General features: G+C 31.1%; 36 protein-coding genes, 1 pseudogene and 1 riboswitch. Of the genes and pseudogenes, 8 read left to right on the plus strand and 29 right to left on the minus strand.

Annotation, left to right across the window (positions count from 1 at the left end; translation table 11 throughout):
• Positions 1 to 173: 173 nt before the first annotated feature.
• On the minus strand, positions 174 to 695 hold the full coding sequence (locus tag EV214_RS16030; protein ID WP_132247577.1) for a chromate transporter: 522 nt from the start codon (positions 693 to 695) through the stop codon (positions 174 to 176).
• Positions 679 to 1,230, minus strand: a complete 552-nt coding sequence (locus tag EV214_RS16035; RefSeq protein WP_132247579.1) for a chromate transporter — start codon at positions 1,228 to 1,230, stop codon at positions 679 to 681. Before EV214_RS16035 ends, EV214_RS16030 begins: the two co-directional genes overlap by 17 nt.
• A gap of 257 nt (positions 1,231 to 1,487) precedes the next feature.
• Between EV214_RS16035 and rd the strand changes: the two genes are divergently transcribed.
• On the plus strand, positions 1,488 to 1,649 hold the full coding sequence (rd, locus tag EV214_RS16040) for a rubredoxin (protein ID WP_132247581.1): 162 nt from the start codon (positions 1,488 to 1,490) through the stop codon (positions 1,647 to 1,649).
• Positions 1,650 to 1,751: 102 nt separating this feature from the next.
• Positions 1,752 to 2,666 carry a DMT family transporter gene (locus EV214_RS16045; RefSeq protein ID WP_132247583.1) on the plus strand — a complete coding sequence of 305 codons (915 nt, stop codon included), beginning with the start codon at positions 1,752 to 1,754 and terminating at the stop codon, positions 2,664 to 2,666.
• 119 nt (positions 2,667 to 2,785) lie between these two features.
• On the opposite strand, the gene yihA is transcribed toward EV214_RS16045, so the two are convergent.
• Together yihA and lon are read right to left on the minus strand one after the other, a co-directional pair.
• Positions 2,786 to 3,406: a ribosome biogenesis GTP-binding protein YihA/YsxC gene (yihA, locus tag EV214_RS16050; protein WP_132247585.1), complete on the minus strand. Its 621-nt coding sequence runs from the start codon at positions 3,404 to 3,406 to the stop codon at positions 2,786 to 2,788.
• On the minus strand, positions 3,396 to 5,744 hold the full coding sequence (gene lon / locus EV214_RS16055; RefSeq protein WP_132247587.1) for an endopeptidase La: 2,349 nt from the start codon (positions 5,742 to 5,744) through the stop codon (positions 3,396 to 3,398). The genes yihA and lon overlap by 11 nt, the downstream gene beginning before the upstream one ends.
• Before the next feature lie 604 nt (positions 5,745 to 6,348).
• On the opposite strand from lon, the gene EV214_RS19570 reads away from it, so the two are divergent.
• Positions 6,349 to 6,582: a hypothetical protein gene (locus EV214_RS19570; RefSeq protein ID WP_408631312.1), complete on the plus strand. Its 234-nt coding sequence runs from the start codon at positions 6,349 to 6,351 to the stop codon at positions 6,580 to 6,582.
• 110 nt (positions 6,583 to 6,692) lie between these two features.
• Here EV214_RS19570 and EV214_RS16065 read toward each other — a convergent pair whose 3' ends face one another.
• The 7 genes from EV214_RS16065 to EV214_RS16095 form a co-directional block, all read right to left on the minus strand.
• Complete coding sequence (locus EV214_RS16065) at positions 6,693 to 7,646, minus strand: ABC transporter ATP-binding protein (RefSeq protein WP_132247589.1); 954 nt, start codon at positions 7,644 to 7,646, stop codon at positions 6,693 to 6,695.
• A 28-nt stretch (positions 7,647 to 7,674) separates the two neighbouring features.
• Positions 7,675 to 8,664 (minus strand): ABC transporter ATP-binding protein, encoded by a 990-nt coding sequence (locus EV214_RS16070; protein WP_279233144.1) that lies wholly within the window; start codon positions 8,662 to 8,664, stop codon positions 7,675 to 7,677.
• Positions 8,665 to 8,677: 13 nt separating this feature from the next.
• Positions 8,678 to 9,595 (minus strand): ABC transporter permease, encoded by a 918-nt coding sequence (locus tag EV214_RS16075; RefSeq protein ID WP_132247593.1) that lies wholly within the window; start codon positions 9,593 to 9,595, stop codon positions 8,678 to 8,680.
• Positions 9,596 to 9,609: 14 nt separating this feature from the next.
• Positions 9,610 to 10,536, minus strand: coding sequence for an ABC transporter permease (locus EV214_RS16080; protein ID WP_132247595.1), 927 nt, complete (start codon positions 10,534 to 10,536; stop codon positions 9,610 to 9,612).
• Positions 10,537 to 10,642: 106 nt separating this feature from the next.
• On the minus strand, positions 10,643 to 12,175 hold the full coding sequence (locus EV214_RS16085) for an ABC transporter substrate-binding protein (RefSeq protein ID WP_165916424.1): 1,533 nt from the start codon (positions 12,173 to 12,175) through the stop codon (positions 10,643 to 10,645).
• 51 nt (positions 12,176 to 12,226) lie between these two features.
• The gene (locus tag EV214_RS16090) at positions 12,227 to 13,294 is read right to left on the minus strand and encodes a M20 family metallopeptidase (RefSeq protein WP_132247599.1); all 1,068 of its coding nucleotides are present in this window, start codon (positions 13,292 to 13,294) and stop codon (positions 12,227 to 12,229) included.
• Between the two features lies 1 nt (position 13,295).
• Positions 13,296 to 15,191 (minus strand): alpha/beta hydrolase family protein, encoded by a 1,896-nt coding sequence (locus EV214_RS16095; protein ID WP_132247601.1) that lies wholly within the window; start codon positions 15,189 to 15,191, stop codon positions 13,296 to 13,298.
• Between the two features lie 129 nt (positions 15,192 to 15,320).
• On the opposite strand from EV214_RS16095, the gene EV214_RS19430 reads away from it, so the two are divergent.
• A complete protein-coding gene (locus EV214_RS19430) occupies positions 15,321 to 17,402 on the plus strand; it encodes a sigma-54 interaction domain-containing protein (protein WP_132247603.1) in 2,082 nt (693 codons plus the stop codon).
• A gap of 211 nt (positions 17,403 to 17,613) precedes the next feature.
• On the opposite strand, the gene EV214_RS16105 is transcribed toward EV214_RS19430, so the two are convergent.
• From EV214_RS16105 to EV214_RS16115, 3 genes are all read right to left on the minus strand, one after another.
• Positions 17,614 to 19,302: a M3 family oligoendopeptidase gene (locus EV214_RS16105; protein WP_132247605.1), complete on the minus strand. Its 1,689-nt coding sequence runs from the start codon at positions 19,300 to 19,302 to the stop codon at positions 17,614 to 17,616.
• Positions 19,303 to 19,441: 139 nt separating this feature from the next.
• Positions 19,442 to 20,062, minus strand: coding sequence for a peptide chain release factor H (gene prfH / locus EV214_RS16110; RefSeq protein ID WP_132247607.1), 621 nt, complete (start codon positions 20,060 to 20,062; stop codon positions 19,442 to 19,444).
• 12 nt (positions 20,063 to 20,074) lie between these two features.
• Positions 20,075 to 21,169 carry an RNA ligase RtcB family protein gene (locus EV214_RS16115; protein ID WP_132247609.1) on the minus strand — a complete coding sequence of 365 codons (1,095 nt, stop codon included), beginning with the start codon at positions 21,167 to 21,169 and terminating at the stop codon, positions 20,075 to 20,077.
• 240 nt (positions 21,170 to 21,409) lie between these two features.
• Positions 21,410 to 21,518: riboswitch (TPP riboswitch) on the plus strand.
• Positions 21,519 to 21,761: 243 nt separating this feature from the next.
• Here EV214_RS16115 and EV214_RS19520 point away from each other — a divergent pair.
• From EV214_RS19520 to thiE, 4 genes are read left to right on the plus strand one after another with little or no spacing between them, the layout of a single operon-like run.
• Entirely contained in the window at positions 21,762 to 21,962 is a 201-nt protein-coding gene (locus tag EV214_RS19520) for an energy coupling factor transporter S component ThiW (protein ID WP_330571327.1), read from the plus strand.
• 16 nt (positions 21,963 to 21,978) lie between these two features.
• Positions 21,979 to 22,785 carry a bifunctional hydroxymethylpyrimidine kinase/phosphomethylpyrimidine kinase gene (thiD, locus tag EV214_RS16125; protein ID WP_132247611.1) on the plus strand — a complete coding sequence of 269 codons (807 nt, stop codon included), beginning with the start codon at positions 21,979 to 21,981 and terminating at the stop codon, positions 22,783 to 22,785.
• 42 nt (positions 22,786 to 22,827) lie between these two features.
• Positions 22,828 to 22,974, plus strand: coding sequence for a hypothetical protein (locus EV214_RS16130; RefSeq protein ID WP_165916425.1), 147 nt, complete (start codon positions 22,828 to 22,830; stop codon positions 22,972 to 22,974).
• A gap of 39 nt (positions 22,975 to 23,013) precedes the next feature.
• Complete coding sequence (gene thiE / locus EV214_RS16135; protein WP_132247615.1) at positions 23,014 to 23,640, plus strand: thiamine phosphate synthase; 627 nt, start codon at positions 23,014 to 23,016, stop codon at positions 23,638 to 23,640.
• Between the two features lie 71 nt (positions 23,641 to 23,711).
• Here the strand turns inward: thiE and EV214_RS16140 are convergent, their stop codons facing one another.
• The 15 genes and pseudogenes from EV214_RS16140 to EV214_RS16210 all read right to left on the minus strand — a co-directional run bounded on the left by EV214_RS16140 (position 23,712) and on the right by EV214_RS16210 (position 40,088).
• Positions 23,712 to 25,028 carry a F390 synthetase-related protein gene (locus EV214_RS16140; RefSeq protein ID WP_207669716.1) on the minus strand — a complete coding sequence of 439 codons (1,317 nt, stop codon included), beginning with the start codon at positions 25,026 to 25,028 and terminating at the stop codon, positions 23,712 to 23,714.
• Positions 25,021 to 25,878 (minus strand): MBL fold metallo-hydrolase, encoded by an 858-nt coding sequence (locus EV214_RS16145; RefSeq protein WP_132247619.1) that lies wholly within the window; start codon positions 25,876 to 25,878, stop codon positions 25,021 to 25,023. The genes EV214_RS16140 and EV214_RS16145 overlap by 8 nt, the downstream gene beginning before the upstream one ends.
• Complete coding sequence (locus EV214_RS16150) at positions 25,863 to 26,867, minus strand: NAD-dependent epimerase/dehydratase family protein (protein ID WP_132247621.1); 1,005 nt, start codon at positions 26,865 to 26,867, stop codon at positions 25,863 to 25,865. Before EV214_RS16150 ends, EV214_RS16145 begins: the two co-directional genes overlap by 16 nt.
• Positions 26,868 to 26,882: 15 nt before the next feature.
• Positions 26,883 to 28,025 carry an ATP-grasp domain-containing protein gene (locus EV214_RS16155; protein WP_132247623.1) on the minus strand — a complete coding sequence of 381 codons (1,143 nt, stop codon included), beginning with the start codon at positions 28,023 to 28,025 and terminating at the stop codon, positions 26,883 to 26,885.
• Complete coding sequence (locus EV214_RS16160) at positions 28,015 to 29,019, minus strand: beta-ketoacyl-ACP synthase III (RefSeq protein WP_132247625.1); 1,005 nt, start codon at positions 29,017 to 29,019, stop codon at positions 28,015 to 28,017. Before EV214_RS16160 ends, EV214_RS16155 begins: the two co-directional genes overlap by 11 nt.
• 252 nt (positions 29,020 to 29,271) lie before the next feature.
• Positions 29,272 to 29,565 (minus strand): annotated as a pseudogene (locus tag EV214_RS16165) (Na+/H+ antiporter NhaC family protein); the annotation flags it as partial.
• 247 nt (positions 29,566 to 29,812) lie between these two features.
• Positions 29,813 to 30,049 (minus strand): transposase, encoded by a 237-nt coding sequence (locus EV214_RS16170; protein ID WP_132247629.1) that lies wholly within the window; start codon positions 30,047 to 30,049, stop codon positions 29,813 to 29,815.
• A gap of 173 nt (positions 30,050 to 30,222) precedes the next feature.
• Complete coding sequence (locus EV214_RS16175) at positions 30,223 to 32,703, minus strand: cellulose biosynthesis cyclic di-GMP-binding regulatory protein BcsB (protein ID WP_132247631.1); 2,481 nt, start codon at positions 32,701 to 32,703, stop codon at positions 30,223 to 30,225.
• Positions 32,704 to 32,716: 13 nt separating this feature from the next.
• Positions 32,717 to 33,973 carry a glycosyltransferase gene (locus tag EV214_RS16180; RefSeq protein ID WP_132247633.1) on the minus strand — a complete coding sequence of 419 codons (1,257 nt, stop codon included), beginning with the start codon at positions 33,971 to 33,973 and terminating at the stop codon, positions 32,717 to 32,719.
• A gap of 12 nt (positions 33,974 to 33,985) precedes the next feature.
• Positions 33,986 to 35,272, minus strand: a complete 1,287-nt coding sequence (locus EV214_RS16185; protein ID WP_132247635.1) for a DUF2334 domain-containing protein — start codon at positions 35,270 to 35,272, stop codon at positions 33,986 to 33,988.
• Complete coding sequence (locus EV214_RS16190; protein WP_132247637.1) at positions 35,273 to 36,133, minus strand: diguanylate cyclase domain-containing protein; 861 nt, start codon at positions 36,131 to 36,133, stop codon at positions 35,273 to 35,275. It lies immediately after the preceding gene.
• Positions 36,134 to 36,157: 24 nt separating this feature from the next.
• Complete coding sequence (wsfD, locus tag EV214_RS16195) at positions 36,158 to 37,594, minus strand: glycan biosynthesis hexose transferase WsfD (RefSeq protein ID WP_132247639.1); 1,437 nt, start codon at positions 37,592 to 37,594, stop codon at positions 36,158 to 36,160.
• 24 nt (positions 37,595 to 37,618) lie between these two features.
• Positions 37,619 to 38,017: a GtrA family protein gene (locus EV214_RS16200; RefSeq protein WP_165916426.1), complete on the minus strand. Its 399-nt coding sequence runs from the start codon at positions 38,015 to 38,017 to the stop codon at positions 37,619 to 37,621.
• Positions 37,977 to 38,936 carry a glycosyltransferase family 2 protein gene (locus EV214_RS16205; RefSeq protein ID WP_132247643.1) on the minus strand — a complete coding sequence of 320 codons (960 nt, stop codon included), beginning with the start codon at positions 38,934 to 38,936 and terminating at the stop codon, positions 37,977 to 37,979. Before EV214_RS16205 ends, EV214_RS16200 begins: the two co-directional genes overlap by 41 nt.
• Before the next feature lie 12 nt (positions 38,937 to 38,948).
• The gene (locus EV214_RS16210) at positions 38,949 to 40,088 is read right to left on the minus strand and encodes a glycosyl hydrolase family 8 (RefSeq protein ID WP_165916427.1); all 1,140 of its coding nucleotides are present in this window, start codon (positions 40,086 to 40,088) and stop codon (positions 38,949 to 38,951) included.
• Positions 40,089 to 40,750 lie beyond the last annotated feature (662 nt).

Genomic DNA, 40,750 nt, shown 5'->3' on the forward strand with positions numbered 1-40,750 from the left:
TTTATATAAAAATGAGCTCTAATGATAAAATTTATGGATTTTTAATGTATTGCATAAAAATTAAATTTTATACATTAGTTTCCGTGACTACTCTCATATTCCATATATAGCATAATCTATAAAAATAATTAGGATACTAAACACCATTCAATAACCTATCTTCTGGTTTTCTTTTAATATAAAAAAGCGCCCATTGCAGCTGCTAATCCAATACCCAGTATTGGATGAAGTTTCAGCTTTATTAAACCCCAAAATACAACAATAGCAATAAAGATACTTTTAAAATCTATCAAAGCAGTCTTTCCAACAGATACGCCTGCACTTAATATAAGTCCCAATACAGCAGGTCTAATTCCTTTAAATACAGCTTTTGTCGCTTTATGATCCTTAACTTGTACAAAATACTTTGCGACGATCGTAATCAATATAAAGGATGTGATGACAACCCCAACACTCCCTGCCAACGCCCCCAACACGGATGCAACTTTATATCCTACAAATGTAGAAGAGTTTACAGCTATGGGGCCTGGTGTCATTTGTGCAATCGCGATAATATCTACAAATTCTTTTGATGTAATCCAGTGATGATTGATTACAATCTCTTTTTCTATAAGTGGCAACATAGCCAAGCCACCACCAAAGCTAAAAGAACCGATTTTTATAAATGCAAAAAATATTTCAAGAATTGTTTTCATCAAATTTTTCTCCCTTAAAAAGCTTATATCCGAGTAATCCCGAAAAAATAATGATCAGTATTGGATGTATATGAAATAGGACAATCCCTAATACGGTTCCAATCACCCAAGCTATATTTAAAAAACTTTTGGGTAATGATTTCCCTAGTTTCATAACAGATGCTACAATCAAAGCTACTACAGCTGGTCGTATGCCTTTAAACATAGATTCAATCCATGTCATATTTTGAAACTTTGTAAAAAACGTAGCAACGATTAAAATAATGATTACAGAGGGCATCATTGCTCCTAGACATCCTAATAATGCCCCTTTTAAACCAAAGAGTCTATATCCGATGTAAGTAGAACTATTAATAGCCAATGCCCCAGGTATACTTTGGGCTAACGCAATACTATCAATAAATTCTTCTTCTTCAATCCACTTATTCTTTTCTACAATTTCTTCTTGGATCAGAGGAATCATTGCATACCCTCCACCTAAAGTAAAGGTACCTATCTTTATAAATATTAAAAACATTTTTACCATCTGATTCATTTTTTCTTCCTTTCAGCTTGCATTAAGCTATATAACATTTACTTTACTAAAAATTCTATAGGACTTATCCATTTGTGTCAATCCATTCGCCATAAAAGTATAGATTCTTTTCTTATACATTTTATCTACAATAAATAAAACACAATACTATTCTTCCTCACTAAAAAAATAAATTATTTGATTTTTTGTTTAACACAATCTATAAGTGGGTAAAATGTTTCTAGATAAAATTTTTTATACTGAGAGGAGAATAAATGATGAAAAAATACAAATGTGTTCCATGTGGTTATATTTATGATCCAGAGGTAGGCGATCCAGATAGTGACATAGATCCTGGTACAGCATTCGAAGATATTCCTGAAGATTGGGTATGTCCTGTTTGCGGTGTTTCAAAAGATATGTTCGAGCCTGAAGAATAAATCAAGTCGTTTATAAAAGCTTCCATAGAATCTTATGGAAGCTTTTTGTATTTTGTGATAAACTATTTTCAGATTACTAGTATATCATAGGGGGATTAAAATATGAATAAACAATATAAGGCAGATTTAGCATTACTTGTTGTCACCTTATCTTGGGGAATCTCTTTTATTCTGACGAAAAATTCATTAGATGCACTGGCCACTTTCAATTTTTTATCCATTCGATTTTTTATTGCTGGCATAATCTGTATAGTTGTTTTTCATAAAAAGATTTTAAAAATAGATAAAACTACAATAAAATATGGTGTTTTGATCGGGTTTACCATGTTTTTAGGTTATGCCTTTCAAACAGCTGGACTTAACTACACCACTGCATCTAAATCTGCTTTCATAAGTAGTTTATGTGTTATTTTTGTTCCTATTTTTTCAGCACTTTTATTAAAAAAACCGCCTAAACTCATGGCTATAGCGGGAGTTATATTTTCTACAATGGGATTGGCTTTACTTACGCTAGATGGGAATTTAAGTTTAAATATAGGTGATTTTTATTCATTCCTCTGTGCAATTTGCTTTGCTTTGCAAATTTTAGCTATTGCAAAATATTCAGCAAAAGCAGATCCTATTAATTTAGCTATTTTACAAATTACTGTTGTATGCATTTTAAGTATGCTCATAAGTTTTTTGTTTGAATCTCCTACCATCCCTACCAGTAAAAATGTATGGATTGATATTGTATCATTAAGCTTCTTTTGTACATCTGGTGCATTCATCATCCAAAATATCGCACAAAAGTATACTTCTACCACACATGCCGCTTTAATATTTACAGGCGAACCTGTATTTGCAGCGATCTTTGGTTATTTTATAGCAGGAGAAATATTAAGCACAAGGGGATTTGTTGGTGGTATTTTGATTGTTTCATCTATTCTTCTTGTGGAACTCAAACTTAAGTCTCCATTTTTAAAACGTCCAATCTATCCAAAAAAAAGGCAAAAAATTGCAACCGAAAAAAAATAAAATTCGCTTATTGCTATCGCAACAAATCGCTTCGCCAACGAAATTATTTACTAACGTTCATAATTTCCGTTGCTCAAAAAGAAATCACTATAGTCAAAACTACAGTGATTTTTTAATAGCTATTTTATTAACGCTTCTTCAAAATCAAACTCATTCACTTTGAAAATTTCATTAACTAACTCCCAAATTTCTTCTTTTCCTTCTCTTGTCTCTACAGAAACTGGTAATAAGATATCTTCACTAGTCATCTGAAGTTCTTTTCGGATGATATTTAAGTGTTTTTCTCTTTGTCCTCTATTAATTTTATCTAGTTTTGTAGCAATAACGATTCCATTGAAACCAAAATGCTTAATCCAACTATACATATGTCGATCCTGTTGTGTAGGCGCATGTCGAATATCTACAAGCTGAATCACATCTAATAAGTTTTTCCTATTATTTAAATACATGTCCATCATTTTTCCCCAAGCTTCTTTGCTGCTCTTAGATACCTTAGCATAACCATATCCAGGAAGATCTACGATTCGAAACTGGTCATTGATATCATAAAAATTGATGGTTTGTGTTTTTCCAGGGCTTGAACTCGTTCTAGCAAGTTTTTTTCTATTTACCAAGAGATTAATGAGAGATGATTTCCCTACATTGGATCTACCTGCAAAAGCAATTTCAGGTTTTTCATCCTCTGGATATTGTTCCATCTTTACAGCACTTATAACAATTTCTGCACTTTTAATCTTCATCTTTTTCTTCCTTTCGAACTAGCGCATGCTCAAGGACTTGGTCCATATTCTCAATCAAAACAAAAGTTAGTTTTTTACGCACATTTTCTGGAATTTCTTCTATGTCTTTCTCATTGTCTATCGGTAACAATATTTTCGTGATCCCTGCTCTATTGGCTGCAAGCACCTTTTCTTTAATCCCGCCTACAGGCAAAGCTCTTCCTCTTAGGGTGATTTCACCTGTCATAGCTACATTTTTATTAATCGGTATCTTTGTAAGTTCTGAGATAACAGCCGTTGCCATAGTAACGCCTGCTGAAGGACCATCCTTAGGTATTGCACCTTCCGGAATATGTATATGAATATCTAATTCTTGGTAGAAATTCTCAGATATATTTAAATCGTCAATTTTTGAGCGAATATAACTGATCCCTGCTGTTGCAGATTCCTTCATTACATCTCCTAATTGTCCTGTTAGTACAAGTTTTCCATTTCCTTTCATGGTCGTTACTTCGATAGATAAAGTATCTCCACCAACTCTTGTCCAAGCAAGCCCAGTTGCGATACCCACTTCATGATTTTCCTTTATTTTTTCATATCTAAATCGTTTTGAACCAAGGTAATTAGCTAAATTTTTTGTATTGATCCGAATCGATTTTATATCTTTCTCAACGATTTTTTTTGCGGTTTTTCTACAAATGGTAGCCAATTGTCTTTCTAAATTTCTCACACCCGATTCTCTTGTGTAGTAATTGATTACATCTCGGATGGTTTGTTCTGAAATTTGAAGGTTGTCCTCTTGAAGTCCATGTTCTTTCTTTTGCTTTGGTAATAAGTACCTTTGTGCAATTTTCAATTTCTCTTCTTCTGTATATCCAGATACCTCTATAACTTCCATTCTATCTAGTAGTGGTCTTGGAATCGTTCCTAAACTATTGGCTGTAGTAATAAACATTACTTTAGATAGATCAAATGGAACCTCTAAATAATGATCTGTAAATTCTTTATTTTGCTCTGGATCTAATACTTCTAACAATGCGGAAGCTGGATCTCCTCTAAAATCATTACTCAGTTTATCAATTTCATCAAATAAGAATACTGGATTTTTAGAACCTGCATCTTTGATTGCAGACATAATTCTTCCTGGTATAGCCCCTACATAAGTTCTTCGATGCCCTCTTATCTCTGCTTCATCCCGAACACCACCTAGGGACATTCTTGCAAATTTTCTACCTAAAGATCTTGCAATAGATTTTGCAATAGAAGTTTTTCCAACTCCCGGAGGTCCTACTAAACAAATGATAGGCCCTTTCATATTTTTAGAAAGTTGTCTGATCGCTAAATATTCTAAAATTCTTTCTTTTACATCTTTTAGCCCATAATGATCTTCATCTAATATATCTTTCGCTTTCTCAATATCGATCATATCTTTACTTTGTTTGTTCCAAGGAAGATCTAAAATCCATTCCACATAGTTTCTAATGACACCACTCTCTGCTGAGCTTTGAGATAATTTAAAAAGCCTGTCTAATTCCTTATTTACTTTTTTCTCCACATCTTTAGGGAGCTTTATTTTCTTGATTTTTTCCTTATATTCATCTACTTCTCCATAAAGACCACTCTCTTCCCCTAACTCTTCTTCTATGGCCTTTAATTGTTCCTTTAGGTAATACTCTTTTTGCACTTTGTTGATTTGTTTTTTTACACGAACATTAATATCTTTTTCAATCTCTAATACTTCTATTTCTCTTAAAAGTATTTTGTATAATACTTCTAAACGCTTTTTAGGATCAAAAGCCTCTAATATTTCTTGCTTTTGTTCGATCTTTAAGATCATATGAGAAGCCATTACATCTGCAAGTCTTCCAGGTTCTTCTATCGTTGTAACATTTATAAATACTTCTGGAGAAATACGCTCACTAAAACTTATGTAATCTTCAAACCCATTTATAGTTGTTCTCATTAATGCTTCAAGTTCCTTGTCAATCTCTATTTCATCTTCATAGATTTCTTCTTCTATTGCAGACTTAAAATAAGGTTCTTCTCCTAATATCTCTGTTATTTTTGCTCTGCTAATTCCTTCTACCAAGACACGAATCGCATCTCCTGGTAACTTTAGCATTTGCTTTATTTTACATATGGTTCCTACTTGATAAAAATCATCTGCTGTTGGTAGATCTGTTTCTGCTTCTTTTTGTGTTGTCAAAAACACCAATTGATCATCTATCATAGCCTCTTCTAGTGCATTGACTGACTTTTCTCTTCCTACATCGAAATGTAGAACCATATATGGAAAAATCGAAAGACCTCTAAGAGGAATGATAGGCAATTCACGTTTTTTCACTTTTTTGTCTCCCACAATTATCAACTCCTTATTATGTACGATGACATAGTTATTTTTTGTAATTCAAAGGAATTTATTCTCTAATTTACTATATACACTGATTATCAATCTTTTTCTTATGCAATCTCTAAAAGTATATACAGCAAATTTGGTAAATGCGTATATAAAATTGTTCACATTACACTATTATATATAAAGTATGGCTTTTTTTCAATATGTTCCTTCCTTATTAGAAACATGCATAAAATTTCAATCTACTTTTAATGACTTTATCATCTTTATGAACATATGTAAATAATAGAAAAGAAAAACTTTAAGAATGTCATATAAGTCATAGCATATACTATTCATAAAGCATTATTATATTTATAAAAGGACGCATGCAAAGTATGCCATGTAACAATGTTTCTATTGCTGAGTCTGATAAACTTCCATGGAAAAGTGAGAGATGTTTACACAAAGATTATTGAGAATCTGTACAAGCTGATATGGAAACGTTAGAACAAGCAGCAGAAATCCACAGACTAAACCTTGATTATCTTGTGAACTATATCATTTTCTAACTTATGTATTTAAAGGGTATATATTTTTTTCTATTATCGAATAATATCTTTGAGCTATAGACTTTTATTGTGATGTAAATGACCTACCGCTTTCAATGATTCTATCTTGGTATGAGCAAAAGGCTGTAGGTATTCTGCTTACTCTATTATCACTAGGTATAAAAAATATTCCCCTTGGACCAACACTTCCTGCATTTATTATACCAAACATATTGCAAGTATTGGTGGACAAGTTCAATATTGCGCCCATTTCTACGCTTGAAGATGGCTTAAAAGCGATGTTAGGGTAAAGTGAATAAACCAAAGAGTCCCATTTCAAAAAATGACTCTTTGGTTTATTTTAAAATTCATAATCAAATTTCAAAGTATCCGTTAACGCATAAATAATATCGTAGAGCCATTATCCTTTGAATAAGTGACATCTAACAAAATGATTCGATATGACTTCTTCAAGGCTAGGCTCCTTCATTTTACAAATCTCTTCTGTAAAATTACAGCGATTTGCAAATCGACAATTGCATTCTGGGTTAATGGGTGATGTGATTTCACCTTTTAGAATAATTTTCTTTACCTTCTTATCAATCGTAGGTCTTGGAATCGCAGAGAGTAATGCTTTTGTATAAGGATGTATAGGGTTGTTAAAAAGTTCCTCCGCCGATGCTTTTTCAATAATCTTTCCAAGATACATTACTGCAATATCATCGGAAAAATGATTGACTACAGATAAATCGTGCGTGATAAAAATATAAGTTAATCCCAATTGCGCTTGAAGTTCTTTCATAAGATTAAGGATTTGTGCTTGTATGGATACATCTAGTGCAGATACAGGTTCATCACATACAATAAATTTTGTATTTAACGAAAGGGCTCTCGCTATACCAATTCTCTGTCTTCTACCGCCATCTAGTTCATGAGGGTATGTATTGATTAGACGTTCAGACAAACCAACTAACTCCATCAATTCTAATACCCGTTCAAATCGTTCATTTTTATTAGTAATTAACTTATGCAGTCTAATGGGTTCTTCAATAATTTCACTAACTGTCATTCTAGGATCTAATGAAGAAAATGGATCTTGAAAAATAATCTGTATTTCTTTTCTTAAATTTCTCATTTCATTTGAATTTAAATCTCTGATTTTTTGACCTTTATAATAAATGTCTCCATCTGTAGCCTCTAATAGTCTAAGGATTACACGACCTGTTGTAGATTTACCACATCCTGATTCCCCTACAAGTCCAAGTGTTTTCCCTTGTTCTATTGAAAAACTAACATCATCTACAGCATGAAGTAACCCCTTTGGCGTATGGAAATATTTTTTTAAATTTTTGACTTCTAATAATTTTTCACCCACTGTGATCCCCCTTCTACTTTATTGTTTGCTACTGCCTAAGTTGAAAATCTAAGTTGTCTTTATACAAATGACATGCAACAAAATGAGTATCTGAAATTTCAATTTTTTCAGGTTTCTGTGTCTCACAAATTGTCATTGCATAATTACAACGATTGCAAAAGGAGCAACCTTTCGGTAAATTATAAGGATCTGACATTAACCCTTTAATCGGTATGAGTTTTGCTTTGCGATCATCAATATTCGGAATAGAATGAAACAACCCTTGGGTATATGGATGCTTTGTATTTGTAAAGATTTCTATTAATGTTCCTTGCTCTACAATCCGTCCAGCATACATAATCGCCACTTCATCACACACTTCTGCAACAACACCTAAATCATGCGTAATCATAAGCATGGACATTTGAAACTTTTCCTTAAGTTCTTTCATAAGTTCTAAAACTTGTGCTTGAATGGTTACGTCTAGTGCTGTCGTCGGTTCATCCGCAATGAGAAGTTTTGGACTACATGATAGCGCGATAGCAATGATTACTCTTTGTTTCATTCCCCCAGAAAATTGATGTGGATATTCTTCCATTCTAGCTCCTGGAATACCTACCATTTCAAGCATTTCTTTTGCTTTTTGTCTTGCTTGTTCTTGGGTTACATTTTGATGAATATGAATCGCTTCTGCAATTTGATCTCCTACACATATAACAGGATTTAAAGCAGTCATTGGATCTTGGAAAATCATAGAAACTTCTCCACCACGGATTTTTTCCATTTCCTTTTCTGATAAATCCATAATATTTAATCCTTCTAATTTAATAAAACCAGATACTACTTTTCCTGGAGGATGTGGTATTAATCTTAAAATAGACAAAGCTGTAGTGGTTTTACCTGCTCCTGTCTCTCCTACCAAACCCAATGTTTTACCTTTATCTATACATATATTTATACCATTAACAGCCTCAACGGTCCCATCATCAGTAACATATTGAATCCGTAAATTTTCAATTTCTAATACTTTATTATTCAAAATGACACCTCCCTTATTTCAATTTTGGATCAAGTGCATCTCTTAAACCATCCCCTATAAGATTTAATGACAGTACTGTTAATACAATCGCAAGTCCTGGGAACATAACGATATGCATACTGTCTCGCATATAATTACGCCCTCCTGCTAACATGCTTCCCCATTCTGGTGTAGGAGGTGCAACACCAAGTCCTATAAAGCTTAATGATGCTGTAGCCATAATCGCCGTTGCAACCTTTAATGTTGCATAAACAATAATAGGTGCCATTGAATTTGGTAAAACATGCTTTAATATAATCGTATGATCTCTTGCCCCAATCGCTTTTGCTGCTTCAATAAACTCTTGATCCTTAACACTAAGAACAGATGCTCGGACAACTCTAGCAAATCCTGGAATATTTGATATACCTACTGCAATCATTAGATTCATAATACTTGCTCCTAATGCAGCTACAATCGTTATTGCTAAAAGTATGGTTGGTATAGCCAGCAAAACATCTAAAACCCGCATAATCATATTATCAATCTTACCACCATAATAACCTGCAATAGCACCAAGCGTTCCGCCAATCGTTAATGCAATACCCACAGATATCAACCCTACAAAAAGAGAAATTCTTGTTCCATATACAATTCTTGCAAATATATCCCGTCCAAATTCATCTGTACCAAACCAATGATCTTTATTAGGTGATTGTAGCCGATTTACAACATTCATCTTTATTGCATCTGTTTGATAATCTGCTATATAATTTGCGAAAACCGCCATCAGTATAAATATAATAATTAGGATGATTCCAATTACTGCTGCTGGACTCTTTTTTAATCTTTTCCAAACATCCGCTATCTGACTACGTTTTTTCGCCTTTTTCTTCAAATCCTCCTTCTTTTTCTTCAAATCAGTATTGATTACTTCTACTTTTTCACGCATAAGTCACAACCTCTCTAACTATAATTAGCTTTAATTCTTGGATCAATGTAGGCATACAATATGTCAATAATCAGATTGACAATACTAAAGGATAACGCAAATACTATAACGCATCCAAGGACCATAGGTGTATCTTTCGTTTGTATGGATTGTACCATTAATCGTCCAATTCCAGGCCAAGCGAATACGGTTTCAGTTAATACAGCACCTCCAAGTAAAACACCGAATTCTAATCCAATTACTGTAATTGCTGGAATCAATGCATTTTTTAAAGCATGCTTTCGAATTACTACTTTTCGGCTAACCCCTTTTGCTTTTGCTGTATTAATATAATCTTGGCGAATAACTTCAAGCATGGATGACCTTGTTGTCCTTGTAATACCTGCTGTTGAAGCGATAGCCAAAGTAAATGCTGGTAGGATTAAACTTTTCCATCCATCCATCCCTCCCGATGGAAAAAAACTAAAATTTAGAGAAAATAGAATAATCAACATTAAACCTATCCAAAAGGTTGGCATCGAAATACCTACTAGTGCTAAAATCATTCCAATATTATCAAATATTGAATATTGTCTTGTTGCAGAAATTACCCCAATAGGAATAGATATAACTACTGATAAAAAGATGGCTATCACTGTTAATTTGAAAGTATTTGGGAATCTTGCTATAATCTCTGTTGATACATTTTTTCCAGTATCATAAGATATGCCCATGTCTCCACTTAAAAGTCCCTTTATATAATTTGTATATTGAAGAATAATCGGATCATTAAATCCCATTTTTTCTCTCAGTTCGATAACGGCTTCTTCCGTAGCACCATCCCCTAAAATGATCGATGCTGCATCACCAGGTGTTAGACTGATGATAAAATAGACTAAAAATGTAACACCCATCATTACTGGAATCAGCATTAATAATCGTCTTAAAATATATTTTAACATATTGCCCCCCATTTCTTACGACCATACTTATTTGCTATGATCCTTCTAATGATAATGAGATAATATAACACTAAAAAGATTATATCATCTCATTATTTTTTACCTTCTAGTAATGAATTTTTTCAATATTCCATAACCCTTGAGGACTTAACTCAACGTCCTTTAATCCTGCATTAGCACCAACAACATTATTTTTTACAAACAATGGAGCAATGGGTGCTTTATCCATAATGTATTGATGAAATTCGTTATATGTTGCAACACGCTTATCTAAATCTAATTCACCTCTTGCTGAAAGAATGAATTTATCTACCTTTTTATCATTTGTTCTTGAGAAGTTCATTCCTCCAATACTTTCTGAATAATAAAGAGGTGTTAGTGTTGCATCTGGATCAGGATTAGAACTCCAACCTAATACAAAGGATTGATGTTCTCCTTTCATAAGCTTATCAATATAAGTGCCCCATTCAAACATTTCTATATTCGCTTGAATTCCAACTTCTAATAGATTTGCTTGAATCACCTCTGCAATTCTCTTTCTTTCATCTCCAGAAGCCCAAAGGGATATCTCAAGACCATCTTTATATCCAACTGCTGCTAATAATTCTTTTGCTTTAGCAGGATCATAAGCATAATTTGATTCTTTATATCCTAATATCGTAGGTGCCAAAACAGATTTTGCTTCTATCCCTGCGCCATTAACGGCAACAGTCATAATCGCTTGCTTATCAATTGCATAATTCATTGCTTGTCTTACAAGCTGATTGTCAAACGGTGCTTTCTCATTATTCATTCCAAAATAATTTATTGTTGTAGATGGTTTTGTATATAATGCTAGCTTTTCATTTTCTTCTACTTTACTCATATCAATAGTTTGAAGTTCCTCAACAATATCTACCTCTCCAGTTTCAAGAGCGATCGTTCTACTTGTTCCTTCTGGAATCACTCTAAAAGTAATAGTCTCCATTTGACCCATGTTGTCTGCATCGAAATATGCTTCATTTTTCTTTAAAACCACTTTGTCTCCTGAAGCCCACTCAACAAAAGTATATGGCCCTGAACCAATAGTCTTTGCAAAGTTATCACCTGATTCAACATAAGCTTGAGGCAAAATAGATGCACCCGCATGCACTAATGTATATAAGAATGGTGCAAATGCACTCTTTGTTTTAATTTTCACTGTATAATTATCAACGACTTCAATACTTTCTACTCCACTTAATACATGTTGTACTTTAGGTTGAGTTAACGATCTTTCTAAACTAAATTTCACATCATTCGCAGTCATTTCAGTACCATCATGAAATTTAACCCCTTCTTTAATCTTAATAACCCACTCTGTATCTGAAGGTTGACTCCACTTCTCAGCTAAATCTGGAACAACCTTAAAATCAGTATTTAATTTAAATAATTTGTTAAATAGTAAGCAGGATACTCTTTCTGATTTCGTATCATTATGACCTTGTGGATCCAAAGATGCAATATCTGCACTTGATGCAATCGTTAAGTCCTTTTTCATAATCACGTCTCCACTTGATGCCTCTTTTTCTCCTTGTTTTTCAGGTTTACTTGAACATCCAATCATTGACCCCATTAATAACATGACAATCATAAATAATGACAATATTCTTTTTGACATATTTTTCTCTCCTTTTCTCATTTTATATTAAAGGTTTCCCCTTTAATCACATTATTGAAATTGTTTTGCATATTCTACTAAAATATTTTCTAAATTTAAAACGGATGACATTGTTACATATTCTGAATCTCCATGCCAATGTTCACCAATCGGTCCAAATTCTATAGCTGGTACACCTATACTCGTAAAAAATCTAGCATCCGATGAACCATGTTGTCCTGATGTTTTCACCTGATCTATTCCTGTAACTTCTTTTATTACCTTCATTAAATTTTTAAGATCTTCACATTCTACTGAAACATTTATGCCTGGTTCTATAACCTTAACAATGACTTCACCCTCTACTACTTCTTCTATATCTTTTACAATTTTTTCTGGATCAATATGCGGGACATATCGAATGTCTAATCCCATAAAACTATGGTCTGGCACCCTGTTGTAAATATCTCCTCCTTTGATTAGCGCAAGATTAATTGAAGTTTTTTCATAAAATTCAGACCCTATTCTTAAAATTGGTAATTTTTCAATTTTCTCATAATTCCTCATAGATTTGAGTATAGCATTTTCCCCTTCCCAAGGTCGGCTTCCATGCGCCGAAAAACCATTGGTCACTATATCTAGTCTCATAATCCCTTTTGCTTGAATAGAAAGGGTCATATTGGTTGGTTCTGTACAAATCACAAAATCTCCAATGTACCCTTTCTCCACTAAATACCTTGTACAATGAAAGCCCCCTATTTCTTCATCCGTAACGAGTTGTAACATTACTTTACAGTTTAATGGTTCCTTTTTTAACCGAATCATCGCCTGTACAATCGCAACTACCCCTCCTTTCATATCAGCACTACCGCGCCCATAAAATCTATCTCCATCTATATAAGGCTTAAACTGTTCTTCTTTTCCGGATACAACATCTAAATGACCATTTAACACCAATGTTTTACTTCCTTCTCCAATGGTTGAAACATAACTTTTATAACCTTTATACTCTAAAATTTTTCCATGTATCCCATTATTTTTTAAATACGCTGCCAAATAATCAATTACTTCATTGGCTTTTTCAATCGTTGAAGAATCGATTTCTACTAGTTCCTTTAATAAGCTAATGGATTCCATCATTTTACTCCCCTTTTAAAAATATTTCAAACCATTCAAGTAATTCTGTATATCTTTTAAATCTGCTACTTGGTTTTCCATTTACTGTAAAGCTATGAGATTCCCCTTCATACAAACTGAATTTCGTCTCAATGCCATGATATAAAAGAGCATTATACATGTTCAACGATTCTGTGTAATGACACCTAATATCATTTCTACCATGTGCAAATAGTGTTGGTGTCTTAACTACATTCGCCATATTTAAAGGTGAAGCTTGATCATACATTTGTTGATTCGTCCATGGTGTATCTTTGTTGCCCATATATTCAAAAGTATACTGGAAACCAATATCTGATGATAAAAACGCTGTCATTATATTACTAATTCCACGTTCCGAAACAGCCGCCTTAAACCTAGATGTTCTTGTTATGATTAAATTCGTCATATAACCACCATATGACCCTCCCGTTACACCAAGTCTTTTTTCATCTATTTGAGGGTACTTTTCTAAAACATTATCCACAAAATCCATTAAATCTTTATAAGCATATTCTCCAAATACACCTCGAATATTAGAAAATTCATTGCCTCTTCCATCACTTCCTCTTGGATTACAATACATAACATAATAACCTTGTGAAGCTAAAATTTGCATATCATAAGCAAAAACATCTGTATATATTGTTTTGGGTCCTCCATGAATCATTAAAATTGAAGGATACTTTTTCCCTTTTATCAAATCTATAGGTGGGATTACCCAACCATCTATACTTCCCTTTACATAGACAGGACTAGAAATATTTTTTCCCTTTAACCACTCATTATAGCTTGACAATTTCTTGAGTTTTCCTCTTTGTAGCCAATATAGTTCGTGAAGATTATTCTCATCCAAACCAGCTATCAATATTCCTTCCTCGAAAACTTGATAACTGTCTATTGTTCTCAAGCTACTATCTAGTACAAATTCTTTACCGTCACAGTCAATACCTCTTAAGGTATCTTTAAAACGGTCAACGGTTACATAGTAAAATACTCCGTTTCTAATACGTACAGGACAACCTACTTGATACCTACTATCTGTCAGAACCCCTGGTCTTTCATTGCTCTGATCCTTATATTTTGTCAGTAAATGACATGCTTTTTTATCTCTAACAATCATATAATGGTCTTGATTATCGTTTCTGCTATACTTTCTTAAGTCTATCCCCATAAAAATCATGTGGTTATTTGAAACACTCCCTATATAGCCAATCCTATAATGATGATCAGTCCATTTTAATGTTAAATGATCATTAATCTCATATGTGTATACATCTGTAGCTACAGTTTTAATGCTTTGAATTTTATAAGCAGTATACATGATCCGTTTATATTTTAGATCAAAATAAACTTGATCTATATCTAACTCTAATTTGTTTAATAAAACAATTTCTTTCCCTTCTAAGTCACATTTAAAAAGATATGTCACTTTCTTTTCTACATTATTTAAATACTTTGGAAGCCTATAGTCATATATGCCTTCCCCTACAATTCCTTTTGGCAGCTTTTCTAAACTAGCCGTAAAATATAATAAATCTCCAATAATACACATCTCTTTTACTTCCAAAGGTAATACATTCATCAATTGAAGATCCTTCGTTTTCAAATGATAAGTATATAGCTCTGATTGACCTTCTTTTATTTTTTTAAAAATAATCTGTTCATAACAAATGTAAAAATCATCTGGTATCCACTCTAGGTCAATTTTATAAATCTGAAAAGTATCTAAATCAATTTTATAAAGTTCTTTATCATATACATCTGTCTCAATATTTGGTTTATTATAAAAAAACAAACTATAAGTTTCTTCTCCATTCGTCTTAAGATTTGTCAATACACGATTATTCAAAAAATCATCTACCCTAATTTTTGCTTTCATTTCGTCACCTCAAGAATATATAAAGCAAATACTGTGCCATGTATTAATATTTCATATATTTTTTCTATTTTTTTGAAACTAGCACCTAATTAGTATAAAATATATCATATAACGCTAGGAGGAATTAAAATGAAATCAATTGCGATCGTATCTGATTCTGCATTTAAAAATAATCGCGTCAACCCTGTAGGAAAGATATTGTCTAAAAATATTCGAGATGTGTTTGGTTCTAATGTTCATATCAATAACTATTATATTGATCAATTAACGGATCACGACATTATTAAAGAGAATTTAATTTTAGTGATGGCCTCAAGTCGCGCAAATATGATAAAAGATTATGTAGAAAATCCTTCAAATATCATAGTCGTTAAAAGAACATTTCTAAAGAGCGGAGTTTATCCTCTTTTCTCGATCCCAAAGGACACAGATGTTCTTGTAGTAAATGATGACATAGAGACGGTCCTTGAATCCGTATCTTCTTTATACCACATTGGGGTCAATCATGTGAATCTCGTTCCTTTTGAAAAAGGAAAAAGTTATACCTATATTCATACTGCAATTTCTCCTTCAGAACTAGAACTCATTCCTAATTATATTGAGAATAAAATTGATGTAGGTTCAAGGGTTATTGATATTTCAACAATTCTATTTATTATAAAAACCCTAAAAATTCAAGATAAAGAAACCCAAATGAACTTCTATGATTACTACCAGAAAATATTTAGTCCTAATGATAGTATAGAAGATAACTACAATAACTTATTGGTTAGAACAGAAGAACTAGATTTTCTTCTTGATCTATCCCATGACGGTATTTTATTAACAGATCAGAAGGGGAAAATCCTCATCCATAATAAACGTTTTCGAGAAATATTAGATATAACAAAGAATCAAATTGATAAACACTTACATAACATTTTACCTGAGTTGAATTTTAAACAATATTATCACCATAAAACAATAGATGATTTAATTCATTATCACAATAAATACATCAACGTTGTGAAAAAAGAGATCATTCATTATAACAAAGATATTAAAATGTATTTTAGCTTTCAAGAAGTTACTTATATCAAAAAACTTGAACAGAATCTAACGCATAAACTTAGACAAAAGGGACATGTTGCAAAATATACCTTTACTGATATCGTTAGTCAATCTAAAACCATCAGTACAATCATTGAAAAGAGCAAAAAAATTGCTCAATCAGATTTAACCGTATTGATCACAGGAGAAAGTGGTACAGGAAAAGAAGTTCTAGCACAAGCTTTGCATAACGTCTCTAAAAGGAAAAATCAACCTTTTATTGCCATTAATGCAGCTGCGATTCCTGAAAACTTGTTAGAAAGCGAGTTATTTGGCTATGCTAAAGGTTCTTTTACGGGAGCTTTAAAAGATGGTAAGAAAGGGATTTTTGAAATGGCAAGCACTGGCACAATCTTTTTAGATGAAATTGGTGATATGCCAAATCATCTACAATCTAAACTTTTAAGGGTATTGCAGGAAAAACAAATAACCCCTATTGGTGCTGATCATATTATTGATATTGATGTAAGAATCATCGCAGCAACCCATAAAAACCCCATAGAAATGGTAGAAACCGGTAGCTTCCGTAGAGACCTATTCTATAGGCTTAACATTTTTCCGCTAGAGTTACCACCCTTAAGAAAACGAAAAGAAGACATCTTACTTTTATTAAATCACTTTACCAATTATAAATACAATTTTAGCGATGCATGTATTGAAATTTTACAAGCTTATAATTGGCCTGGAAATATAAGAGAACTCAGCAATGTTGCTCATTACATTAAAACTTTAGATGAAGGACCGTTACTAACTCCTTATGCGTTACCAAACTACATTATTCCAGCCTTATCTATACAAAAGCCTGTGTTTGATTCTAAAGAACAAATTACTATACCCTTCAAAAAAGAATATATTTGTCTTGAAGAAAAAACCAATCTAAAAATCAGCATATCTGTACTTCAAGCAATAAAATTATTGAACGAAATTAATAAGACCTCAGGGAGAAAACATCTTCTTGAATTACTAAAAAAATCTGCTTTAGCACTACAAGAAAGTGAACTCAGAAGAATTATAAAGCACTTGGATGCTATGGATCTCATTATTATAAAAAAAGGAAGAACTGGTAACTTTATTACAGAAAAGGGCCTTCAGTTTTTAACAATTTATCAACAAAATAGCTAAATCATCCTTTAATAAGATTATAAACAAGTTCTTAAACAGGTATGATTTTCCTATATATTACCCTTTTTTTAGCCTCTATCAAATTTTCATTTTTGGGTTACATCCTACTATCTTAACCAAATGTTTTGTATAAGCCACTCCCATAAAATAAAGGACAATCTATTAATGATTGTCCTTTATTTTATAGGTTTATTCACTTTCTTCTTTAACGTTATTTATTATCTTCTATACTTGCTATATATTTTTCAATTTTCTCTACAACACGCTTTATACATCCATCTTCAAAAGGAGATTCTAGTTTAGCTAACTTTACAAGATTCAAAAAAGATTTACTTCCTCCAGCTTTGCAAAGATTTAAATAATCACCCCACGCTTCATCCCAGTTTTCTCTAGATTTTTCAAAAAATTGAAATGCACAAACAGCAGCTAAAGTATAGTCAATATAATAAAAAGGATTTTTAAATATATGTCCTTGTTGGTGCCAATATCCTCCATTTTCTAAATACATGTTTCCATCATACTCTCTATATGGAAGATATGCTTTTTCTATCTGCCTCCATACTTTTTTCCTTTCTTCTGGTGAATCATCGGGATTTTCATAAACATAATGCTGAAATTCATCTACTAAAACGCCATATGGAATAAAAAGAAGTGCCTCATTTAAATGACCAAAGCGGTATTTATCGTCTTCTTCAAAGAACAAGTTCATCCAAGGATATGTAAAAAACTCCATACTCATAGAATGAATCTCACAAGCCTCAAGTGTTGGGAAATTGTATTCTAAAATCTCATATCCTCTACTTTCATAAACTTGAAAAGCATGTCCTGCTTCATGGGTCAATACGTCTATATCGTCTCCTGTCCCATTAAAATTAGAAAATATAAATGGTGCCTTATATTTAGGAATATAGGTGCAATATCCCCCTGGCGATTTTCCTTCTTTACTCAAAAGATCCATGAGTTCATTATTCAGCAGATACTCAAAAAACACCTTTGTATTTTGGGACAATGCTTCATACATCTTCTTACCATTTTCTAGAATTGTCTTTTCATCCCCTTTAGGTTTTGCATTACCATCAGGAAAAATTAGATCTTCATCATAATACATAAGTTCTTTTAAATGCAGTCTCTCTCTTTGTTTTTCTCTTAACTCTGTTGCAAAAGGTACAATATGTTCTTTTACACCCGTTCTAAATTTTTTCACCATTTTTGCATCATAATCTGTCCGAAGCATACGCGCATAACCAAGAGGTACATAATTTTCATATCCTAATTTTTTTGCGATCATCGTTCTCACTTTTACCAATTTGTCATAAATTTTATCCAACTTTTCTTCATGTTCCTCAAAAAACTTATATTTTTCTTCATTTGCACCCTTTCTCACCTCTCGATCTGTAGACATTTGAAAAGGTCTCAGCTGAGGTAAAGTTCGATAGGCTCCTTGATAGTTTATTTTTGCAGAAGATAATATTTTTGTATATTCACTCATTAATTTATTTTCAGACTTTAAATCTTCTATGATTTCAGGCGAAAAAGTTTTTATTGTAAGCGCTGCAATTGAAAAAAGCTGCTCACCCAATTTTTCTTTTAATCCCTCTTTAAATTTTGAAGCAATCAATCCCTGATAATATTTTGAAATCAGCCCATCATAACTCGGTCTATTTTGGTCAAAAAAGTTCTGTTCTTCTTCATATATCGGATCTTTCGTATCTATGGTATGTCTGATATAAGCAATTTGTTCCATAGATTCAAATGCACTTCTTAAATCATTTATTTTTACGATCAAGTCATCTTGTGTCTTTTGATCCTCTGCTTCTTCAAATTCTTTTAACAAAAGATTAAACTTTTCTTCAAAATCCTTCATATCTATTCTTTCGTATTCATATTCATTAAATTTCATGGTTTTCACCTTCCTCTTTTTATGTATCTAATCTAAGTGTTTTACAATTTTTTTATACATATTCCTTCCTTTACAATATAGTATGTATATTTTCTAAAAAAAAACCGTCTTTACTGTTTCGTAAAGACAGTTTTTAAATTTATTCCTTTATTTTAAATTTCTCGCCAACAAAAGTTCTCACAGGATTTCCTCTTGTAAGGGATTGGTGTTGCACCCACAATCCTTTTTTGAAATCATCTTTTGCTATTTCATTTTTACTTTGAAGTATTTTTTCGAGCATAGCAAGTACTAGTTTTTTATTTCTATATTGACTTCTTTCTTCCTGTGCACGAACAGTAATCCCTGTTGGCAAATGGGTAATTCTTACAGATGTCTCTACTTTATTCACATTTTGTCCCCCAGCTCCAGAACTTCTCATGGTTTCGATTTTTACATTCTTTAAGTCAAAACTATATTTTTCTTGTTCTTTATAAGCCTCTACATTGATAAACCAATTTTTTCTTTTATGCTTCGGTCTATATGGACTTTTACAAATCCAAAGTATACTTCCTTCTATCGTTTTTAGGTAACTTTCTACACCTTGCCCTTCTATTCGTAAAAGAACCGATTTATAAGTATCTGTGTATTTCCCATCAATATGACCAATCATATCTATTTTCAAATCTTTTTGCTTGCATTCTTTCAGCACTTTCTTTAAGAAAAGCCCTACTCCTAACGAACACTCTTCTGGCCCTGAACCTGAACTAATTTGAACCCACATGAATCATCGCCCCTATCCCTTGTAGGTTACGACAGGTTTTAGGGTCGCAACTACTGTAATTAAATTTGCATCCAGTAAATCTTCAATTACTCTTTCAATGTTCTTATAAGCTTCTGGAGCTTCCTCAAAAAGTAGGTTTTTATTTTTACAAACCACATTTGCACCAAATTTTGTTTGTTTTATTGTTTTTTTTGTATATTTATTTTCAAGTTTTTCTTTGCATCCTCCACGTTTCCATTTTCGTCCTGCGCCATGGGCAATGGAGTATGCAGAAATCTCACATTCCTTTGGCATAACAATATAACTTAAGCTTCCTCTTGAACCTGGAATAATCACTGGCCCCAAATCTCCTGGTGCAGCTCCTTTTCGATGAATATAATATACTTTTTCATCCAAATGTTTCTTTGTAATGCTATTGTGTGTACTATCTAATATTCTTTGAACATCTGTGTTACTTCCTAATGCCTTTAATAGTCTATAGGCAATCCATTTACGATTATTTTCTGCCCATTTTACAGCCTTTTCATGTTGTTTAAGATAATCATCTATGTCATTAGATCCTACTCTTAATCCTTTTTGCGCATGATATTTTTTTATTACTTCATCTAATATTTCCTGCCCATATCCCCTTGATCCACTATGCACAAGGATCATCATATTTTTTTTATTAATTCCTAATGTTTCAAAAATCGCTTCATCAAATACCTTTTCAATCTGCTGAAACTCTGCAAAATGATTCCCACCACCAATTGTTCCTATTTTCTCTAGAAAAGGGATATCTTCTTTTATAAAACCCTCTATATCAATCTCTTGCATATTTTCAAAAGTTTCTAATTTTTTTATCCATCTGCTGATATTTACTTTATGTTTTTTTATATCTGTCATAAAAAGACTCATGCCACAGCCAATATCATTTCCAATAATGTGTGGATAAATGATATTTTCACTTATAAAGGCTGCCCCTACTGGTGTTTTTCCTGGGTGTAAGTCTGGTAGTCCTACGACCTTTACGATACCCTCAAGGGATGAAATTCCCTCTAACTGATCTATTGCGTCTTGTTCGATCCAACTGTTCTTTGATGCGATTATCCTAATTTTTTGATTCATATATTCTCCTTTTCTCTATTCTGTTCTTATATTCCTCCAATTATTTATTCCGTATCTATATATGATCATCATAGTAATCGCCCTCTTTCTATTATTTTTGTTTATCCAAATATTATTCTAATACTATTTAGTAAAAATTTCAAATTATCTTTTATACAATACTCATATTTTTACTTTTTGTTCGAATTTCTCTCTTGTAAATACTATCAAAGAGTAGTATCATGAGATCGAATAGAATATTTTTAAAGCTAGGGGGGCTGGTTTAACCAGCTGAGATTAAGAATGATGATTCTTTGACCCTTGACCTGATCTGGATCATGCCAGCGTAGGGAAGCAGTGTTTAAATATTTAAACATATTGCACGAATCCTTACTGGATTCGTGTTTTTTGCTTTTCATAAATATCATTCTGTTTTATACAAAAATGAAGCAAAATTATGGGCACAAAAAAATTAACCTTTTCAACATTACTCATTGCTATTGGTGTTGCAAAGATATTTCCTGTCCAACACACAATTAATATTCTATCTACTGTTTAGCTGGGTCCTTGAATGGCTTTAGGAACAGGATCGCTTCTGGCATTTCCATGAAGTATGATTGGTGCCCTTTTAGGCGAAGTTTTTGGTACTGGAATCCTTGGCGCACTCCTTTCATTTCCTATTGCTAAGTTTTTATTAGATTCAAGCGCCACTGTATTTTTCTTTATTATTCCATTTATGACAAGTATACTAGGCGGACGCTTCATCGCATTTTTATTGTTACAAATAAGCGCATTAAAAAATCCATTAGAATAAAGAGAGGCGAATCTTTATGAAACATTGTTTAACGATTGCAGGATCTGATAGTAGTGGTGGTGCTGGTATTCAAGCAGATCTTAAAACTTTTTCAGCACATGGCACCTTTGGCATGAGCGTGATTACAGCTGTTACAGCACAAAATACACAAGGCGTTTTTGATGTACAAGATATTGATCCTTCCGTCATTGCGCATCAAATTGAAGCCATTTTTGATGATATTTCAGTTCATGGCATAAAAATTGGTATGGTTTCTCAAACAGAAACCATTGATATCATCACTAAAACACTAAAAAAATATCCACTACCGCCTTTGGTTCTAGACCCTGTTATGATTTCAAAAAGCGGCTATGATTTATTAAAACCAGATGCCAAAAAAGCATTGATCGAAAATTTATTGCCTATGGCTACTTTGATCACACCAAATTTACCAGAAGCAGAAGAAATATTAGGATATAAAATAGAAGATTTAGAAACCATGAAAAAAGCTGCAATAGATTTACATAACCTAGGCCCTAAATATGTATTAGTAAAAGGTGGGCATCTTTCAGAGACGGCTACAGATGTTTTATATGATAGCGTTAATTTTCATTTATTACATCAAGAAAAAATCGAAACACCCCATACTCACGGTACTGGATGTACCTTATCCTCTGCTATTACTGCTAATTTAGCAAAAGGAATCTCTATAGATGAAGCAGTAAAGGTAGCAAAAGCATATATCACAAACGCAATCGTGCATGGATTTTCTATTGGCCATGGGGTAGGTCCTACACATCATTTCTATGAACTCTATAAAAAGGCAGGTATGATCAATGACTAGTGAAAAAGTATGATATTAGCTACAAATCTTGGATTATTAGGTTTGCGCATCATTATTTTATCTACTGTAACAACGACTTTTTTAGATGCTTATTCTGTCAGAGTTACATTTTTAAATATTTTTGTAAAATTTGATGAAAAAAAGGTTTCTTTTGGCATGGCGACCACAGGTTTGATGTTGGTAATTTGAACAATATGAAAACTTTCATAAAGGAGGGAAAAATAGAATATGTCCATATTCAATAAAAGTGTTTATTTAGTAACAGATGATTCTATCATGGATTTTGATACACTCTATACTAAAGTTGAGTTAGCATTACAAGGCGGGGTAGGTCTTTTACAATTTAGAGAAAAGAAATCTTCATCCAAAGTTTTTTATGCTCATGGGTTAAAAATCAAAGCACTATGCAAAAAATATAATGTTCCATTGATTATCAATGACCGACTAGATATTGCTCAAGCGATTGATGCTGATGGGGTTCATTTAGGACAAAGTGACTTACCATTAACCGTTGCAAAAAAAATATTAGACCCTAAAAAAATCATTGGTATTTCTGCAAATACAGTAGAAACTGCTTTAGATGCACAAAAAAATGGTGCAGACTATATCGGTGTAGGCGCAGTATTTCCTACAAATACAAAAAATGATGCCGTACTTGTTTCTGAAAATACTTTATCAGAGATTCAATCTGCTGTATCTATTCCAATTGTAGCAATTGGAGGAATTACCTTAGAAAATGCATCTTCTATTATCAACCACAAAATAGATAGCATTGCTGTCGTTTCTGCAATCTTAGGTCAAGATGACCCTAAAAAAGCAACTCAGTATTTAAATGATTTATTCAGTTTGGTATAAACTTATTCCAAAAGAGATGTGTCCGTTTTTATACAGGAACATCTCTTTTTAAACGTCTACAACTTATCAATCTATATTTCAAACTTTCTTTCTACTCTTCTTAATTTTTTCCCATTTTGCTCCTCTAATTTATGTATATATTGGATTTTAGGGATAAGACAATTAAATTGATTACATAATCTTTCTAAATTTTTCTCAATTTCTTTTTTCATATTTTTTTTTCTATCATCTGAAACTTCTAAAAATACTTCAATTAAGTCCAACCGAACTTGATTCACTTTATATTGTTTTATTTCATCAGAAGATAAACTAATAACCCTTCTTATAAAATCGGGAAAAACAGGTATTAGTGTATCACTCTCCTTTTTTCTAAAATAAAACAAATCATCGCAACGCCCTTCTATCTGCTCTAAAGCCGTAAAATGACTACCACAAGGACATGGCATTTTTTTCTCTGTTAAAATATCATTTAACCTGTATCGAATAATTGGCTGACTAGTTCTTGAAAAATCGCTAATAATGGGTATGAATTTACCTAAATTTTTGTCTAAATATTCTTTTTGAATCACTAATAAATCTTCATTCAAATGAAGCGTTCCATATTCACAGGTAGTTGCTAAAAAACCCTCTGTACATTGATACACTTGATGAATTTTTTGATTAAATACATCACTCAAATACTTTTCATCTAATGGATCTAAAACCTCCGCTACAGAAATGACTTTTTGAGGATCAATCTTTAGCATACCTGTCTTTATTTTTTTTGCAAGCATACTTAGCATAGAGGGTGGTGCTACCAAAATACTTGGTTTATACGTATTTAAATTTTTTATATGGTCATCCATTAAATCTAGTAAATCAAAAAAATGGAACTTGATCTTTCCTTTGTCAACCGTATCATATAAATTACTATTTGCACGAAGAAAAAAAGCTATTTTATGCTCTTTCAATATAGAATAGGGAAGACATTTTGCCAGTACGGTTCCCGCCCATTTTATTCTTTCATTTTTACTAGCCAAAAATATTCCCCTATTTCCTGAAGTTCCTGAAGATAAACCTATTGTTATATCATGAATCTGTGGACTAAAATCTCTGGTTTTTTCAGCCTGAAAAGCAATTTGAAAAGCTTCATCCTTTTTTATCCCTACCGTATTAAACGTATCAAAATATTCCATCATCCTGTTTTTATCAACCAAAGGAAGCTCTTTCCAGTTATCATAGGAAAAACCCTCATAGTATTTTTTATAAAAAGGAGATAATGGAACAATATTTTTTAAAAAATTTTTCATTTTTTTATCTTGCCAGTTCTCCAAAACTTCACGACTATGAAACCTTATAAAATATTTACTCTTTAAATATGTCATTAAAATTTTTAGTTGTTCAATCACTTTTTCCCTCCAATGAAACATTTTTTATTGCTTCTTCTACCGTATATAGGCAATGACTAGGAATGATATGAATATGTGGATGTGCTTTATGCAAAGTATAAAGTTTTTTTACATTTTCCATATAGCTTTTTTTGTCTTTCATAATAAAATTTGCAATAAAATGCGGCAGTAGATATTCTTCGAATGTCTTACTGCTCCAGCAGGCATCCCCTATAAAAAAATAGTATTGATTATTACTTTTAAGAAATATTCCATAATGCCCTTTTGTATGCCCTGATAATAAAACTGCATAAATCCTTTTATCTCCAAACAAATCTATTACATGATCAAAAGGGGTTTCTATTATTGGGAATTTTGTTATCTGTCTTTCTTCAAAAAAGATGATTCTATCAGAAAAATCCATTGGCAATAAATTAGGAATAAATCCTTCTTTTAAGGCACTAATCCCCTTTTTGTTTTGAATAGATTCATAGCCAACCTTACTACATATAAATTTGGCATTAGGAAAATCCTTGCATCCTGAAATATGGTCTGAATGAAAATGGGACAAAATAATATACTGAATATCCTTTGCCGAAAGATTTAATTTTTTTAGCTGTGAAACTACGGTTTCTGATTCCTCAAGATATACAGGAGTTATTTTTTTATATATTGAGTAAGGAAATTTTTTTGTTTCCTTAAAGAAATGATGTGAGTATCCTGTATCAAATAATATATAGCCCTGTTTCGGATGCTTTATAAGAACAACCATAGCAGGGAATTTTATAGTTTTAAAACGTCCCTCTTTTATAGAGATTTTTTCTAATTGTATGCAATAGCCAGTTTTTAGTATTTTCAACTCAATATCCAAGATCCATCTCCTTTCAGCCACTCAACAAATAAATCCAAACCTTCATCAACACCAACTTTGGGAATATATCCTAAATCATTTTTCGCATTTTCTATATCAAGTGTTTGGTTTTTTGACAGAACCCCTACTGAATAACGTGTAAGAATTGGTTCTTTCCCCTTTAAAATATATTTTGATATCCATTCCATAACCATTGCCAATCTATAGGCCATGTGAAAAGAAATATTTTTTGTTTTTAAATGAATATCTAGCTTGTCAAAAAGTTTATTTAATAAATCAATGAGTGCCATTGGTTCGTCATTGGTAATATTATACTTTTTACCTAAGGTATCTTTACTTCCATTCATACACAAAATCAAAGCGTCTACTACATTCTCAACATATGTAGTATCTATAATGGCTTTACCTCCATTAATCAAAGGAATAGATCCTTTGTTATTTGCACGTATTAATCTTGGCAAAATAGTCGTATCTCCAGGACCAAATAATGCTCTTGGTCTAATGGTTACTAAAGAAAGCCCCTCTTTGAAAGCTTGATTAATTTCATTCTCTGCCAATAATTTTGTCTGAGCATAGTAGTTAACAGGATTTTGCGGAAGCACACTATCTTCTGAAATATTCATTTTATCTTTGTAATCAAAATATATGCTTGGAGTAGATACATGAATCAATCTTTTTATATTTGTTTTTTTACTCCCAAATATTAAATTTTTAGTGGATAATACATTACTTTTATAAAATGCTTCATATTTTCCCCAAGGAGATGAAAGGGCTGCACAATGAAAAATATAATCTTTTTCTTTGCATACCGCTACCGTTTGCTCTTTATTTCCTAAGTCTAGTGAAACAAACTCTATTCCATAGTTTTTCAGCATTTCTCCTTTTATTTTATTTCTTCCTATACCCGTTACTTTATAACCCATATGCTTTAATCTTATTGCTAATTTTTGTCCTAAAAACCCTGTTGCTCCTGTAACCAATACGTTCATACCTTTATCACGTCCTTAAAATTCTCCATTCCATTCAATATCTTCTGTAGCGATTGCTTCAATTTTTTTATGATTCTTTAAACTCTCCATAAAAAAAGATAAATAAACAAAAAATTGATAAAAAAAAGGTGATAAGTCTCTCAAATTAAAAATCACATCCTCACTTTTCAAAAAAGTTGTCCACCAATTTTTGCTGAAAATATCCTTGGATTTAATGCCGTAAATAATCATAGGAAGGACTAACATCTTACTTTTTTCAATTGGTCTTATAAAGCTATTGGTATCAACAAATGCTTTTGTTACATTTTCATCAAATAAATGAATCCCACTAGTAGCTCTTGGATTACATTCGATAGGAAATATGACGCCCTCCTTTGTTTGGATCATATCAAATGCAATTTGCCCTGTAAAATTCAAATTTGCTACTAATTTTTCAATGATACAATAAATTTCTTTATTGTCAATATGTTGAAAATAAATATTTGCGCCATTATTGATTGTAAACTTATTTTCATAATGACAATGTGATACTATTTTCCCATTTTGTACAATGCTATAGGTACAAAATTGTGTTCCTTCTATATATTCTTGTAAGATCCATGGATAACTTTCAGATATTTCTATTTTAGGAATTTCACTTTTATCTTCTGATAATATATGAACATTCGCTCCAAATCTGGAATATACTGGCTTTAACACAAGTGGTGTTTGAAAAGGAAATGATTTTATATATTCTAATATTTCATCATAACAATAGTATATTTTTGTTTTTGGAATGATTATATTTTGTTGTTGGCATAATCTAATAAAGTCATATTTATTATGTAATTCACTCAGCAAGTCAATGTCAGAACAAAACACTTTACAATGCCGCTGACCAAGCCCCTTTGCTACATAAAATATTTCTTCACAAGTTGGTATAATCAAATCAATGTGATATTTTTTAATAATATCTCTTAAAGCCACTATAAAAGCTTCATACTCCACATTTGGCTTTGGAAGAATGAAATTTTTTATAACTGCTTTTGATTTCATACATAGATTATACCTTGTACTGTCTGCTGTATATATATTTATCCCTCTTTTGGCAAACTTTCTTGCTAAATCTAAAGCGACAGGTGCTCTCGCTCCAGTAATTAAAACATTCTTAATACTCAAAGATAAGTCCCCCTAAAGATAATCCTGCTGAAGTTCCTAATAATAAAACCTTATCTCCTCTTTTAACTTTTTTCTGTCTTATAGCTTCGCAAAGGGCTGTTGGAATAGAAGCTGCAATCATGTTCCCATGATTTGATACAATATCCATCCATTTTTCTTCTGGAATCTTAAGATTCTTTCTCATAAGACTCATACCGCTTTTACTCGCTTGATGGGGTATGACTATTGTAATATCTTCTAACGTATGTTTACTTTTATTCGTCATTTCTTTCATAAAAGAAGGAAGTAATTTTTTCACCATCTTAAAAAGATTTTGCCCATCCATATAAAATAAAAATTGTTTCATTGTTTCTTCTTTTACATTTTTTAGATTAGGTGGGAATTTTGTACCCCCTCCATACACTTGTGATAAATGGCTACCTTGGCTATATGTTTCTATCTTTGAATAAATAATCTTTGAGCTTTCATCCTCTGGTGTCTTTCCTAGTACCATTGCAGCTGCACCATCTCCAAACAAAGCAACACTTTTTTCATCTTTCCAGTTAAGTGCGGCTGAAGCAACTTCCGAAGAAACAATTAATACATGCTTATATCTTCCACAATCAACTAAATAAGATATTGTATCTAATGCGACTACAAAGCTTAAACAAGTAGCGTTTATATCAAAACTAGGAACCCCTGATTTTTCTAATCCTAATTCTTTTTGTATGAGGGATGCAGTACAAGGAATTGGCTGTTCCATAGAACCACTTGCACAAACGATGCAATCTATATCATGTACTGAAATTTTTGCATCTTCTACTGCTTTTTTAGCTGCAAAAGCCCCCATTTGTGATGCGGTTTCATCTAAAACAAAATGTCTCTTTGAAACCCCTATATTTTTCCCAGCCCATCCTAGGGTTTTCCCTAGCATTTGATCGATTTCTTCTCCAGTAAGCTCTTTTTTAGGTAAGTATTTACCAACGCCTAATATTTTTACATTTCTTATGTCCACTGCATTCACCCTTATCCATTAATAATTATTTTTATTAATCACATTATAACAATACATTGTCATAATATGCAAATTTACATCATTTTCTCCCTTTTATAAAAAAAATTGAAATCTATTAGCACGCATCTTTAATTTATATCCCACATCTCCAAATTTTACCATTTTCTTTAAAATGAGAGATACAATAATAACCCCCTAATATCTAAACAATATTAAGGGGTTTCATCATCTAACCAATTGATTTTTTATTATTTATTTTTCCAAGCTTAAGTCTTTAACAGAAGATTTGTCAATCTTAGGAATACCAAATGCAATTGCAATAAGTACACATATTCCCATTAAATATGGATAGTACAAATATATCATAATTTCAAAAGATGAAGTTTCTGCTACACTCGCTACTACTAGAAGCTGCGCACCATAAGGTATAATCCCTTGGCAAAAACATGAAAAAGTATCTAATAAACTTGCAGCACGTCTTGGATCTATTTGATATCGATCTCCTATATCCTTAGCAATTGGGCCTGCCATAACAATGGCAATCGTATTATTGGCTGTACAATTTTGTTTTCCTAAATTATACTAATTTGGTAGCTGCCATGCTTATTTTTCACTAAAAAATATACACTTTCCCCTTACCCCAAAAACAATTTCCTATACTTTTATTTCCATATCAAGGACTCTTTTGTATTTTTGTTAATATCGTAACCAACCATTTTTCAATACCTTCAGTTCTATCCAGTACAGTTTCATAAATCTTCATTATATTTTGCTAAAAACGCTATAATTCTTTTCACAGTATCGGAAACTGATAAATGGTAGACTTTTTGAGTAGCGCTACTGGTAAAAAAAAAATCATTAACATTCGCACATTTGATGCATTGGCAAGAAATTCTTTTCTCCAGTTACGCAGCATATTACGAGCAATCTCATGTTCTATAGCTAGCTGATTCAAGTCCTTCTCTTCACGAAAGAATTCAAGTACAACCTTCATTTCAAATTTTAGAGTGAAATTTCTTCTCTTTTTCATATGAATACTGTCTTCTTTTAGTTGCTTTTATTATAGTAGGATTCGATTCATTAAGAAATAAAAATTTATCTGTCTAGATTACAGGTACCATTATACTTTCTATTGCCATTAAAAGTCAGTACCAATAGATTTAAAGTTGAAAGAAGCTTTGTCTCTTACAAAAAAATTTGCTACTATTTATTTTTATCTTTTCTATTCTTAAATAAATATAAACCTAACCCAGTAAGCATAAGGATTATTAACCCTCCTGTAAATATGATATAATTCCTTATATTTTCTCTCTTTAATATATTGGTCTTTATTTCCGGTCGCTCTATTTCTTTTTGAAATCTAAAATTATTCAAATCTCCATCCCTGCTAATAATTACTGCATCTCCAGTTAAAAACCTCAAATTTTTCTTATATAAGTACTTTGTTGCATCAATGATAGACTTTTTATCCAATGATGTAATGGATAAAATCCCTTTTTTAATATTATAAGATGATGGTTTCAGCTCAATAAATGTAGAACCCCTTGAAAATTCAGATAGCAATTCAATTTTTTCATTAGAAAGAACGCTATTAAACTTTTCATTATATTTAAACCATAGATTATTGTTAATAGCCCTTATTGCACTATTTTCTTCTGGTGTACCAAAAATAATCAAGTTATCTTCATAGTGCTTCTTACTAAACATATTTCCTTTGATACCATTAATAATTCCTTCATTCTTCTTGGTTCCAATTCCTGCTAACTCAGCAAACATTCCTGCTATTTCTAAATCTTGTTTTGTAGGTCGATCTGGTAATACGATTGTTGTCCTATCTAAATCGTCATCTCTAGAAAAAGGATATGGGAAGTTATCTAGTAACATGAGAGGGTTATCTATGCTTGGAACAAAAAGACTAGAATCTTTCTGAATATATACCCAAGGAACACTTGCTAGATATCTTTCACAATTGATTATTCCATTTGGTATTAGTTCAAATACGATCCGAATATCATAATAATTGTTATGTCTTAACGCTTCTGGTATATAACATGTTATGCTGTCTAAATCTCTTTTATTACGATCCAATTTATGGCTTCCGATTGGAACTCCATTTATATATATTGAAATCATTGATTTTTCAAAATCAAGGTTATCTGAGTATCTTATATTCAAATTAATATTTGCCTCATTTGTTAATATCTCATTAAAAGGAATCTTTAATCCTATACTTGTAAATTGCTGATTACTCCCCTTAACTTCAATTCCATCTAACCCTATGTCTGTTAAGTAAATATAATCATCTTGTTTTTCATCTTTTATGCTTATGTCAAAATCTTCAGCTAATTTAATGTAAGTATTTGTCATTTGAGCTTTCAGATCATTATTTTTAAGAGCTTTTACCCCCGTCATTAAACTCTTAGCATTATCTGAAACAATCATAAGCACTGGTTTCTTAAAGTTATCTAAAGATTTTCTGTAAATATGCACATCCTTTCTATAAAGGCTTTCCTTATTATTAATAAGGCCTTTTAAATCTTTAGGTATTTTTGCATAATTACCTAAATAAATCAAACTGTCAAAGGTTGAAATATTATCATTACTTGCTATTAATGTAATAGGTGTTTCATAACCAAGATTGGAACCTTTCATATATGCAATTAAAGTTAAAGCTGCCGACATTTCATCATCCGTATAATTATCTGGAATAATTACACTTACACCTTTATCATTATCTGCATGTATCCCTATAAATGGTTTTGGGAAATTTGCTATTTTCTCAGAATAATACTTTCTATCATATTGAATAACATAATTAGTAGCGCCATCAATAACTATCCAATTCGCAATGTTTTTATCATCCGCACATGGTATGTCTGAAATTCTAGAGTATGTGAGGATTTTTAATTCGTTATACCCCTTATTAACCAAATATGCGGGCACATTAATCACCCAACTATTTAGTAGTTGATTGTTTGAGTTTTTAAAATTGATTGACTTAACTGGAATATTATTCATGTATATTGTAGCATACGAAATATCAGTTTTAATTAATTCATTGACTCTCATAAATAAGTTCAATTTAAGTTCTTTTACTGTTAATGCTTTATCTACCTCGAAATACCATTTGCTTTCTCCGTTTACACCCCTTAACTCAATGTCATTCATTACTCTATATGTATATTCTAAATGGTTATCAGTAGTTGTATGTATAGTTATTTGCTGGTTATTTTCAATCTTACTTTTATACAAACTATCTACTTCATCTATTAACCCTATATCAGTATTTGTAGTGGTATCTTTATTTGTTTCTTTATTTGGTTCTTTATTTGTTTCTTTATTAAGGTCTTTGTTTTGCAAATACATTTTCTTCTGTCTTTTACTGAGCTTTACCACATAAGCACCGCTCATATATTGTCTTATATTTTTTAATTGTCTTATATTTTTTAATTCTTTTAATGCATCGTTTTTGTTTTCATATGTACCATAAAAGACACTATGAACCGAAGTACTTATTTTAAAAGCCTCAATGTCATTTCGTTGCATTCTATCAACAAAACGGTTTGCAAAAACTTCATTTTTAAATGTTCCTAGTTGGATACTATAGATTTCTTTCTCAGCACAAATTCCGTTCAAACTAAAAACCATACATAAAATGATTATGATTGCTATTTTTATTCTCATTGGGTTTCATCTCCTAAAATCTTTCAGTTTTATACCATTTTGTTTCTCTTTTAAAAAATACATCTTTTACAAAGCTAACAAAACCCATACATGCTACTATTGCCCATAATTTACAATACGTAAAGTACATAATTAGCATAATACCTGTATTTAAAAAGCCACTCTCACCTCTTTCAGTTGAACTTGCTATTTGTACAGACAACACAAACAAAACATATGCCATAAACCACAACAATAAGCTATACCCCTCAACAGTTGTTTCAACAAACCCTCCAAGATTCAATATAAAAATCATATCTGAAGTAATAGCTGCTACAAAGAAAAATATATAAATGGATAAGTAGTATAATAAATCAAATCTTACAACTCCAGCTCGTTTGTCAAACAAATACTTGTAATTTTTAAACATCACATAATAATTTCCCTTAACCCACCGCTTTCTTTGTTTGAACCAAACAGCTAAAGTTTCTGGTTCTTGCTCCCATGTTGCCGAATATGGACAAAATCTTATGTGATATCCTAATAAGTAAATTCTAAAACTAATCTCTGTATCTTCTGTAATAGCCTTAGTATCCCATCCACCAATCTGTTCTAAAATAGATCGGCGAATAACAAAATTGGTTCCAGGAATTGTACATAATTTGAATAGGTTCCATCTGCCTGCCTGAGCCATCCATTGAAAATATAGTCCTTCTAGATTAATACATCTTGTCAGAAAGTTTTTATTTTTGTTCCTACATCTAAATTTACCAATTACAGCACCAGCTTGCTCATCATTTTTTATTGAATACACTAATTCTTTTAAAGCCTGTTTTTCTGGAGTATTGTCTGCATCATATATGGCAATGAACTCTCCTTTACTGTGCTCAAATCCAATATTTAGAGCATTCGATTTGCCTTTTCCACCAGTAACCCCATCTGTATTAATAATTTGAATCAATCTATCTGGGTATCTCTCTTTAATCTTCGCTAAGATTTCATGCGAGTTATCTTTTGAATTGTCATTTATGACAATGATCTCATATTTGTCATGATCATAATCCAAATTTAAAACAGCATGGACTGTTTTTGATATAACTTTTGCCTCATTATGCGCTGGAATCAATACGGATACAAATGGGTACTCTTCTAGAATTCTAACTTTCTCATCTTTATAATGCTTAACATATGACATAAATCCACTTGTAACAAGAATTGTATTAATAAAAATTACAAACCATATAGCGAATAATGAGCCTAATAATAAGTAATCATATATGTTGTTTAACATTTATTCACAACCTTATTTTTTAAAATTTTTTTTCCTGTCATATCGTTTTGCAATAATTATCTGCACCATCAATACCAAAATAATCGTAAATGCGATTACGAACGCTTTTTTCACAACATTTGTCATATTATATCTTTGTATATTTTCCTTCTCCTTATTAAGGTTTTCTCCCCTTATTTTTTGTAGTTCTTCTTCTTTAAATTTATCCAGCTCTGTTTTGTTATTATTATATATAATTGTTTCTTCACCATTATCATCCTTTATGCGATCTAATATATCTGCATACTCTTCAACTTTAAAATCTTTGATTGAAATTTTTTTACTATCCAAATATTTCAACAACATATCTAACTTTTCTACATCATCATGTATAACGAAATATACCAAATCTTGATTTGAAGATTGTAAATCATTATACGAAAAAATATTAAATGAATCGATATCCCATGATTTTATAAAAATATATCTATTTATCTCTTTTGATATGTTAAATAGATCTAGATGTATATCAGTTTTTACTTTTGTCTCTGTGATGAGTAAAAACTGAACATCCAAATCTTGAATTGCTTTTGAGTTTTCCAATAAATTATCTTGTGACAATGCAATTCCGCGTATCTCTAATCCTCGTCTACGATATTCATCTATTGCTTTTTCTAAACCCGCTTTAGTATCTTTATCGTAAGTACCATCTTCATTTATTACAGGATAGTGAATAAAGATACACCCACCCTTTTTATTAACATACTTCAAAACCTCTATAAATTTATCATATGCCTCAAGTTCATAATTTTCATAAACAGGCATTATAGTGCATATAAATTCAATACCTCTATCATTAAGGCTCTCTGCTATATCCATCAGCTTATTAAAATCAGAAAATGGATAAACTTCATCAATCCCTAAAAATAAACCTTTCTGTTTAGTACTTTGGTTTAAATGAATGCTTTTTTCCGTATGGTTTTTCATACCTAATACGCTAAGCTTATCTAATGTATCCTTATATTTTTCTTTGTCGTCAAAGCTAGAAGATATAACGATAATTTTAGCATCCTTTTCAATTTTCTTCTCATCGAGATCATCAATTTGAAGAAGTAGCACATCTTGATTATTTGATTTTAACTCCATATATAATTGGAGTATCTCGCTAGTTTGCTTCGCATATCCATACAGCTTGTCATAAAGTAATACATAACGTGTATTTACTGCAGTAGCCGATACTTCAATTTTTACAAAAATAAGTAATATAAATATATAAATAATTACATAAGAAAATATTAGACAATATTTTTTTTTACACATTTAAACATCATACTCCATATCCTTTTGGGCGATTTCGAAAAACTCAATTGCGCTATTCACCTGGTCTTTATCATACTGAACTAAACCTACTAATACTTCAATCTTAATCTTGTTTATCAACTCTTCTTCAAATTTAGTTTCTTTAATTATATTCTTTAATCTACTTTTAACTATTTCTCCATCATTGTTTTGCGTTAAAAAAATAATTCCAAACATATTTTGTTCCCTTAATAGGTATTTTTTGTCTTCCATTCGTAACATACCATCAATCGCTTTAGACAAAACTTTTATTGTTTTATCATATTTAGCTCTTCCAATTATTCTTAATAATGTATCATCATATTTTATTTTTACTAACATTAAATAAACTATTAGTCCATATCTTTTATTAATATTCATAAATCCCTGTAATTCATCAAAAAATGATTGTGCATTTCTTAATCCAGTTTCCTTGTCGATCATTACCATTTCTCTGTTTTCCTGTTTTAATTTATAATTTTCTATTTGTATGTCTTTAGTCAATTTACCTTTATAAGCAAATATAATCATTAATACAGGTACAATAATCATCCAAAAATAAACATTTAATTTGATTGGCTCAGACTTTGTTATATTTAAAAAGATATATGTACTAGCATATAAAAAATCAAATACAATTGAACATAAGATAGCAAAAGTAATATTGGTATAATAGCTGATTATAATTCCTATCATAACACTTAGTAGAATAAAAAAGTTCATAGATTCTTTTTCTAATTCACCATACGCGAAAACAACAATAAGCAAAAAGAATATATTTATTGTTGCCGTATCGATTAAATCTATTTTTTTTGATGCTTTCGTATTAATTTCTTTTAGCATAAAAGTTACTCCTTCATTTAATTACTACCCTCTTTTTTTAAACAAAATAGAAATAAGATTGGAAAAGTTAAAATAAAACAATATATCTAATGCCAATGTATTCATAAATAGATGTTTTCTGAGGTCCGTATCTCCTGCACCAATAAAGGATACAAAGATTTGTGAAAGTCCAGTCAAAAATACATATAACATGACTATTTCCATATACATACCTCTCTGAGCATTATTTTTTCTCTTATGTCCTAAATACCTATTAATAGATAACACAGCACAAATACATAAGAACATATAAATCAATCCTGAGCTTTTAGGTATATGATTCTCTTTCAGGTAACTCCATAAACAAAAGAAATTTGTTCTTTTAGCGTATTCCATTCCAACGTTTCTCTCATAATTTCCTACAACTTCTGGTCTAATTGTAAAGCTATTTTTCCATCCAATTCTCATCATCTTTTCAAACGCTTTTGGGTTTTTAAAGTAATACAAAGTGACAGAAGCCAAATTATACTGAGAATAAAATCCCTTGAGTAACACCTCGTCTCTTGGGTCTACAACAGGAGTGCCATCAAAATAAATAGTCCCTGCTAAAAGTGCGTACTGTTCATTAATTCCTACTTCTTGTGTAACTTCTTGTACATCAGGTTCAAACAACATAACACCTCTAGTGATCATGTGATATTTATTGATTAAATAAATATTATCATTAATAACCGCATACATCACTAATGTAGATATAAGTAAAACAACCCCTGACGTTACTATAATTATCTTTTTTTTTCGATTGATTTTAAAAAATATAAATACGAATAAAACCACAAAAGCCAGTATTCCATTAGGTGCAAATTGATTTTTAGCCCCCATAAACATAAATGTAGCTAGGGAAAAAACAACTACATATTTTATCCTAAACTCTTTTTCTGCTATAAATTTCAATAAACCCGCTATTGAAAGAAGATAACAGGAGTACGCAATCGCTTCTCCAAAAAAACTATTAAAGTACGAAATATACCCAATGTCACCAAATATAAAAACTGCCATTACTCCCATAAAATATTTGACCTTCATACTCTCAGTCATTTTTTCTACAATTTCTACCATCCAGTATACTGCTAAGGCAAGAACCATTAGACATAACAATCCATGAAATCTTATATCAAATTTTTTATCATGGGTAACTAAATCGTCTACTTTCATAGCTATTTTGATAAAAATACTATGTGTTGACTTGATATTTCCTTTAAGCTCATTATAATACTGTAGCTTATCATATTTATGATTGAAATAACCAAAATAATCATTTTTATTTCTCGACTCTTCATGCTTTAAGTCATTTGGTGCCATAATTCTATAAAAATCACCATTATCCGCTAGTCCGATCAATGGTTCTAAAAAAAGCGCATATCCAGATATTAAAATCAAAAGAATTACCGCAATAACCGATGGTTTAGGAATTTTTTTCATAGTTCAACCTCTTTAGATGCTTTTTTATTTCTTAAAGACTATATACTGACTTAATACATAATTAACAATAATAACAACTATATTCGCAATTGTTTTAACTCCATATTGGTTAAATCTCAATAAAGTAATACCGATATATAGCATAATACTCTCCATTAAGAGTGTCCCAACTCTAGCTACACAGAATTTTATAAGTTCTTCTACATCAATATTTTTTTTATCTCCATGATTAAAAACCCATTTTTTATTTGTTATATACGCAAATATTATAGATATAGAAAAAGCTACTAAATTACTTATCATATAACTTTTCTTCAGTAGTACCAAAATACTATATATTGAAATATTAATAACCGTAGTAAAGAATCCTAAAATCAAATAATTAAATATTTTCAAATACTTCAAACCCATCTTTTTGACCATTGAAATCTTCAATAAAATAAAGTGGTCTATTTTTCGACTCATTGAAAACTCTCCCTAGATATTCTCCTTGAATTCCTAAACTAATCATCTGAATACCATTAAAAAATAAAACAACACTTACTAAAGAAGCATACCCTGCCACAGGATCACCAAACATGATTTTTTTTATTATTATAAAAATCATATAAATAAAAGCCACTAATGCAGTAATAAATCCAATAACCGTACTAACTCTTAAAGGTACAGCACTAAAGGAGGTAATACCTTCAATAGCTAATTCTAAAAGCTTTAAATAATTCCACTTGCTTTTACCTGCAAATCTTGCTTCTCTTTCAAATAAAACTTCCTTCTTATTAAAGCCTATCCAACTAAAAAAACCTTTAGTATATCTATGCTGCTCTTTAATTTTTTTAATCGCCTCAATTGCCCTTTTACTAAGCAACCTAAAATCACCTGTATCTTCTTGAATATCAACTTTAGATAGCTTTTTTAGTATTCTATAAAAGTAATACGATGTTTTCTTCTTAAGCCAACTCTCGCCTTTACGACTTTTCCTTCTAGCATATACATCGTCAAAGCCTTCTTCCCAATATTTAATCATTTCTGGAATTAGTTCAGGAGGATCTTGCAAATCAGCATCCATTATAATCACTGCCTCTCCTGCAATAAAATCAATTCCCGCTGCTAAAGCTATTTCCTTACCATAATTCCTAGATAAATTTAAATAAGAAATGTCTGCATCCGTTTTCCTTAACTCTTTAATTATATTTAGAGAATTATCTTTACTTCCATCATTAACAAAAAAGATTTCAAATTTATAATCAATATTATTTGTTATCTTAATTATCCTATTATACAACATTGGTAATGTATCTTCTTCATTGTACACAGGTATTAGAATAGAGATAAGCTTATCCATAAAACCTCTCCTTTAATTTTTTTTGTGTATGATTGACGAAGATAATATATATTGAAGATTATCAAATGAATAAATTTCTTTATTGTATTCATTCCCAAATCCTCCATAAATTTCTGAGTTGCTATTCATTACTTGAAACTTCTCACATTCATTTAAGATTCTTTCAGCTTTATGGTATTCCCCTTTTAAATAAAACAATCTAGCTATTAACGCATACAATGCAGTAGATTCAATATCTGACATAGGTTCATAGGTTTCATATGAATATGTGGCAAAAATTTTTCCATACTTCTCATATTCATCCCATATCCAATTAATCCCTTCAATATCATATTCTCCTATTTCTGCTAAATGTACCATCGTGTAAATCGATTGAATTAAACTTATTTCATTACTGGTTGTATATATATGTTGGTCTAAATTATATTGAAATTTATATAAACCAGTCCCTTTAATCTTTGAATTTTTAACTAGTTCATATGAATTTTCATATACTTTGTTCCATTTAAAATCCACATTAGTTAACTCCTTCATGGTATATAAATCTAAATAAGAAATTGTAATGATATTACTTTTGGATTTAAATCCATTATCATAAAAATCTAAATGCATATTGTCCTTAACATTATATGTTAAAAGCGCCTTTGATGATTTTTGGATATATTTCAAATATTTCTTATTCTCCCATTTTTTATTTGCTAATATTAATGCTCTTACTATTCTGAGATCATCAATAAGGGCATTTGTATTTTTAATCTGTGAAGATTTTGTCTTCATCCAAGCAAAGATTCCATTATCTAAGTACAAATTATTTACTGTCCAATCAAGGCACACGTCAAAATATTCTTTTTTATCTCTATTAAGTAAATATAATAGTAATAATCCCTGTGATTCAGATAATATGTCTTTTCCGGTTGCAACCACCTCCTCATTACTTTTTCTATTTATATAGTTTGTATATACGGATAATTCAGTCCCTGAAATTCTCTGCGTTATGAACTCTAACGCTTTTTTTTCGCGCGCTGGTATATTTTCAATGGATACAGAATAGTTTTTAGGTTTGAGTGATAATGTTATTTGACTTCCTATGGCATAAATAATAGTAAAGATAAATACCAGCACAATGAAAATCAACCACTGTTTTTTAATCATTCTCCCACTCTCCCAATCTCCTAATAAATTTTCCATATATTACATATAGTATAGTATTTTATTAAAATTTTCCACCTTTCTTAATAATTCATCAACTCTAAAGATTAAACTTTATTATTCTTATCTTTAAATGAGCAAAGCAACTTGAAAATATTAATAAATAAAACAAAGACATCCAAACCACTTTAGTGTATGATAAAGTTCTCACACAAAATCACACTAAAAAAGATGTTTTGGATGTCAAACTTTATTTTATCAGATAATTCACTGGTTAACAATTTTTTCAAGAAAACTAATCTTGATTTTTATTATACTAAAACCGCAACAAAGCATTATGAAGTAATTTGTTGTTGCTGCAACATCTAAAGGATTTACAGGAAAAACTACTGATATTGCAGAGTATAGCTCTAATCACCGTACTACTATTGGTCATTTTTTTTCCAAGAGTGTATGGAGTGAAATATATATTAATAATATCATACAAAAAGAAGTTCTTCAATTTATAATGGTACCTGTAATCTAGACAGATAAATTTCTATTTCTTAATGAATCCTGTTATAATAAAAGCAACTAAAAAAGGACGGTATTCATATGAAAAAGAGAAGAAGTTTCACACCAGAATTTAAAACACAAGTTGTACTTGAACTCCTTCGTGAAGAGAA

Source organism: Marinisporobacter balticus (assembly GCF_004345705.1).
Taxonomy (GTDB): domain Bacteria; phylum Bacillota; class Clostridia; order Peptostreptococcales; family Thermotaleaceae; genus Marinisporobacter; species Marinisporobacter balticus.

Coding starts and splice junctions, on each gene's coding strand:
- yihA (WP_132247585.1), bottom strand. CDS start 3,406: ATGAAGATTAAAAGTGCAGAAATTGTTATAAGTGCTGTAAAGATGGAA.
- EV214_RS16170 (WP_132247629.1), bottom strand. CDS start 30,049: ATGAAAAAGAGAAGAAATTTCACTCTAAAATTTGAAATGAAGGTTGTA.
- EV214_RS16090 (WP_132247599.1), bottom strand. CDS start 13,294: ATGATGGAATCCATTAGCTTATTAAAGGAACTAGTAGAAATCGATTCT.
- EV214_RS16035 (WP_132247579.1), bottom strand. CDS start 1,230: ATGAATCAGATGGTAAAAATGTTTTTAATATTTATAAAGATAGGTACC.
- EV214_RS16185 (WP_132247635.1), bottom strand. CDS start 35,272: ATGTGTAAAAAAAAATATTGTCTAATATTTTCTTATGTAATTATTTAT.
- EV214_RS16045 (WP_132247583.1), top strand. CDS start 1,752: ATGAATAAACAATATAAGGCAGATTTAGCATTACTTGTTGTCACCTTA.
- EV214_RS16080 (WP_132247595.1), bottom strand. CDS start 10,536: ATGTTAAAATATATTTTAAGACGATTATTAATGCTGATTCCAGTAATG.
- EV214_RS16030 (WP_132247577.1), bottom strand. CDS start 695: ATGAAAACAATTCTTGAAATATTTTTTGCATTTATAAAAATCGGTTCT.
- rd (WP_132247581.1), top strand. CDS start 1,488: ATGAAAAAATACAAATGTGTTCCATGTGGTTATATTTATGATCCAGAG.
- EV214_RS16115 (WP_132247609.1), bottom strand. CDS start 21,169: ATGAATCAAAAAATTAGGATAATCGCATCAAAGAACAGTTGGATCGAA.
- thiE (WP_132247615.1), top strand. CDS start 23,014: ATGTCCATATTCAATAAAAGTGTTTATTTAGTAACAGATGATTCTATC.
- EV214_RS16075 (WP_132247593.1), bottom strand. CDS start 9,595: ATGCGTGAAAAAGTAGAAGTAATCAATACTGATTTGAAGAAAAAGAAG.
- EV214_RS16190 (WP_132247637.1), bottom strand. CDS start 36,133: ATGCTAAAAGAAATTAATACGAAAGCATCAAAAAAAATAGATTTAATC.
- EV214_RS16180 (WP_132247633.1), bottom strand. CDS start 33,973: ATGTTAAACAACATATATGATTACTTATTATTAGGCTCATTATTCGCT.
- EV214_RS16150 (WP_132247621.1), bottom strand. CDS start 26,867: ATGAACGTATTGGTTACAGGAGCAACAGGGTTTTTAGGACAAAAATTA.
- EV214_RS16095 (WP_132247601.1), bottom strand. CDS start 15,191: ATGAAAGCAAAAATTAGGGTAGATGATTTTTTGAATAATCGTGTATTG.
- EV214_RS16200 (WP_165916426.1), bottom strand. CDS start 38,017: ATGGTCAAAAAGATGGGTTTGAAGTATTTGAAAATATTTAATTATTTG.
- EV214_RS19430 (WP_132247603.1), top strand. CDS start 15,321: ATGAAATCAATTGCGATCGTATCTGATTCTGCATTTAAAAATAATCGC.
- EV214_RS16210 (WP_165916427.1), bottom strand. CDS start 40,088: ATGATTAAAAAACAGTGGTTGATTTTCATTGTGCTGGTATTTATCTTT.
- EV214_RS16175 (WP_132247631.1), bottom strand. CDS start 32,703: ATGAGAATAAAAATAGCAATCATAATCATTTTATGTATGGTTTTTAGT.
- wsfD (WP_132247639.1), bottom strand. CDS start 37,594: ATGAAAAAAATTCCTAAACCATCGGTTATTGCGGTAATTCTTTTGATT.
- EV214_RS16105 (WP_132247605.1), bottom strand. CDS start 19,302: ATGAAATTTAATGAATATGAATACGAAAGAATAGATATGAAGGATTTT.
- EV214_RS16205 (WP_132247643.1), bottom strand. CDS start 38,936: ATGGATAAGCTTATCTCTATTCTAATACCTGTGTACAATGAAGAAGAT.
- prfH (WP_132247607.1), bottom strand. CDS start 20,062: ATGTGGGTTCAAATTAGTTCAGGTTCAGGGCCAGAAGAGTGTTCGTTA.
- EV214_RS19520 (WP_330571327.1), top strand. CDS start 21,762: ATGATTGGTGCCCTTTTAGGCGAAGTTTTTGGTACTGGAATCCTTGGC.
- thiD (WP_132247611.1), top strand. CDS start 21,979: ATGAAACATTGTTTAACGATTGCAGGATCTGATAGTAGTGGTGGTGCT.
- EV214_RS16085 (WP_165916424.1), bottom strand. CDS start 12,175: ATGTCAAAAAGAATATTGTCATTATTTATGATTGTCATGTTATTAATG.